Here is a 57,671-nt window from a genome sequence, read left to right as displayed (position 1 = left end):
CTTGGCACTATAGCTGGAATGAAAAAACCTCCACCTTGCTATTCCCCATACCAATTGTGATGAATCGTGGAACTCAACGCACTCTGGATCTGAGGTTTGCAGATAATAACACCCTAAGTTCTTTCACCGTCAACGAGGGTAAGCCTTAACTTAAGTAGAAGTTAACCACCCACTTAATGATGAAACCACTAAGACTGAGGCTACATCTCTACTTTCTCAGATTTCATCTCAGACAATAACCATAGTGAAAAATCCCGCATAGCCGCTGTTTCTGTGCGGGATTGCAGACGAGTTAACCAATATCCGCCCAAGTTAATCGTCGTGCTAAAAGGCTGGATAATACGTTCGCTAAGTAACAGGTGTGCAAACATCGACGGTGGAGCCAGCGCAATACCTATCTCTGCTTGTGCCGCTTCCAGCATACTTACCGACGAGTCGAACATCATTATTTGCTGGGAGGGTGAAGGCACGCATCCTCCAGCAGCAGCAAACCATGCCGACCATTCATCACGCCGATAAGAACGCAGTAGGGTAAATTTTTGCAGGTCATTAGGGTGGCGTAAACTCCCCGCCAATGTAGGGGTACACAGCGGAGCCAGTGGCGCATCGCACAAAAATTGCGACTCGGTATCATGCCAAGCTCCATTGCCATAACGAATAGCGTAATCCAGCCCTTCAGCCACGACATCAACACGATTGTTGTGCGTTGAAAGTAAAATATCGACATGCGGATAGCGCTGTTGAAAACTCTTCATACGCGACAATAGATAGCCGATTGCAAAGGCCCCAACAACACCAACTCTGACTTTTTCACGCATCACCCCAGCGGAAAAACGGTCAAGTGTGTCTGCGATACGATCAAAGGAATCATTAAGAATTGGTAGCAGATTTTCGCCTTCGGTTGTTAACACTAATCCACGAGAAATCCGAATAAAGAGCCGACAATTAAGGCGTTGTTCCAGCGCTTTGACCTGCTGGCTTATGGCTGCATGGGTAACATTTAATTCGATAGCAGCCTTAGTAAAACTTAACTGTCGGGCGGCGGCTTCGAAGGCACGAAGTGAATTTAAGGGAATATAACTACGTACCATAGATTTATCTGTTAGTTTTTCTATTATTAAGCATCAAATATAATCGATTGTTATCCATAGTCAATCATCGCAGAATCGGCAGCGCAAAAGGAGCCACACTGCTTATCGCTTATTATAATTTATGGAAGATATCCCCATGTTAAAAAAGTCTATTATCAATACTTTGGTCTTTACCGCTATCGCAGCTTCCCCACTTTATACCTCGGCACAAACCATACTAACGGAGCAGCAGGTTGCGGCTATCGTCAATAAAACCCTTAAGCCATTGATCGAACAACAGGAAATTCCCGGTATGGCCGTCGCCGTATTTTATGACGGCAAGCCGCAATTTTTTAACTATGGTGTAGCGGATATAAAAGCCGGTATTCCGGTGACTGAAAATACGCTGTTTGAACTGGGCTCGGTCAGTAAGACCTTTACCGGAATAGCCGGGGAATATGCCGCGCAAACTGGCATCATGAATCTTAATGACCCAGTGACTAAATACGCACCTGAGCTAACAGGGCGTCAGTGGCAAGGTGTGAAAATGCTGCATCTGGCGACTTATACTGCGGGAGGGCTTCCTCTGCAACTGCCTGATTCGGTTACAGACCAAAAATCACTGTGGCAATATTATCAGCAGTGGCAGCCAGAGTGGGCGCCTGGTGTAATGCGAAATTACTCTAATGCCAGCATTGGTTTATTCGGTGCGTTAGCGGTGAAAAATAGCCCATTAACCTTCGAAAACTACATGAAAGAGTCTGTGTTCCAGCCATTAAAACTGACACATACTTTTATCACTGTCCCTGAATCCATGCAGTCAAACTATGCTTGGGGATATAAGGATGGTCAGCCGGTACGCGTAACCTTGGGCATGCTGGGTGAGGAAGCCTATGGGGTAAAATCCACCACGAAAGATATGGTGAGATTTATGCGGGCCAATATGGAGCCAAACAATCTACCGGTCGAAAACGATAAGCTAAAGAAAGCAATCATTGCGGCTCAATCTCGCTATTTCCAGGCTGGAGACTTGTTCCAAGGATTGGGTTGGGAAATGTATAACTGGCCTATCAATCCACAAACAGTCATTGCCGACAGTGGCAATGATATCGCCTTGAAACCACGTAAAGCCGAGGAATTGCTGCCACCACAGCTGGCAACACCGGCATCCTGGGTGCATAAGACTGGCGCGACCAATGGCTTTGGTGCCTATATCGTCTTTATCCCAGAGGAGAAGATCGGCATAGTGATGTTAGCTAACAAAAACTACCCGAACCCTGTCCGCGTGCAAGCAGCCTATAATATTCTTCAGGCACTGCGTTAAGAGTCATACCGCACTGATTTCTTTATTGCCTCTTGCTCGGATATACCGGGCTAAGAGGCTTTATTGCACCATCGCAGTGGTTTTAGCGGGCTAATTTCATTGTGCCTGCTTCGCGGCCAATGCCTGCGCACAAGCCCAGGCCGAGCTCCAGGCCCACTGGAAGTTATAGCCACCTAACCAGCCTGTAACATCAACAACTTCGCCAATGAAGTACAATCCCGGCACTTTTTGGGTCTCCATTGTCTTAGAGGAGAGCTCTTGAGTGTCTACACCACCGATAGTGACTTCAGCGGTGCGATAACCTTCAGTTCCATTGGGCTGTACACGCCACTGCTGCAAGTTCGCCACTAACGTGGCTTGCTGCGGAGCATTTAATTGCTTTAGGGTCACATCTGGTAGCTGCTCCAGAGTCTGGAGACACTCTACTAACCGCTTCGGCAGCAGTTGAGCCAAGGTATTTTTCAATGTCTGATTCGGATGCGCCTGCCGCTCATTGTTCAAAAATGCATCTAAATCGGTATCAGGAAGTAAGTTAATGCTCACATACTCGCCAGCCTGCCAGTAGCTTGAAAGTTGCAAAATTGCCGGGCCAGAAAGTCCACGATGAGTGAATAAAATACTTTCCCGGAAACTGGTACCATTCTCTGCCGTGACCACTGCGGGCACTGAAACACCGGAGAGAGTTTGCAGATGCTCCAATAAAGGTTTGTGCAAGGTAAAAGGCACCAAAGCCGCGCGGGTCGGCAACACTTTCAAGCCAAACTGTTCGGCCAGCTTATAGCCGAATGGCGATGCGCCCAAACCAGGCATAGACAGCCCACCAGAAGCCACAACAAGTGAGTTAGCGCTCACTTTCATATCGTTGATATGGAGCAGGAAGCCACTCTCGTTTTTCTCGACCGACAGAACATCACTGCGCAGTCGAATGGTCACTTGCCCCAATTCACACTCTTTCAGCAGCAACTCAACCACTTGTTGTGCCGAGTCGTCGCAAAATAGCTGCCCTAATGTTTTTTCATGCCAGGCGATACCATAGCGATTCATCAGGTCGATAAAATCCCATTGGGTATAACGCGCCAAAGCAGATTTACAGAAATGAGGGTTTTGTGAAAGATAGGCTGCGGGTTCTACAAACATATTAGTAAAATTACAGCGGCCACCGCCAGACATCAGAATCTTGCGCCCAGCTTTTTTGCCGTTATCCACTAATAGCACCCGGCATCCTGCTTGCCCGGCCTGAGCCGCACAGAATAGCCCCGCGGCACCTGCACCTATCACTACCACATCAAACTGTTCCACACTGAGCCTCATTGAGTCAGAAAATCATTGCTGCAAAATCGTCCGCTTTTAGTCGGTTTGCGTATTATTGAGTTCATTCGACCGACAAATTTGCGGCGAGAGATTGTAAGTCGCCCACCGACAGGAAGCCATAGTAAGAAAATGTCTCATACGGTAAAACTAAGTAACCTGCTGATATAACATGCATATGTTGTGCAAAAGGACGATCTAGTCCGCGGTCATGTCAAAAAAAGGTCATATTTTCCTTTTCCCCACCCCCCATTGTCACTGATAATGCGCCGCGTTCATGTCCACAAACTGGCGTAACGCTTATGCTACATCTTTTCGCTGGCCTGGATTTCCATACCGGCCTAATGTTAGTTCTTGCTTTGTTGTTCGTGCTGTTTTACGAAGCCATCAATGGTTTTCATGATACAGCCAATGCGGTCGCGACCGTAATTTATACCCGTGCCATGCGTTCCCAGGTGGCTGTCGTGATGGCAGGGGTGTTTAACTTCCTCGGCGTGATGCTGGGCGGTTTGAGCGTGGCGTATGCCATTGTTCACCTATTGCCTACTGATCTGCTGTTAAACGTCAGTTCGGCACATGGGTTGGCCATGGTCTTCTCTATGCTGCTGGCCGCGATTATCTGGAATTTGGGCACTTGGTATTTTGGTATCCCAGCGTCCAGTTCACATACGCTGATTGGTGCAATCATCGGTATTGGTTTAACCAATGCATTAATGACCAGTACATCTGTAGTAGATGCGCTGAACGTTCCTAAGATGATTCAAATCTTCCTGTCATTAATCCTGTCCCCGATTGTGGGTCTGGTTATTGCTGGGTTGATGGTGTTCCTGCTACGTCGTTACTGGAACGGAACCAAGAAGCAGCAACGTATTCACCTGACTCCCGCTGAACGTGAAAAGAAAGACGGTAAACGTAAACCGCCATTCTGGACCCGTACTGCACTGATCTTATCGGCTATTGGCGTGAGTTTCTCTCACGGCGCTAACGATGGTCAGAAAGGGATTGGCTTGATCATGCTGGTATTAATCGGTGTGGCTCCGGCTGGGTTTGTCGTGAATATGAGTGCTACCGGCTATGATATTGCCCGCACCCGCGATGCAGTGACTCATCTGCAACAATATTATCAGCAGCATATTGAGGCCTTACCTCATGCTGTCGCGCTGAAGCCATTGGTACCGACACCAGAAACATTGCCGAATACACCAGCACAGTTCCACTGTGATAGCTCACGCGCCATGATAGCCATTGACCAAGCACAAACACTGCTGGCTAATCTGCAAAGCTATGACGACCTGACGGTTGACCAACGCAGCCATATGCGTCGCTTGCTGATGTGTGTCGCCGAAACCGCAGGAATTGTGGCTAAACTGCCAGAAACCAGTGCTCAAGACCGTCGTTTCCTCAACAATCTGCGCACAGATTTGTTGGAAACAGTGGAATACGCACCAACCTGGATTATCGTTGCCGTCGCTCTGGCCCTCTCTTTGGGTACCATGGTTGGCTGGAAACGTGTTGCAGTGACCATCGGTGAGAAAATCGGTAAGAAAGGCATGACCTATGCCCAAGGGGTTTCTGCCCAGATGACTGCTGCGGTCTCGATTGGTATTGCCAGTTACACCGGTATGCCAGTGTCGACAACCCAAGTGCTCTCTTCCGCTGTTGCCGGTACCATGTTGGTTGATGGTGGTGGTGTACAGAGTAAGACGGTGAAGAACATTATGTTGGCGTGGGTGTTAACCTTGCCAATCTCTATTCTTCTCTCCGGCGGGTTGTATTGGATTGCATTGAAGTTTATCTAAATCCAGCGAATGTATTGCTGTCATAGTGCGCCTTAGCGCGAAACTGTGATGATACTGAACGGTAATAGCACCGGGCAGTAATGGTAAATAAAAGGCGGCCTTATTAGGTCGCCTTTTTAAATACTTTTATGCCAAGATTTCATACTAATACCACAACATTAGTCCCACCAGACTGACCACGACCAAACCACAAAGTGCACTGGTCAGTATAAATTGCCCACGTAATCTCTCACAGCGGCGGATAAACTCCGGATCATGGTGATCAAGATAGCGTTGAGCAAAGATATAACCGACTAATCTAATCTGTTTGCTCGGCTGGCCATGGGAGGTAAAAAATCCACCGCCATCAACATATTGATACAGCAACGGGTCGCAACCACGCAATACCACCAACAAAGCACGTAGTGATGAATAATAACGTGCCATATTAATCACACATACCACACACAGAGCCCAAAAAAGCGCGACGGTACTGATCATAATCATCCTCCCAGCGATATCACACGCATTAGGTCAGTGACCTGAACCTGCTACGCCATCGCTCACTCTAGCCGATATAAACACCCCCAGGGCCTCAAAAGCCACCCCCTATCGTTCGCTTTTTGACTGTGGTTCGATGCGTTTTCGCGCGACACACGATCCGAACGTGTAGGACTCCCTTTATGAGTGTAGGAAATGAAATGAAAAATAGCCTGATAATCGCTAAATTAAGCCAATTTTGGCCTTTGTTAAGTATCGATTAGTATTAACTTATATCGAATTTTTCTGGCTAGAGAATACAATTAGTCTGCACAAACCTTGCCTAAATATTAATCTTTCTTAACTAAATTATATAAATTTCACCTCTGATATTCGTAAGCTACATTTGCATCACAAATATGAAATTCCATCCATCAGGATGCGTTTTCGGCGCTATACTTAACGTAATGATCTGCTTTAAATTCAATCAATATAGCAATGTGCCAAGGTAATCAGCGGTAGAATTTAGTCACCGCTTGGTGTAAAAAGACATACGCCTACTTTAGTGATCATCATCAAAACAGTGTGTTGTGATCCGTGAAACACTTCAGTTAAGGGTCATAATGCTACTATGTAGATATCGCGTTAGCACCCGTTCAACAGGTTGAATGTTTGCTTACCCATTAATTAACATTATGGAAGGAGTTTACTTATGGCTTACAAACACATTCTGATTGCGGTTGACCTATCTCCGGAAAGTAAGGTGTTGGTGGAAAAAGCGGTCTCCATGGCCAAACCGTACAATGCCAAAGTTTCCCTGATCCATGTTGATGTTAACTACTCAGATCTCTATACCGGTCTGATCGACGTTAATCTTGGCGATATGCAAAAACGCATTTCTGAAGAAACTCACCATGCATTGACCGAACTTTCGCAAAATGCAGGCTATCCGATCGAGCAAACTCTGAGTGGTAGTGGCGATTTGGGTCAGGTATTGGTTGATGCAATTAAGAAATATGATATGGACTTGGTATTATGCGGTCATCATCAGGATTTCTGGAGCAAGTTGATGTCTTCAGCACGCCAACTGATCAATACCGTCCATGTTGATATGCTCATCGTGCCACTGCGCGATGATGAAAATGGTGAAGACGATTAAGCATCAATAACGTCATCCCCCTCACGCCCGCCTTTTGCGGGCGTTTTTTTTGCATGTTTTAGAGTAAAGCCCCGCCCACCGCAGCTAACCACTCATTGATAACCCTGCTAAGTTTTTTGTCAAAATCCCTTGCTGTGTGAATATAAACCAATGATATAGTCAAGGATGCACAACATCGTCTCCTCACAGTTTTAATAATAATAATTCGTCAGGAGAGTCTTAATTGGTACAAGGAATTATTAGTGATGAATGGTTTAACCTCTCTGGAGTCGTTTTTAGAATCTTTACAACAACGTGATGCCAACCAACCAGAATATCTCCAAGCCGTCCGTGAAGTATTTACGTCACTTTGGCCCTTTCTGGAGCAAAACCCGCATTACCGTGAACAAAGCCTGCTGGAGCGTTTAGTCGAGCCAGAGCGCGTCATTCAATTCCGTGTGGCCTGGACTGATGATCAAGGTAAAGTTCAGGTTAACCGTGCTTGGCGTGTTCAATTTAACTCGGCGATCGGCCCTTATAAGGGCGGGATGCGTTTCCACCCTTCAGTAAACTTATCAATTCTTAAGTTCCTGGGTTTTGAACAGACCTTCAAAAATGCCCTGACCACATTGCCAATGGGTGGCGGCAAAGGCGGCTCTGATTTTAATCCGAAAGGAAAAAGCCAGGCTGAAGTGATGCGTTTTTGCCAGGCACTGATGACCGAACTTTTCCGTCATCTTGGCCCAGATACTGATGTTCCTGCGGGTGATATTGGTGTTGGCGGCCGTGAAGTGGCCTTTATGTCCGGTATGATGAAGAAATTGTCCAATAACACCGCCTGTGTTTTCACTGGCAAAGGGCTTTCTTTCGGCGGCAGTTTGATTCGCCCAGAAGCAACCGGTTACGGTTTGGTTTATTTCACTGATGCCATGCTAAAACGTCATGGTTTAGGTTTTGAAGGTAGAAAAGTCTCTGTTTCCGGTGCCGGTAACGTTGCTCAATATACTATCGAAAAAGCCATGGAACTGGGTGCTCGCGTGATTACGGCTTCCGACTCAGGCGGTACCGTGGTGGATGAGGCCGGTTTCACACCAGAAAAATTAGCTCATCTGGCTGAAATCAAAAACAAACGTTATGGTCGCATTGAAGATTATGCCCGTGAACGTAATCTGGTCTATTTAGCTGATCAACAGCCGTGGAGCGTGCCGGTTGATATCGCTTTACCTTGTGCAACCCAGAACGAGCTGGATTTACCTGCCGCTCGCCAGCTGATTGCTAATGGGGTTAAAGCGGTTGCCGAAGGCGCGAATATGCCGACGACGATCCAAGCCACCGATGCTTTCCTGGAAGCTGGCGTGCTATTCGCTCCGGGCAAAGCAGCCAATGCCGGCGGTGTTGCCACATCTGGCCTGGAAATGGCACAGAATGCGGCTCGACTGAGCTGGAAGTCAGAAAAAGTTGATGTGCGCTTGCACCACATTATGCTGGATATTCACCAATCCTGTGTTGAATATGGCGGTGAAGGTAAGCAAACCCACTATGTACACGGCGCAAATATTGCGGCCTTTGTCAAAGTGGCGGATGCTATGCTGTCTCAAGGCGTGCTGTAAATAAATACCCACTCCCATATTCTTTGAGAAAGTAATAAAAAAAGAATATGGGATGTTTAATTCATTTAGATTAAATATGATTAATAAAATATCATAAAAAATCCACTGTATTATTTAAGAAAATACTCATTTAAATAATAAGCGCCATCAGTAAAATCATCCGCCTCATATTAATAACTTTAAAAGTGAATAATTTTCATTCATTAAGAGGTAATGATGGCCACAGAATCGCTCAGAAAATCCCCCTCACCCATATATAAAAAGAATAATATAATATCTAAACATAAGTTAAAAAATGAAGAGATTGATACAGCAACCTCTGACGCTACATGGAGAGAAAGCAATAATAACGATACCACCATTTTATTTTATTCATTTAATCAAAGCTATTTACTCTGGAGCACTGATATCGAAAAGCAGCAAGGTGCGCCAATATTTGCATTCAATCAAGAACAAATTCGTCAAAGCAATATTGCAATGCAAAGCATTGCAGATGTCGCGAATATCCGATTTATTCAAGCCTCTCAAGATAGCTCCGCTAACCTACTATTTTTAAACTACGACCAGCGAGATACCGGTGATGCTGGATATGCCTATTATCCAAACCAAGGGGGGTTCAGCCCAATATGGATTAATTACGTGACACAGGATATTCAAAATCCAACCCAAGTAAATTTTGGCGGGTATGCTGTCATTCACGAACTCGGCCATGCTCTGGGCTTGATGCATACTCATTCCCATGGGCACACACGGCAAATCAGCGTCATGAGTTATTTATCTGAGCAAAACTCTGGGGCAGATTATGGCGGAAACTATCCATCAACACCGCAACTACTTGATATAGCGGCACTCCAAAACCTTTATGGTGCCAATATCAGCACCCGTACTGGCGATACTACCTACGGCTTCAATTCCAATAGCAACCGCCCGTATTTCACTGCAGAGAAAGCCAGCGATATATTAATATGCTGTGTATGGGATGCTGGCGGTATTGATACGTTTAATTTCTCCGGCTATGGGCAAAATCAAAATATTAATCTGGAGGAGCTGAGCTTCTCTGATGTTGGTGGATTAACAGGAAATATCTCAATTGCTGCTGGAGTTTGTATTGAAAATGCCATCGGTGGCAGTGGTGATGATAACATTTTGGGCAACAGTGCAAATAATAGGATAGCCGGTGGGCTTGGAGCTGACCAGCTTTGGGGGCGAGGAGGCAGTAATACCTTTGTCTATTACAGTGTTAGTGACTCTTTAACAACCTCGGCGGATACCATTCACGATTTTAAAGCCAATAAAGATAGCATCGATTTATCTGCTTTAGGATTAGACAAAAATAAAACCAGGCTAGTGAATAAATTCAGTAAAAATAGCGGAACAGAAATAATGCAGAAATATGATTCCGTGAGAAACATTACCCATTTGATGATTGACTTTGATAATAACCAATATGAAAGCGACATGTTGATACAATTTACCGGCAAACATCAGCTTTCATTAAATAATTTTATTTTTAGCCCACAAGCTATCGCATGATTATTATACTTCACACACATCAACTACAGAGTTCCCACCCATATAATCTCACTCTATATGTTTATTAAACTCACCATAACATTGATGAATAAAGACTAAGAGTGTGAACGCAATATGTAATACACAGGTTATATCAACAACATTAAAATTAATTAACTTATAAGAAGCCATTATGACTAAAGAAAGAAATAATCATGACATAAAAAGTGAGACTATTGAAAAAATAACCACATCCTACACATATAAAAACGTCAACAATAAGAAAGGAAAGACAATATTATACTATTCATTTGACCAAGAATATTCATTATGGAAAGCAGATAAAGAATATCAACAAGGTGCCTCAACATTTTTCTTCACCAAAAAGCAAAGGCGTCAAACCAAACATTCAATGAGATGCGTTTCGGATGTCGCCAATATCCGGTTCAAAGAGGCCACTGACGATAAGACGACTAACCTATTATTTTCAAACTTCGAAGATGATAATATAAGCATTAGCGGTTATGCATATTATCCAAATAAAAATAAATTTAGTCCGATATGGATTAATTACGCTACTGACAACTCTGAAAAAGCCATAAAATATAATGGAAAAACTATCATTCACGAAATTGGTCATGCTTTAGGGCTGCAGCATACACATGACCATGGCCATACACAACAAACCAGTATTATGAGTTATTTGTCTGAGAAAAAGTCTGGCGCAGATTATGGTAGATACTATGCATCATCATTGCAAATGCTTGACATAGCAGCACTCCAACAAATCTATGGTGCTAATATGAAGACTCGCACCTGTAATACGACCTACGGTTTCAACACCACTCTTAAGCGGGCGACTTTCCGCGCAAAAGAAGCCAGTGATATATTAATATTCTGCATTTGGGATGCTGGTGGCATTGATACACTTGATTTCTCTGGCTATGGGCAAAATCAAAATATCAACCTGAATGAAGGCAGCTTTTCTGATGTTGGCGGATTAACTGGCAATATCTCAATTGCACTGGGGGTTTGTATTGAAAATGCCATTGGCGGTAGTGGCGATGATAAAATATGGGGCAACAGTGCAAATAATACACTCATTGGTGGTGGTGGTGCCGACCAGCTTTGGGGAGATGGCGGTAATAATACCTTTGGCTACCGCAGGATTAGCGATTCGTTAGTAACAGCTGCCGATACTATTCACGACTTTATATCAAGTAAAGATAAAATCGATCTCTCCCATATCCTATCTGATGGTCTTGGTATTAAACTGGTTGATCAGTTCAGCAATGGCAAACAGACGGAAATAATTCAGTCATATGATGATATAGACGACATTACATATTTGATAATTGAATTTAATAATGAAACCTATGGACACGAAGATATGTTGATACAACTTACCGGCAGACATCAACTTTCATTAAATAACTTTATTGTCAGCCAACCACTCGTGGCATGATTTTTATCTTTTTTATACTTTAGACCACTAAATTCAAAATCATTGGTATTGCTGGTAGGTTATGAACTAACTCATTCCTACCAGCAATAAACCAGCCCGCTTCCCTACAATTTCAAGGATGAAGGATATATATCAAAACGGTGACTTTTCGTCGTGACAGCAGCCTGTGTTGCTACTCCCGCCAGTGGTTCGGCATAATCAGGGCGTTTAACCACCACGCGCTTGGTGGCCAAAGCGCGGGCTGGTGCCAGTAAGCCATCGGCATCGTCATCAGCACCCACCAATGACTGGAACACCCGCATTTCCTTTTTAACCAGCGCACTTTTTTGCCGATGCGGATACATGGGGTCGAGATAAACCACGTCAGGCCGGGGTTCAATCTCGGCCAGTGCCGTTAAGCTGGAAGCATGCAATAAAGTTAATCTTTCGCGCAGCCAAGGGCCAATTTCAGCATCCTGATAACCTCGGCGCAAACCATCATCCAGCAATGCGGCGACCACCGGATTACGTTCCAGCATTTGCACATGACAGCCCAGTGCCGCTAGCACAAAAGCATCCCGCCCTAAACCTGCGGTCGCATCGACAACCCGTGGCAGATAGCCTTTTTTGATGCCCACCGCTTTTGCTACCGCCTCACCGCGCCCACCACCAAATTTGCGACGATGAGCTTGCGTGCCGGAAACAAAATCAACATAGATGCCGCCGAGTTTTGGCTCATCCCGCTTGCGCAGTTCGAGACGTTCAGGTGTCAGTACCAACGCCATGATCGCCTGCTCGTCAGATAGCAAACCCCAGCGCTCAGCCAGAATAGACAAGGCGCCGGGATCGGCGCCTGCTTCAGACAATAAACAAATACTTACCTGTGACACATTCTAGCCCTTAATACCGTAATGGCGCAGCATAGCATCTAACTGCGGCTCACGACCACGGAAGCGCTTGAACAGGGTCATTGGTTCCTCGGAACCGCCACGGGACAGAATATTATCGAGGAAGGATTGGCCGGTCGCCGCATTGAAAATCCCTTCTTCTTCAAAGCGCGAGAAGGCATCAGCCGAGAGAACTTCTGCCCACAGGTAGCTGTAATAGCCTGCCGCATAGCCACCGGCAAAGATATGGCTAAAGGCATGTGGGAAGCGGCCCCATGTTGGTGACGGCACCACTGCGACTTGTTTTTTGACTTCATACAAGATAGGTAGAATTTGCGCCCCCGTCAGCGGGTCGAACTCATAATGCATGCGGAAATCGAACAGACCAAACTCCAGTTGGCGCAGAATAAACAGTGCTGCCTGATAGTTTTTCGCTGCCAGTAATTTATCCAGCATCTCTTGCGGCAATGGCTCATTGGTTTCGTAATGGCCCGAAATGAAAGCTAGCGCCTCTGGCTCCCAGCACCAGTTCTCCATAAACTGGCTTGGTAACTCGACTGCATCCCACGGCACACCATTGATACCAGAGACTCCCGCAGTATCAATTTTGGTCAGCATATGATGCAAACCGTGGCCAAACTCATGGAATAAGGTGGTGACTTCATTATGGGTAAACAGCGCCGGTTTGCCGCCGACCGGCCCATTAAAGTTACAGGTTAAGTAAGCTACCGGCTTCTGCAATTGACCATTTGCCAGGCGCAAACTCCCGACACAATCATCCATCCAGGCTCCGCCACGTTTGTGTTCACGGGCATATAAGTCTAGATAGAAGCTGCCGCGCAGTTCGCCATTGGCATCAAATAGCTCGAAGAAACGCACATCTGGATGCCAGGTATCTACATCGTGGCGCTCTTTGGCAGTAATGCCATAAATACGTTTCACTACCTCGAACAGCCCTTCGACTACGCGCTGCTCAGGGAAATAAGGTCGCAATTGTTCATCACTAATCGAGAACAGATGCTGTTTTTGTTTCTCGGAGTAATAAGTGATATCCCAAGCAGCCAACTCACTGACGCCATAATGTTTTTCAGCAAAAGCACGTAATTGGGCCAGCTCTTCTTCTGCTTGCGGGCGAGCGCGTTTCGCTAAATCATTCAAGAAACCCAGCACCTGTTGCGGGCTTTCGGCCATCTTGGTTGCCAGTGATTTATCCGCATAGCTGTTAAAACCCAGTAACTGAGCCAATTCATGACGTAACGTCAGAATCTCAGCCATGATTTCGCTGTTATCCCATTTGCCGGCATTCGGCCCCTGATCAGATGCGCGAGTCGCAAAAGCGCGGTACATCTCTTCGCGCAATTGAGCATTATCGGCATACGTCAGCACCGGAAGATAACTTGGCATATCCAGCGTCAGCAGCCAGCCATCCTGCTCTTTGGCCTCGGCCATGGCTTTGGCGGCGGCCAATGCGCTTTCCGGCAACCCTTTAAGTTGCTCAACATCCGTAATCAGCTTGCTCCAACCCATAGTGGCGTCGAGCACGTTATTGCTGTACGTCGAACCCAATTCAGAGAGACGGGCAACAATTTCGCCATAACGTTTTTGCTGTTCTGGTTCCAGACCAATACCGGATAACTGGAAATCACGCAGCGCATTTTCTACCGCTTTGCGTTGTGGAGCCGTCAAAGCATCAAATCCCGGCCCCTCTTTTAGACTGACATAAGCCTGATACAGGCCTTTGTGTTGGCCCACCCACGTGCCGTACTCCGATAACAGAGGCAGACTTTGCTCATAAGCCGCACGTAACTCCGGGCTGTTCTTCACCGAGTTCAAATGGCCGACGGGTGACCAAATGCGAGATAAGCGGTCATCGGACTCAGCCAACGGCTGGCACAGGTTATCCCAGGTAAAAGGGCCTGGCTGGGCAACAACCCGCTCCACCGCTTGACGGCATTCATCCAGAGCGGATTTCACCGCCGGCACGATATCTTCAGGGCGAATAGCAGAAAATGGCGGCAGGGAGAACGGGGTCAACAGCGGGTTTGTCATAGAGTTGTCCTGATTATTTTTAAATTTCATTCACGTTGTGAATATCAGCGCCAGAACAGATCCGGCCGCAGAGAATAAATAATGTATGAACAATTAACATGAGGTCTGTCAGCATGAAAATCAATGGCTGACGGCTTAATCAAGCACCTCAACCAGCTTAAATTGCTCAAACACCAGCAGCATATCAGGGGAAAAATCCCCTGTACGTTCAAAAAACTCCTGATGCCCTTGCTGCCAGTACGCCAGACTTTTATCGCCCTCGCCTTCTTTGGCGGCCATCTCGGCGCTGACATCGCAATAACGAACCAGTGTTAAGCTGACCGTCCTGATCACGCAAACCGGCTCATTTCGGCCATTGAGAATGACGTTGTAATCGCCAATGCTCGGCGAAACCTCTGACTTATAAGCATGATACGAGCAACATGAGGCCGTTTTAACCCCACGGATCACCAGTTGTGCCAGTTCATCCGCCATTTCAGGGCTATCGCCAAATGACCAATGCAGGGCGTCAGGGTAGCGTTCGGCGAGAGTCTTTTTATTCATTATTTTATCCATTCTTTTTTATACCCATGGCAGCAAGGTGAAGTATTCGCTACAAATTAATGCTTTTCACTTTTTATCCACCAGACAGTTTATACTAGTTGCCATAATGTGCTGACTGCAGTCTCTGACCAGGGTGTTTATGACATCCACAGAGAGAAAGCGCTGCCACAATCTACAGTATATATTCTCACTAAATCACTGATTTATATTAGAATATCAATTGGTTAAAATAAAATGTTAAGTTACCGCCATAGCTTTCACGCCGGCAACCATGCCGACGTTCTTAAACACACGGTTCAAAGTCTGATTATTGAGTCTTTGAAAGAAAAAGAGAAACCCTTACTTTATCTGGATACTCATGCCGGTGCCGGTCGCTACCAGTTAAGTGGTGAGCATGCTGAACGTACCGGTGAATACCTCGAAGGTATCGGCCAGCTGTGGCAACGCGATGACTTACCTGCTGACTTAGCCCCGTATATGAGTGTTATCAATTACTTTAACCGTGGTGATAAGTTGCGTTATTACCCTGGCTCACCTTTGATTGCACGCCATTTACTGCGTGAATACGACAAAATTCATCTGACGGAACTGCACCCAAGCGATTACCCGCTATTGCGCAATGAGTTCGCCAAAGATGAGCGAGCTAAAGTGCAACGAGCTGATGGTTATCAGCAACTTAAGTCGCAGTTACCGCCGCCATCGCGCCGTGGGCTTATTCTGATTGACCCGCCTTATGAAATGAAAACCGATTATCAAGATGTGGTGAAAGGCATTCAGGAAGGTTATAAGCGCTTTGCAACCGGTACATATGCATTATGGTATCCGGTGGTATTACGCCAACAGGTCAAACGCTTATTGCGTGATCTGGAAGCCACTGGCATCCGCCGTATTTTACAAATTGAATTAGCAGTACGCCCAGACAGCGACCAGCATGGTATGACCGCCTCTGGCATGATTGTTATCAATCCGCCGTGGAAACTGGAACAGCAAATGAACACCCTGCTGCCATGGCTACATAAAGCATTGGTGCCTTCAGGCCATGGTCATACATTAGTGAAGTGGGTAGTCCCTGAATAAATGGTGCGGTGCCTATGCCCAATAGATTTCGAGTTGCAGATAGGCGACAACTAAATAAACTCAATGACTTGGGTGCATGATGTTAGCCAACAATTCTGCGACTTGAAAGATGATGGGTATAAATCAATTGGTCACGTGAATCAGAGCAATTGATGCAACCTTTGCGACAAAACTCGAGCAAGGGGTAAACTCTTAGGCAATTTTTAAACGATTCTTGATGGAAACGACCCTGATGACTAAACATTACGATTATCTAGCAATTGGCGGTGGCAGTGGCGGGATTGCATCGATCAACCGGGCAGCCATGTATGGCAAGAAATGTGCGCTGATCGAAGCTAAACAGCTTGGTGGTACCTGCGTGAATGTGGGTTGTGTGCCGAAAAAAGTGATGTGGCATGCCGCACAAATCGCGGAAGCTATTCATTTATATGGCCCGGATTACGGCTTTGACACCACAGTAAATAAGTTCGATTGGAAAAAGCTGATTGCCAATCGTACTGCTTACATCGATCGTATCCATCAGTCTTATGAACGCGGCTTAGGTAATAATAAAGTTGATGTTATCCATGGTTTTGCGCGTTTTGTTGATGCTCATACTGTGGAAGTTAACGGCGAGAAAATCACCGCAGATCACATCCTGATTGCCACCGGTGGCCGCCCAAGTCATCCAGATATTCCGGGTGCTGAATACGGTATCGACTCTGATGGTTTCTTTGAATTAGACGAGATGCCAAAACGGGTTGCCGTGGTGGGTGCCGGTTATATCGCGGTTGAAATCGCGGGTGTGCTCAATGGCTTAGGGACAGAAACGCATCTGTTTGTGCGCAAACACGCCCCACTGCGCACCTTTGATCCATTGATTGTTGAAACCCTGCTGGAAGTCATGAATACCGAAGGGCCGAAACTGCATACCGAATCAGTGCCAAAAGCGGTCATCAAAAACGCCGATGGTAGCCTGACACTGCAACTGGAAAACGGCACTGAAGTGACTGTCGACCAACTGATTTGGGCTATCGGCCGTGAACCGGCAACAGATAACCTCAATCTGCCTGCCAGTGGTGTCAAAACCAATGAAAAAGGCTATATCGAGGTTGATAAGTTCCAGAATACTAACGTCAAAGGTATTTATGCCGTTGGCGATAATACTGGCGCAGTTGAACTGACCCCAGTAGCGGTGGCAGCAGGTCGTCGTTTGTCTGAGCGCTTGTTCAATAACAAGCCGGATGAACATCTGGATTACAGCAATATCCCGACCGTGGTATTCAGCCATCCGCCAATCGGCACTATTGGTCTGACTGAGCCACAAGCGCGCGAGAAGTTTGGCGACGATCAGGTGAAAGTGTACAAATCTTCATTCACCGCCATGTACAGCGCGGTGACTCAGCACCGTCAACCATGCCGGATGAAGTTAGTCTGTGTGGGTGCGGAAGAGAAGATTGTCGGCATTCATGGGATTGGCTTCGGGATGGATGAAATCCTGCAAGGGTTCGCCGTTGCCGTGAAGATGGGCGCAACCAAGAAAGACTTCGACAACACAGTCGCTATCCACCCAACTGCCGCGGAAGAATTTGTGACGATGCGCTAAGGTCTAACCAACCGATCGATAAAGGCTATAAACCGCAGGGTTTATAGCCTTTTTTATCGTCAACTCGATACGCTGACTTAGAAACCGATCTTCACCCCTAGGTTTCCAGTGTAACCGTCCATTTTTCCATCAAAAGCACGTTGGTATTTAATATCGCCATAGATATCAACGTTATTATTCACTTTAGCAGTGACACCAGCCCCACCTTGCCAGTAGGTTTTAGTAAACTCTGGGCGGAGGCTAGCAGTATCAATGGTAACCTGCGGATTCTGACCCAATTGATGGACAACATCAGCAGAGAAATAAGGCTTAATAACCTGCTGCTGGCTAGTTTCGCTAAATACCCGCATCCCAGCACGAGCCTGCCCGACAGAATATGACGTCCCGCTCACCCCAGAAACATCATCGCTGAAACTACTCAGATTCAGATATTGATATTTCAGTTGCCCTTGAGGTTCTATTTTCCAGTTTCCGATGAGGGGATATGACTGGCCCACTTCGGCAGAGATTGCCACACCATAACCATTCTGTTTGGCATCATGCTGACTTTGGTAGTTATTGCGGTACAACGTCCCCTGCCCGACAATATCAACATAGCCGCCTTGCTGCGTTTTCAGTGTGTAGTAGCCCCCCAGACCATAGGCATCGGTCTTAATTTTGCCGGTATCGACGGAGAGATCCGCACGCACGGCCCGAGCTTTATCTTGAGCATCAGTTTCCTGCTTACCCAGCGTAACCATCACACCGGCTGTCGCCTGAGTTCCGGCCGCATTTTCAGCCTGATAGAGGTCATGGCCTAATTGCGCAAACCAGATATCCGAATCGTAACTAAAACGCCCGGCCTCAAATTTATTATGTTGCCCACTGATTCGCCCCCAAGAGCCCTCATTAAAGCCATTCGCGGCCCCTTTTACGTCGCCCTGGCGCTCATGCAAGCTCCCCAGAGTCGTGAAACCATAGAAGGCATTTAACCAAGGTGCGGCAATATAGCCCGGCACTTCACGACGGTAAGCCGTTTCCGGGACTGGCCTCACTGGAGTAACCGAAATAATCTCACCCGGATCTGTTGGTGTTACCGCCGCCAGATTAGATTGTAAATTCCAGCTGTGCTCATCTAGCTGATATAGAAAATACTCATAAGCCCCTGCAACAACAGAGCCGTTCATCGTGAAGCTGCTGGTATTGCTATTCCCGTCAACAGTAATCAGGTTAATGCCGGTTCCGGTCGTCAATGCCCCCAGCCCGCCCTGATTAGTCACCTGAACAGTATGGCTGCCATCTGCATCCCCGGTCACATGCAGTTTATCTGCTGGTGAGCTGTCATCACCTAATTGGGCATTAAAGCTCAGCAGGCCACTGCCGGTTAAATTGCCATTTATGGTTAAGGTACTGAAGCTGTTACCCGGTGTGCGTGCATAAGGATTATTGCCAGCTGAAATAAAGTTCATCTGGCCCAATATCTTCATAGACTCAACATCAGCATCTCCGGTTAAATTCCAAATACTGCTGGCATCAACATCAACACTTTTGGCGTTACGAGCAGCCCCGTTCCAAACTGAGCCGTTTTTCAGTGTTAGGTTAACATTGTTGTTTTCATCCGCCTGAATATCCCCCACCAGCACCGAGTGGTTATCGGCATTCAGATTGACGTTACTGACAAGGGGTGATGACGTGCCGGTATTGGTCGAAGCATTCACCAGTAACCCATTACCGCCGGTCAGTTGCGAGCCGTTGATCACATCAACATTAATGCTGGCACCATAGGCTCGAATACCCGCTCCCTGCTCACTGATAATCTGGCTGTTATCTAACGTGGCCTGGCTGTAATCTGTCGTCGAGCTGGTGGCATAAATACCCCCGGCATTGGTGCCAGTGGTCGTTACTTGGCTATTTGCCAGTGAAATGATGCTTTTTGTTTGTAGCCACAAAGCATAAGCACTGGCACCGGAGGACGTCCCGATAATATTTTTAGCATTGATTGATGAACTGGCGAACGTACCAAGCACCATACCAGAGTCCCCGGTGGTATTAATGCTCGCGCCATCCACATTCAACTGGCCCCCACGCGCAGCGCTAGCACCAATACTGCCAACACCGGCAGTCGAGATAGTCATCTTTGTGGCATCAAACATCGACTGTGAATAGATGCCATGGGAACTATTACCCATGGTGACAACCCGAGTATTATCGACAATAGCAGTCCCCCGGTTCTCAATAGCCGTAGCACCATCACCCTCAGTAATGATTTCAGAATTATAGACTTTTACCGATGAGGTCGTATCCGGCACCCAAATGCCCATGGCGTAGGTACCTTTAGAATGGTAGGAGCCGCCATTGAGGGTGACATCGGCATTCATATTAACGTCAACCATGATTGTATTGCCGCTATGGGAAACCGCATTAACGTTATTGAATATAATCACTGCTTTATTGGTCGAACTGTTCCCCATGGCGCGTAATACCCCGCCAGAGGCAAGGTCAATATCTGCATTACTGACAGTCACTGCACCTGTAACATCAAAAACCTGAGCAATAGTCCCCGTGGCAGTGAGGCCATCCATGGTAATAGAAGACCCTAGCCCCACGCTGACCCCCGCATAACCGTTGGTCATATTAATCGTGGTGTTATCCAAGTTGGCATTTAAACCACCAGAGCCAATATAAATACCCGTACCACCGCCAACAGCGGTATTATTAATAACATTATTTGCACCGGTTAATGTACTGCCGAGGCCACTCAGATAAATACCATAGCTCCCGCCACCGCTGCTATTCAATATGGTATTGTTCAATGTTAATGCTGCACCTGCGGTGCCTGATACCGTGTAAGCAGATCCGCCACTGGTGGTTATTTCAGTACCATTAATATTTGCATTGCTGCCTAAACCAGTGGAGTAAACACCATTTCCCTGCTGGCCCGTGGTGGTAATTGTTCCACCATTTAATATCACCGAGCCTTTATTATTATTGATGCCATAAGCCACGACGCCATTGGTTTTAATGGAGGAGCCATCCAAATTTAATGCGCCGCCGTCGGTAATAGTGACGCCATTTGCGCTGCGTGCCGTGGTCTCAATACTGAGATTAGCATCGCCGGTGACGGTGCTACCGGCACCTTGCACAACCACTGCGGGCTGGTTCTCACCGTCGGTACCATATTCACCAGAAATAGACACCGTGGTGCCGTCAGTGACATTGACGGTTTGTGCGGCCCAGCTATAAATAGGGCTGAACAGGGGAATGAGTAAGCTGGCCAGCAACGTCTTACGAAAACGGGGAGCGATGACTGTTCTGTTTATTTTCATGATGATAACCTGGAGTTTTACAAAAATGATACAAATGGGGAAAGCTTTAACTTATTAGTTAATAATTTATTTCTTTGTCTTATTTATATTTAGACGTCAGGCTTAATTTTTAAAAAATAAACGACCCAACTTATTAACAATATAAGTATTAGTGAAAATATTTAATATGGGATTGAGCCTTATGATTTGTAGGCAATTTCCTACTAAATATAAATGCAGGATATAATCAATCAGTTAAGGTGGGATTAATCATAAATATTATTAAGAATATTCTTGTCGCTGCAAACCACTGGAATGTAACAAGCACGGTTGTGATGGGCGTCGAGTCTGCTATTATCAACAGATTAGTCATCGTTTTGTGTCATATTCTGTAGAATAATCATCTGCATAAGGCATGGATTAACGCAATTGAGGAGAATTATGCCGAGCGCACCGCGAGATAACTCAGCCCCACTGACTGCGGGAATTGAAACGGGTAAAAAAGCCATTTCTTACATGGCGCGGATAAGTGATCGTGTTAAAGCGTTCCCTGCTGTTGCCCATATTATCCGTGCTACAGATCGTTTTAATGATCGACTTGGCAGCCAATTTGGTGCGGCTATTACTTATTTTTCGTTTTTGTCGCTGATCCCTATTTTGATGGTTTCTTTTGCCGCTGCCGGTTTTGTATTGGCATCTAACCCTGACTTATTAGCTGAATTAATTAATAAAATCGTTAATACCATCAGTGACCCAAGCTTAGCTGCCACCCTTAAAAATACCGTTAATACCGCCATTCAGCAGCGCACCACTGTCGGGTTGACCGGGTTAGTGATTGCGCTTTATTCCGGTATCAGTTGGATGGGGAATCTGCGCGAAGCTATCCGCGCGCAGTCCCGCGATGTATGGGAGCGCAACCCACAGGATCAGGAAAAATTCTATTATCGCTATGCCCGCGACTTTATCTCACTCACCGGGTTAGTTATCGCGTTGATTATTACTCTTTCGCTGACGTCTATCGCCGGCGCTGCGCAATCTGCAATTGTTAATGCATTAGGTCTGGGCGGTATCGAGTGGTTAAGGCCAGTAATGACACTTATTGCGCTGTCGATATCTATAGCCGCTAACTATCTATTATTTTTATGGATATTCTGGATTCTACCGCGTCATAAACCAAAGAAAAAAGCGCTGCTGCGTGGCACCCTCATTGCGGCTATAGGGTTTGAAATCATCAAATTTATCATGACCATGATGCTGCCACGTCTTGCCAGCTCTCCGTCTGGTGCTGCCTTTGGTTCCGTGATTGGCTTGATGGCCTTTTTCTACTTCTTCGCGCGCCTCACTCTATTTTGCGCCGCCTGGATAGCCACTGCCCGTTACGCCGAAGATGGAACCCTACCCCAAGAGGCGGACAATAAGGCACCACAATAACTTAAATATGCCAGTTAAAATCTAATTACTGGCATATTATTCTTTGCCATCAACAACAAATTAGAATTAAAAACCAATCAAGAAACTTCTTAATGCTAAAAACCAGCATAACTCACTAGTGCTAATTTTTTATTTATCACATTATCAGCAATAAAATCTGCATTTTATTTCTTATGTGGTGCTATTTAGCGCCGAAATTACTGTTGTAAACAGATTGTTCTTTTTTAGCTATCAGAGGCCGAATTGTTCATTTTCTATCCGTTGAAAATGCCAATTTCTGTGACTAAGATAACTTTTCGCTAAAATTAACAATAAGAAATAATATGCCGTCAAGCATCGCACAAACCATCGAATCAGACAGTCTGCCAGCTCCCGTAAATTCGCGATCAAAAGTCATTGTTGCCTCACTGATTGGAACAGCAATTGAGTTTTTTGATTTCTATATTTACGCCACCGCAGCCGTCATTGTTTTCCCCCATATCTTCTTCCCACAGGGCGATCCGACGGCGGCAACCCTGCAATCGTTAGCGACCTTTGCCATCGCCTTTATTGCCCGGCCTATTGGCTCTGCGCTGTTTGGGCACTTTGGTGATCGTGTAGGCCGCAAAGTGACCTTGGTCGCCTCACTGTTGACGATGGGAGTCTCCACCGTGCTCATCGGCTTACTGCCGGGCTATGCCACTATTGGCGTATTTGCGCCGCTATTGCTGGCTCTGGCTCGTTTTGGTCAGGGTTTGGGGCTAGGCGGTGAATGGGGAGGTGCGGCATTGCTGGCAACAGAGAATGCACCACCGAAAAAACGTGCGCTTTATGGCTCCTTCCCGCAGTTGGGGGCACCTATCGGCTTCTTCTTTGCCAATGCCATGTTCCTGGCGCTATCTTACTTACTGACAGATGAACAGTTCCTCAGTTGGGGCTGGCGGGTGCCATTCTTGCTGTCTGCGGTATTGGTGTTGATTGGCTTGTATGTTCGGGTGTCGTTACACGAGACACCGGTATTTGCCAAAGTCGCGAAAGCCGGTAAACAAGTCCGCATCCCTATCGGGACACTGTTTAGTCAGCATATGAAAGCCACTATTTTGGGGACATTCATCATGCTTGCCACTTACACACTGTTCTACATCATGACAGTCTATTCATTAACCTTTGGCACTACCGCGGAACCACTGGGGCTGGGTTATTCACGCAATGACTTCCTCTTGATGCTGATGATTGGTGTCGTCGGTTTTGGTGTGATGGTGCCGATTGCCGGGCAAATGGCCGACAGTTTTGGCCGCCGCAAGACCATGATTTGCATCACTCTGCTGTTAATTGCTTTTGCACTGATATTCCCGAGCATGTTGGGTTCCGGTCAACCGGCGCTGGTAATGGCTTTCCTCGCCTGCGGTTTCATCATCATGGGGCTGACTTTCGGGCCAATGGGTGCCTTGCTACCGGAGCTATTCCCGACCGAAGTCCGCTACACCGGCGCATCATTTTCCTATAATGTCGCGTCAATTCTTGGGGCATCGGTTGCACCCTATATCTCAACCTGGCTGGCAACTCACTATGGCCTATTCTATGTCGGTGTCTATTTGGCCTCTATGGCAACAATCACCTTGATAGCATTGCTATTTTCCAAAGAAACTCGCCATATCTCTCTGTAAATCCCGCTCGTTCAGGTCAACACCCCATAATGATAAATAAGCATTATGGGGTTTGCTCAGCCCACTGATTTCTCACTACACTGATGGCTCGTCATTGAAAGTGAAGGGAAGCCCATGCCACGTTATATAAAAAAGCCTTGGTTTTTACTGACTCTACTGGCCATAGTCCTGCTTGCTGTCGGATATAAAATGCGCTTCAGTAATGCCGATGCATTGTGGAATATTGTTAGCCAACAATGTGTTCCCCATATGGAAGCAGAACATAATCCACAGCCCTGTATTGAAGTCGATACCCAAGCTGGTTTTGTGGTGTACAAAGACATGCACGGGCCATTGCAGTACCTGTTAATGCCAACCGCCAAAATCAGCGGTATTGAAAGCCCCAAATTATTGACGCCCACCAGCCCCAACTATTTTTTTGCCGCCTGGCAAGCTCGCCACTTTATGGCCGATAAATATGGCGCACCGATTAATGATGCTGATATTTCGCTGGCGATAAACTCAAAATACGGGCGCAGTCAGGATCAACTCCATATCCATATTTCTTGTCTAAAACCACAAGTAAAAACCACCTTGGCGGCGCAGGAAGCGAATTTTCGACAACAGTGGCAGCCACTGCCCGGGGGCTTACTGGGACATGATTATTTAGTACGGCGCACCACTGCAGCGGAATTACAGCAATCTGGGGCGTTTCGCCTGCTAGCTGATGAAGTACCCGCAGCAAAAGAGGAGATGGGCCGTTATGGTCTGGCAATGACTGCATTGCCAGACGGGGAGTTCTTACTGTTAGCCAGCAAAGTCAATCCATTGAAATTGCATCCTGCCTCGGTGGAGGAGTTGCAGGATCACAGTTGTAAGCTGCTTCCCCAACCACCGGTACCTTAATCGGTTATTTCTTTTGCTTCATTTTTTGCAGGAAGGGGGTGCACTGATTTTCTTCAGCTTCACTGGGGGAAATCAGTGCCAGTAATGCTGCCGCCGGTGTTAACGCCACACCCAATACGGCAGCAACAGCACCACGAGCAATCAATGGCCCAGCTTTGACACCGGCATCCGGCGTCTTAAAGGTGCCTTTGACGTAGAGTGGAGAACGTAAGGTCAGAATACGCAGCCCCTTACTTTCTGGATCGATGGATAAATCCAGCCGCTCAGTGGCGAAGTTGATATTGCCGGTAATGTTGATAATGGCATTTTCGGTATCAATGACAAACAGGCGCGGGGTCGCTAAGCCATTTCGCAACTGAATATCAGCCACCGCACAGTTAATTTTCACCTCATCGTCACCAAACAACTTAGCCACAATATAGTTACCCACATTCAGGCCAAGTAACTCCATCAAGCTGCGGCTAATGAGCCCCTGATTCAGTAACAGGCGCAGGTTGCCATTACTGGTTGCCAGCAGGGCAGCCACCGAGTTACCGGTAGCAGTAAATGACGCATCGCCATTCAGTTGCCCCAGACTGTTACGCATCGCCTGAACCTCAGGTAACAAGGCTTTCAATTGTAAGCGGCGAGCATGTAAATCCACCTTGCCATGCATTGGATCTTGGTTGCCGTTTAGGCGCAACGTGGCATTGAGATTTCCCCCCGCCATACCGAACCGCAGTGGGTCCAGCAGCAGCTCACCCTTATTCAGCACCACATGGGTAGACAGGTCAGTTAATGGTAATGATTTATCCCGATCGATACGTTTGGCGGCATAGGTGACATCGGCGTCCATCACCCCCCAGCTTTTGGTATCAAACTTCTCAGTTGGTAACACCTTATTCGCAGGCTGTCGGCTTCGTTCACCACGATTGGCTTTTTCCTGATTGGAGTCAGCACCAATCAAGGGTGCCAAATCAGCAAAGCGCAATTTATCTGATGACAGCTTGCCGACTAATTTCGGCCGCGGCTTACTGGCGGTATAGGTCAGATTGCCATGAATATCGCTGTCACCAATTTTGCCATTAAAGTTTTCATAGCGATAAATGGCACCACCGGCTTGTTTAAGGCTCGCAATTAAGCGGCCATCAGTGTTGTAAGGAGGGGTGGCTGGCAGTAGCACGCCAATCAGTGGGTAAAGGTTATCCAGACTGGCACCGGAGAATTTCAACCCCAGATCCAACCCTGCCAAATTACCGGGATCAGTTAATGTACCCACCACCGCGACCCGCGTCGTGCCTGAGCGCACATCGGCCTGTAATGGGAATGGCACGGACGCATCACTCATCGACAACATGCCGCCAATTTTACCACTGCCGGTTAATGGCTGGCCCTGATACTTACCGTCAATTTTCCAGCCAAAAATATAATCCGGCGTGCTGTTAACTTTATCAGCTGCCTGTTTATCTTTTTTCTCATTACGCGCCCCCGTCACCTCAGCAAAGGGCAGCGGCTTGCCTAATGGGTCGATGACCGCATGAAGGTCAGCTTTTAAAATCGCATCCTTCAGGTTTATCTCGCCACTATCGAAAACGATATCATGGATATTCACCGACCAAGATGAAGGCGGAGTCTGGCCGTCAGTCGGGCTATTGGCCAGATTAAACGTCCAGTTATTCTTGCCATTAGCCAGACGCTGCAAGGTGGCATTAGGTTGTGTCAGCCAAATACGGGGTATCAATACTTCCTTACCCAGTAATGCCAACGGCGCAATGCTGGCGTCTACCCGTTTTAGAGTCACCATTTCGCCAGTGGGGAATGCGGTGGATTCGCGCTTGTCTTCTACGGTTTTGGCGGCTTTATCACTGACAAGATCCGGTGGGTTGCCCAACACTAAATCTTCAGCATGGATATTCGGCCAGGGTATCCAGCCACGCCAGCCAGGTTCATCACCTTTGCGTGACCAATCCACGCCCAGATTACCGCGAATAGCAAAGGGTCGTTGCAGCTCGGCGGAGACTTTTTCGTTAATCGTCGGCTTCAGACGGTTCCAGTCAAAAGTCATAACAAACACTATCGCTGCTGCCACTAACAGCACAATAATCCCGCCAACGACAGTCAGCACTTTTCCGGTTTTGGTCATAACAGCTCCATGCCAGTACTCATGATGTATAAAGCTAAATCCACACCAAAGAGGTGTTCAGACCAGAGTCAGTTCACGGTATTTTAATTGAAAAATCGGTTAGAAAAAGGGTTAACCGATTATGAGTGCAGATTTAGAAGACAACGTTAACTATAGTAGATGAGCTGTTTCTCAGGAAATATTAACCACAAAACAGCATTGGGAGTGTTTGTAATCGATCAAATGGTGTCGGTCGGGAGAGATAATAACCTTGTGCCGCTGCTGCATCAGAGCGTTGTACCATGGCCCACTCTTGTGAGGTTTCCACCCCTTCCACAATCACCCCTTTGCTATAGCGGTCCATTAAGGTGACCAAAGTGAAAAACAGTTGGTTCCCGACATCACTTTCTTGCAGCACGATAAACAGATCTCTGGCAACTTTGATGTACTCATAGCGCCAGCTAATGAATGAAGTGAAATTCGCCAGTCCACTGCCAAAATCATCCAGCCACAATCGGTCAGCTTCAGCAATGCGGGCAAAGGGGGTATCGAGGGAGGTATCAACATGTTCAAGCAATTCAAAACGAATGTATGGCATGGCATCGATTAACAACTTGGCCTGCCGGTCATCCTGCATCGCCATCAGCGCCTGACCATCAATATTGATAGACACCAATACCGAGTGATGGACAAATATCGCGTGCCACTGCTTAACCATATTCAGTTGCTCCAGCACCACATCCAGCCGGGCGCGGATACTGATAGCATTAAAGTAATCTTCCGGATTCAAACGGGTATCCGGCGATGAAGGATGGAAAACAGCCGTCAGCAACTCGATCGCCAGCAGCGCACCAGAGGTACGATAGATAGGTTGAAAAGTGTACCGACGCTGACATTGCCGCCAGAAGCTCTGTCCTTTATTACGATCAATAGCGGCAAAGGATGGCGCAAGTAAACCTGATACTTTATTGGTCATCATCAGTTTAGTCGCCATGTTTCAGGGCACCAGACAGTTGTGACAATCTACATTGCCGACGGCCTGATGACATCCTGTTATAAACGGTTTTCCTTCTGGAGATGTTATCGACTCGCGCGACCAGAACTTTATATAGCGTCATAACAGATTATTGCTCCCAAGCGTGCTGGCGCGGCACATTAAAGCCATCTACAGTAGTTAACTCAATAATGCCATTAGTGTTAATGGAGATGAACATGCCTTATGTAAATATTAAAATTACTCGCGAAGGGGCAACTGCGGAACAGAAAAAACAGCTGATCGCCGGAGTGACCCAACTTTTAGTCGATACTCTGGGGAAAAATCCAGCGACCACCGTCGTCGTGATTGATGAGGTGGATACGGATAACTGGGGTATTGGTGGACACAGCGTGACCGACCTACGAAAATCGTCATAATGCGCGTCTGAATCACGGGAAACTTGCCAGTTTCCCGACCTATATCATAAAAAATTTAAAACGTCGTTTTAATACTATTGACTCTGACTAAGCCAGCAGTGAGACTAACCCTATTTCGTTCCCACCACTGATTCACAATTCAGGAATAGGCCAGCTTTCCATGACCAGCAAAAATATTGCCGTTATCGGCGAATGCATGATTGAACTGTCACAAAAAGGTACCGACCTTAGCCGGGGCTTTGGCGGTGATACGCTGAATACAGCGGTGTATGTTGCCCGTCAGGTGTCACAGCAAGCCCTGAATGTGCATTACGTGACCGCATTGGGTACCGACAGCTTTAGCGAAGAGATGCTGGCAGCCTGGCAGCAGGAAAAAATCCACACTGACCTTATTCAGCGCATGGATAATAAATTGCCCGGGTTGTATTTCATCGAAACCGACAGCACCGGCGAGCGCACTTTCTATTACTGGCGTAATGATGCTGCCGCGCGTTTTTGGCTGACCAGCCCAGAGGCTGATGAAATCTGCCAACGTCTGGAAAAATTTGATTATTTATATCTCAGTGGCATCAGCCTGGCGATTCTCGATAGCGCTTCACGCCAGCGTTTGCTGAAATTGCTTCGTGCCTGTCGTGCTAATGGCGGCAAAGTTATCTTTGATAACAACTATCGCCCACGCCTGTGGCAGAGCAAAGAAGAGACGCAGGAAGCTTACCGCGACATGTTGGCCTGCACTGATATCGCATTCCTGACATTGGATGATGAAGACATGCTGTGGGGCGAGCAGCCACTGGAGCAGGTCATCGCTCGGACTCAGGATTTAGGTGTAAGTGAGATTATTATCAAGCGCGGCGCGGACTCTTGCATCGTCTGGGTGAAAGAGGGTTTTGAAGCTCACCAATATGATGTGCCGGCAGTGAAACTACCGAAAGAGAAAGTGGTCGACACAACAGCGGCTGGGGACTCTTTCAGCGCCGGTTATCTGGCGGTTCGTCTGACTGGCGGCAGCGCCCACGACGCAGCAGTGCGGGGCCATTTAACTGCCAGCACTGTCATTCAATATCGTGGTGCTATCATCCCACTGGCGGCTATGCCAGCAGTCTGATTAAACGTCATCTGATAGCAGCTACTGCCCATCCTAAAAAGGCAATGTGCAGTAGCCGCTCAGAAATTTATTGCGCCGTGGTTGGTGTTGGCGGTACAGCCTCCGCAGCACTGACCGCAGGAGCCGCATCTTCTGCCACCACGGTGTGAGGTGCCATAATCGCGTTATACGCATCTTGCAGCGCCTTCACATTCACTTCCGGCTCGCCTTTGGGCTGCGTCAGAATCAGCGTAGTATCTTGCGATAACTGCTGCTTCAACTCTTGGTTCAGTTCGGTCAACGTCAGGCCGGATAAGAATGCCTGCCGAAGCTTCTGATACTGTTCCGGAGCAATATCCACCACCCCACTTTGCTGAGAACGCAGACGTTGGCTCATCAGAATATCGGTATCTGTACGGGCATAGGTAGCAAACAACTTACTGAGTTGGTCATTTTTTTGCACCATTAACGCATCAAACTCAGCCTGACTCAGCCCATTTGTCCGCAGGTTAGCCAATTCACGGGCAACGAAACTCATGCCCGGTGTCAGATTTTCAGTCGGCGTATTCAAGTGAATAGCACATTGAGCACGTTGATATTGCACTCGGCAATCAAAGCCCAGTTTCAGGTTCTTCTGATCACTTTTATCCAACACTTGCTGGATATGCCAGAACAGCGCCTCACGGGCCAAATCACTACGCCAGTAACGGCTTAGTGCCACTGAGTCCTGAATAGGATGCCATGGAGTATCCCACGTCAGCGATAACGTATCTTGGGTCGCCTGCTCACTCATCAAGCTCACGGGCTCTGGTGGCAGTGGCGCTAACATCGCGATGGATGCTGGCGTAGTACGTTTCCCTTTCAGCTCGGCGAAAGTTTTGCTGATTTGCGCCGCAATACTGCGGCTGTCTACATTGCCAACCACATAAAGTGTCATGGCATCAGGGGTATACCATTGCTGATAAAACTGTTTCAGCTTCTCAACATCGACTGGCCTTGCTACCGGTTGGCCCGGATCATGCCCAATCAAAGAGGAGCCTTTAAGCCGGTAGCGCCACCAAGGTTCCTGAATATTTTGCGGGAATGTAGCGATAGGATCGGTCGCGCTATTTAATGCCGCATTCACGGTCTGTTCACTGATGGCCAGCTTGCCACTGGTATCGGATAGCCACGCTAATGCTTCTTTCAGCAAATCAGGGCGATTATTGGGCAAGCTCAAGCTATATAAAGTGAAATCATAAGATGTAATCGCCGGTGGCAAAGGGCGTTCGCTATCGACCCCTTGCTGCCACAGCGACTGAAGTTGGGCAGGAGTAAAACTCGCGCTGCTCATTAATGCCAAGCGAGGTAACAGATGGGCAAAGCCAACTTGTTGTGCGCTTTCAGATAATGAGCCTGCATTAACCACCAGACGTAATTCGATCCGATCGCTAGGGCGCTGCGGCGTCGCCAGCAACTGCCATGAAAACCCGTTTTCTAATTTCCCCTGCTGCCAGGCAGGGTCGGGTTGTAGTGCTTCAGCCTGCACATTACTGCTGGCGGCGGCCAACAATAATCCACCAACTATAAGACGAATTCTGGTGCCCTGCATGTGAACCCCTACTTAATAAACTATCCAATCTTAACCCTTATAACTTTGGGTATAAACGATACAATTTTGCGTAAGTCACTCGTGAGGTGGGAGTGTACCATTCTGTTAGACCGCATGCTTTTGCCGATGTCACTCATCAGAGTAAAAAATAGTATCTAAATGGTAATTTACACAAGAAATAGTATCGCGGAGCGTTCTGGCAGGGGGCTACCGGTGACCTAAGCCACCGGTATTCATTTGAGAACTAATCGTTATTTTAGGAGTAATCGTGGTGTGACCCGACAAAAAACCTCATTCTTTGTTACGGTTTTCAAGAAGATGAAACACCGGGTTTTACCTCACTATGAGGCGGAGTCTTGTTTGATAGCACCGCTTGCAGCTGGTCGTTATCCAACTGGTTGCACCATTTAGCGACCACGATGGTTGCAACGCCGTTCCCGACTAGATTGGTCAAAGCGCGGGCTTCAGACATAAAGCGGTCAATACCCAGAATCAGCGCCAGCCCTGCTAATGGCAAATGACCCACGGCAGAAATGGTGGCCGCCAACACGATAAAGCCACTACCCGTCACCCCTGCTGCCCCTTTCGAAGACAGCAACAGCACCACCAGCAAGGTAACCTGGTGAATAACGTCCATGTGGGTATTGGTCGCCTGCGCGATAAATACTGCCGCCATAGTCAGGTAAATCGAGGTACCGTCCAGGTTAAATGAGTAGCCGGTCGGGATAACCAAACCTACCACTGATTTCTTACACCCGGCTTTCTCCATCTTGTCCAGCATGCGCGGCAACACAGACTCCGAAGAGGATGTCCCTAACACGATCAGCAACTCTTCTTTTATATAGCGGATAAATTTGAAGATGTTGAAGCCATTGAATCTCGCGATAGAGCCAAGCACCACCACCACAAACAGGATACAAGTTGCATAGAAGCAGATAATCAACTGGCCCAGTTGCACCAAGCTGCCCACACCGTATTTGCCGATAGTAAAGGCCATCGCACCAAAGGCACCAATCGGAGCCAGGCGCATAATCATATTAATGATGCCGAAGATAACCCGTGAGAAGCTCTCGATAACATTAAAGATAAGCTGGCCTTTCTCACCCAGACGATGCAGGGCAAAACCAAACAGCACTGCGAACAGCAACACTTGCAGAATATTTCCGCTAGCAAAGGCACCCACTACGCTGCCAGGAATGATGTCCAGCAGGAAGGGTACTATTCCTTGTTGCGAGGCTTGTTCGGCATAAAGTGCAACCGCTTTAGCATCCAGTGTCGCCGGGTCGATATTCATGCCCGCACCGGGTTGCACCACGTTAACAATGACCAAGCCAATCAGTAACGCAATGGTACTGACAATCTCAAAATAGAGCAGTGCTATCGCGCCAGTCCGGCCAACCGCTTTCATACTCTCCATACCCGCAATGCCGGTTACGACGGTACAGAAAATCACGGGTGCGATAATCATTTTAATTAGTTTAACAAATCCATCACCCAGAGGTTTCATTTGAGCGCCGAGATCAGGGTAAAAATGGCCCAATAGAACGCCCAGTGTAATCGCCGTTAACACCTGAAAATAAAGACTTTTAAATATTGAAGCTTTCATAACCTATGTCCTTTTGGAGAAATGCACGGCAGCCTGTCGCTTTGATCTCAGTGATAATTGAATGACACTTCTTTTTATCCGTGCTTGCGCGGAAAATAACACCCTCATAACAATATGGAAATTATTAGTTGCACTGGATTGCACCCTAAATGCGAAATTAAGAACTGAAACGCTTCAAGCGCAAGCAATAGCGGGAATACAGTCAGATCAACCAGACAATTAACCCAAAATGGTTAACGGCGGAACAAGAGAGAAAAGGAGTAATCAGTGGGAGTGGGAATCAGAGGGCAGTAGATGGATTCTTGAGCGGAATATTTTGCCAGCAGTAGCCCCCTTTTTAGCCTGAGGAAAGGGGGCAGATCGGCGTTACTTAATGGCCCGGCTAGGTACAGCGGCGGCACTATTAATGGCGATTTCGTTAATTGCGCTCCACTTATTGACATCAGTACCGAAGGTATCCAGTTTGATGTATTTGGCCGTAATAGGGGCAAAAGTCAGTTTTTCACCATTCTTATCGGCAGTAGAGGTTTCCAATCCTTCAGCCAGCGGGTGCCAGCTCTTACCATCACTGGAATAGGCGATGGAGAACTTCAACTTACGCTCTGTTGGTTTGAAAGGGACGATGAGAATATTTTCAATGGATTGCTCTTTATCCAGCTCCAGTTGGACCCAACTTTCACCGGATGCTGCCCAACGTGTTTTAACATCGCCATCGGCGATATTGGCTGGCACATGGCCTTTTTCGCTGTCATAACCGGATGCCGTCACAGCAACAATCTGTGCGGCATAGCCAGATGCGCAGAACAGCGAACCGAGCAGAAATGTGGCTAAAACCTGTTTTTTCATCAACCTATCCTTTTTATCACGACAATGAGAACCCGTGGGTAAAAGCGCCGGGCATGCGACCCTGGGAAGCCGCTGCTCGGCACTTTTTACCAACAGCGGCCCCAGCACGGGCCACTGTCGGGACTATTTACGGCCGTTCGGTTGCAGCTTCTCACCCACATTGAGCAAGAACAGTTCATTATCACGGGTTGAGATCCGCGCTGAACCATCGTCCATTCGGTAAGCACCTTCGGTAAATCCAGCACCATTAAGGAAAGGTGCAACTGCCTGTGGTTTATTACGTAGTGAGGCTTCTAGTGCCAGTAAAGCGTAAGGTTCTATCGCATCGACATCGGCATATTGACGATCTGGAGATGCCATAAAGAAGCCATCGATATAGCGAGTTTTAATGATGTTATCGCCGATTTTCTCTGCCAATAGCCGGTAATCAGCGACCTGACTGGCGCTATAGAGATCGAGCAAAGCGAACACCGCGTATGGGTCACTGTTGGTGGTGTCCAACTTGACCTTCACATCTTTGCCCGGTGCAGTACCGATATCACCCAGCCCCTGGTCGTTGGCAATACCGCGAGCGACTTTCCACAGTAATGGGTCATTATCGATGGCGTAAGCACGCGCATAGGAAATCAGGAATTCATTGCCAGCTTTGTACGGCTTGAGTACCGCGCCTTTTTTACCGTAATAACCATCACGCGGGAGGGTGTAATTCGATAGATCCTGCCCGTCAGCGATCATTGGGCGGAAAGTATTGTCCTGATCGTTATAAGCATATTTAGCAAAAGCTTTCAGGCCATCCACCGTCCACTTCAGTAAGTCCTGCCCCTGCGGCCCTAAATCTTTACCTAACTGCAACTGCATCAAGGCATTTTCAGAATAAAGGGTACTGGTGCGCCCTTTGAGCATCATATTGCCTTCCAGTGCTGCCGGGCCAAACTCAGGCCCAAATTGGCGCTGAGCACGATCACCAAACTTGGAATGGGTGTCGGCGTCATCGGTTGGCTCTTCACGTTTCAGAGCTTGAGTAAACTGATACACCCCCAAGCCGGTTTTGGCATCGCGCGGCAATACATATTGATCGGCCAAACGCTTAGCCCATACCAGTGCGCCCTGGTCTTGCTGGTGCTTGTAGAGTAAGGACGCCGAATAAATCAGGTCATTACCCGCATTCAGAAAACTCAGGCCTTTAGTGGCGAAGAACGGCGGTTGCTGCTCAAACTGACTTTTCCACAACTCCCCCATCGGCTTGCCATACTCGCCGTGGCGGCTGGTTTCAAGAATGCGCCAGTCATAAACATGGGCATTCCAAAAGCCGCGAATAAACCGAGCGGTGGCGTCACTGTCGACACTGAACATCAGGTCATAGTAGGGATAGGCATTTTTCAGCTCATGCACCATCTCTTTTTCACTTGGCCCTTCGGGTTGCAGTGTTTTTAAATCAACAAATCGGTGGCCGCCCCAATAAAGTAAACCACTTGGATCTTGATAGTTTTGGAAATGATAACGAACAATATCTTCAGCCCGTTTCTGATAACGCTCATCGCCACTCAACTGGCTTAAGCCACTCATCACGCGCATCAGATTTTGTTGAGCTGAAAAGTTCGATAATACTGCCCGGCGGCCATCGGGGAATATCCACTCCAATTGCTGCCCGGTACGGGGGTCAACACCATCCGCCAATAGCGGGCTGGGCTTATCACCGTGGTAAGTATCTGATGCCTTATTGAGCACATTATCGACATACTGCTTTACCACAGTGAGGCGGTCAGTATCCGCGGCCTGTCCGGCGGGTATATACAGCGCCGCCAGCGCCGCCATACTCAAAAATAACGCTCTTTTTTTCATTACGTTGTTACCTGTCAAAAATCGTTATAGCGAGGTGTGACCCCTGAGGTCAGAGTTTTATTACTTCAAGTCGATTAGAAGCTGTACTTAACCCCTACGCGATAACGGGTTTGGCGCTCGTCAGTTGTTTTACTGCCGGAAACATTACCGATAGCCATATAAGGGGACCAATTCTTATCCCATTTATAAGTTAATTTAAAATCATGGCTCAAATCGTAATTCTCGTTATCCGATAAGACGACACCGGCTTTATTGGCTTGTTTGTAATCCAATTCATAGTCTAATTGGAAATCTTTGTTGATTTTATAGCTGAGAACACTCGTCAGGTTATAACCGTGTTCAGAGGTGTCTTTCTTGGTATTAATATTGGCGCTGGTGCGTTTATAATAAGGACGATAACGTAATGAAATAGAGAGATCGTCAATGATATTTGCCTTACCACGCAGATAAGGACGATAGCTGTTAGCAGTAGAGCTTGAATCTAATGAAAAGCCAGGTTCAATAGAGAATGTGTTATCAATTTTATAGACATAACTGGCCACCACTTCAGTGCCATTACTCACACCTTCATGGAATGGCTTATCTTTGTCACTACCGCTTTTCCACTTACCTTCAAGAGATAAACCAAAACCATTAGCAAAGCGATGAGACATTAATAAACGGTCTTTGTGATTGTTACCACTTTGGTCTTGTGTTTCATGACGATAGTCAATAGTCACAGCCATTGCATTGATACTGATAAGTGATGCCACTGCCAGAGATAATAATTTAAATTTCATTACAGTTACCTTATTTTAATAAAGGGTATTAATTATTATGATAAGTACAAAAACAACAATGAAACGTCATTCTATTTATTTTGATATGAAGTTCCGAGATCCATAACCAATAGTTCGAAATTAATAAAACAAATATCCATTTATGTGACAAGGTTCAAAGTAAATAGTTTTAACTAATGTCTTATCTTTGTAATATTTCTGTTATATCGCAGGTGTGGCAATGGATTGAGCTTATTTACAACAGAGTATTCTGTGAAATAAATAGTCTTGACGAGTTGGGGATAATATTGTAGGCCCAGTATTAACTGGCGGTATTGATGTTAATCTAATATTTTCTTGTCGTTATTATTATCAATTTTAATGACTATTATATAATAGAGAATATTCTCTCTATTTCCGATAAAAATAAGCCATAAATATACCGATCAGAATAGATAAATTCAGGTGTTTGGGATGTGAATTAATTTGCATTTAATATAAGGGAATATAATGTTTTGAATTTTCCCATTTAGATGAAAACGCTGATATCCAACCCTATTGCCGTGGTTGAGACAGAAAAATCCATAAAAATAAGGAAAAAGAGTGAATAGCAATGAGATGGCGACAATATGTGTAAGAGTTGCTAACACAAGTCAGTGATTCGAATGAGTCATAACCATGCAGCATATCGCCCTATTAATGCTGAGGGGTATAGCGAGTTTCAAACTCCTCCCGTGGCAATGGTTCTGAAAACAAAAAGCCCTGCCCACAATGAATACCATGTTCCAGCAACCACTGGCGCTGTTCGTCGGTCTCAACGCCTTCCGCCATGACTCGTAGCTGCAAGACGTCGGAAATAGTGCCAATGATGCGCGCCATTGCATCATCTTCTGGCAAATGCTTCACAAAGATTTTATCCAGCTTAATCATATCGATTGGCAGGCCTTTCAGATGATTAAGATACTGTAGGCTTGAGTACCCAGTACCAAAATCATCTAAAGCGATAGACAAACCAAGCGCGCGTAATTCACGCAGTAACCTCAGTGCCTCATCAAGATTATTAATGCGGGCCGTCTCAGTAATTTCCAGCACCAATTGGCGCGGATCAATACTATAGCGGCTGATGATGGCTGTTAGATGCGTCAGTATACGGTCACATTGTACTTGCAAGCCGGAAATATTGACTGCCAGTGATAGGGTAATGCCTTGAGTCTTCCAATCAGCCAGAATGCGGCAGGCTTCTTCCAGCACCCAACTGCCCAGCGGGATCATCGCGCCGTTTTCTTCTGCATCCGGGACAAATTCTGAAGGCAAGAGATAGCTACCATCTGCCTGACGCCAGCGCAATAGTGCTTCTGCACCAATAACTCGCGGCTCTTGCATATCCCATTGCGGCTGTAAAAACAGGATGAACTCGCGATTTTCAATCGCCTGTAAAATGTCATGTTCCCGTATCAGTTGCTGTTGCGCTTTATGCCGCGCAGGCGACTCCATGCCATTGATACGACTCATATCCGTATAAGCCTCAGCTAACAGTTGTTGGTTACGATTATAATTATGCACCAACACGCCCAGTTCATCATCTTGATGATGAGCAGGTAACGTCAGTTGGTGATGCAACACCCCTTGATTACCTATTTTTTCCAGCTCTTTCGCCATTGCGCGTAATGGGTGAATAATCAGGCGATTAATACACCAGGCAATAGAGACCGACAAAACTAACGCCAGCAATAAATAGGTCGAGAGCATCGCCGACAATGCGCTGAGAATAAACTGATACATGCGGAATGAATCCGCCCGTAACACTAAATGCGCCAGTGGCTGCGGATTAGCAGAGACTCGCTCCAGTGAATAGAGCGGTACTGTTATCTGTACGGGCAGGGAAAAAATGCGCTTCGCCCAGCGGGGTACTGGCCGCTCGGTGGGGAAATTGGCGTGCAACACCTGAATTTGGTTCGGTAATATCACTTCAGCACGGCTGAGAATACCAATGGGTAACAAACTGTTGAGGATTTTCTTAGCTTGTGGGACATCAACGCTCAAGATTGCTTCGGACAGCGGCTGGCGAACTGAATAAGCGATACTCTCCAACTGCTTGGCGTAATCATCTTTGCGCTGCTGCACAAAGTGGAATAACTGAAGGACGATAAAAATGCAGATGGTAACCAGTGCCACAACTGCCACTGCCGCCATTTGCTTAATCGTTAATGAACGCCTTACCCGCAAACTCGCTCTCCGCCAATTCCGACTGAATAAAATAAAGTGGTTGCCACAGATTGGTGGCTACTTGTCGATTCGGTCTGAGTATACTCGATCGCTTTCAGATTTTATCGGTGATAACAAACCGGAGGGCAAGAATACCGTGGGTTTCGGTCTTTTCCTACCGAGAAAGCAGCGCCAGAGAGGGATTTCTCTCTCTGGCGTTGCTTTTTTAATGCAAATCAGCGCTGGCGGCTCATTATTTAAAGTCTGCGTATGGCACTAATGGCTGCGGCGGCATATCCAAATCACCCTGCCATCCCGCCATTGAGTAGCGTAAATAGATCAGGGCGTGACTTGGGGTATAGTCCTTAGCTTGCTGGATATCCACCCCGGCACCCAGTGTCCAGTGCGAACTCAAGCGGCGCTCAATCAAAGCTCGCAGCGTGTAACCAACGCCATTACTACTTTCCCCAAAGTCAGGTTTACCACGATCGGGAATCGTCTGGAGGCTATTTTCCAGCAGATTTTGCAGTGGATAACGCGCCCGATCATTGGTTGCGGAATGTGAAACTGACACTGAACCGCCAAGCTCCCACGACCAGTTATCGGTTCGCTGCCGATAGTTTACCGGGATGGCCAATGACAGATATTTTTGCGGGCTGTAGTAGCCCCCTTGCCCCAGAGTATAGCCGCTGAGATCTTTTTGATAATGCCACCACATGCCATTCAAGCCGACGGTAAAACGGCGATTACTTTCATTTATCAGCTTGTAGTAATAACCCGTCATAAAGCGCAGCCGCTGGTTATCAGCCACGTTTTGTCCGGTCAGATAATGATAGCTTAAGTCACTCCAGACCCCGTTAGCTTCACCGCGGTCATAACTGGTTCCCAAGCTGACCCCGCTGGCACGAACGCCGCCCCAAGTGACATTGGTATTCGGATCTACCGAACCGGCAAAAGCCAGTAATGAGCTGGATATTGGCCGCCGCGAGGCCGTGGCCGTCCAACCGATATGGTTCCAGCTATTGCTGTATGCCAGCCCGCCCACCACATCGACAACCTCAAACCCCATCGGGGTGGTACCGATATCTGTAGCCCAGTGATCATTCTGCCAACCCGCCGCCACACTGGTGCCAGTTGCCCGCTGATGCATATTCGCCTGGCAAGGAACTAACGTTTGATAACAAGTACCGGCTTCATATCGTGTATTTTTATCAAAGGTACCGGCATCCATCTGAATGGTATCGGTTCGGAAGAAGGCCCGACCATCGGCCAGTGAAGTATCCACTTGCAGCATAGTGTTATGCGCACTGAGATCAGAAATCCCCTCGGTGCCACTGGAGTGCAGATAATCATGATCCAGTGTGACGCGGGTATCCTGCTGGCGATAAAGATCAGCGGCATCAGCACGAATACCCCGCTTGAGCCAATCATCAGTAACCTGATTACGCGTTAGTAAGGTGTAGCTATCATTAGCTGCTGGAAGTGTTGGCGTGATACCACTGGCAACCATGGCGTGTTTGAAATCATCTTGCGCGTCCGCGGGTTGCCCTTGCAATTGAGCCAAGTGCGCCGAGTCACGAAATACCAGCGCGTTATCTTGTGACGGCGCTTTAGCCGCTGCGGGTTTCAAGCGCTGGAAGATATCTGCCGCCTTTTGTGGCTCCCCCACCCCACTCCAGGCATTGGCTAACCGACGCTGGGTATTTAAGGTTGCCCCTGCACCGGTCAGTGACTCACTTTGTAACTGCTGGCGTGCATCACTGAGATGGCCTTCAGCGATATAGGCCTCTATCTCCCCCAAACGTGCATCAGGGTTTTCCGGCTCGCGGGCACGAACACGCTGATAGCCCGCCAGCGCTTCACTGTAATCACCGCGCTCCAGCGCCCAATCGGCGAGCGTCAGGTCAATTTGCGTGTTGGCCGGTTGCTGGCGCAGTGCTGCAATTGCTCCGGCTTCATCGCCATTGTCCCGCAACTGGCGAGCCAATGTCAGCACTTGATCTAATTTCAAGCGCTGGTCTAATTCACGGATATTATCGTTCCATTGTGCTCTTGGCAGGGTGTCCAAATGCGCCAGTGCCTGACTGTCGCGCTCAGTGCTGGAGAGATAAAGTGCATAGGCGTAGACCTGCTCAGGATCTCCCGGCTTACGGCTTGCCAGTTGATGGAATTGAGCATCGGCTTGCGCCAAATGACCATCTTGCTCCAATGCTTGCGCCAGTCGGTAGGTTATCCAGACATCATCTGGTGCTCTCTGTTGCGCTGCCAGATATTTCTCTGCCGCCAGATGCCACTGTTGCCGTGTTGCCAAAGCCTCAGCCTGCTGTTTCAACATATCCAATTGCAGGCTATCTACTGTGTCACGCAGTTTAACTTGTTGGCTACGTGGCAAGTTATTCAGGTAGTTCAGCGCTTTTTGTGGTGATTCGCGTTGGTAAATATTGGCTAATCCGCGCACGGCACTGCTGTTGGTCGGATCTAGTCGTAGCGCCTGCTGATAGTGCTGTTCTGCACTCTTATCATCATGGCGAGCAACAGCCACATCACCCAAACCAATCAATGCATAGCTGTCGCTGCCATCGATTTGTCTCGCCTGCTGGTATCTTTGCTGGGCCAATGCGGTATCACCGGCTTTCAGTGCCTGATCGCCTTGATCATTGAGTAACCAGTAGCGATTAGTCTTGATCAAACTGATCCATTTATCACTTTTCAGGCCATCGGTATCGACTTTTTGTGCCTGCTCAAATAGACGCAATGCTTGTGCTCGATCGCCACCACGGGCATACGCCAAACCTAGCGCCCCCAGCAGCTCGGGGTCATTAGGCGAAGCAGCCAGCGCTTGTTTCAACGCCGGGATTGCAGCTGTTCCTGCGCCACTGTCTACTTTTGCCAAGCCACTTAAACGTGCCCGATAAGTTGGATCAGCCAACATAGCTTGCTGATTAGCCAGCTCTTTTCGCGCAGAATCTGCCTGTGGGCCGGTAGAAAAGATATCAAGGAAGTGAGTCAATGCAGCCACACTTTGTGGGCTGACCGTCATCGCTTTAATGGTGTCCATCCACAAATCGGCAGCATCTGACGCCCCCGCAGGATCGGCGGCCACTTTTGCCAACATGGCATAGCCAAGATCGGCTTTCTGTTGGTTGAAATACATGCGCGCCAGTGCCATACGCAGTGCAACGTTGCCGGGAGATTGTTGGTCAAGTGCAGCAAGCTTCTGGGTGGCAAGTGCTTCCTGGCCCGGTAAGCGCGCCACCAGCCGCCAATACTCCACGGCGAGATCCAGTGTTGGCGGGTTGCCTTGCAGCAGCTGGTCGTATTTAGCTTTGGCTTCATCGACTCGCCCGGCAGTTGCTAGCAGGCGTGCCTCTTGCAACTGTTGGCGTACTTCCGGTTTGGTCAGCGCCAACAACAGCTTCGCCCGCCGATAGACGTCGGAATCCGGTGCCAATTGTTGCAGTTTATCGAGCTGTGTTTGCGCCGCAGCCAGATTACCTTGCCGCAAAGCCTGACGCATTCCCGCCGCCACAACATCAGGGTTATTCGGATCCATCATGTTCAGGCGATACAGTGATTGCTTAACCAATTCATCTTTGTTGGTTGCTTCCCCTAACCGCACCTGTTCCAACAAAAACTGAGTCGGCGAGACAGATTCTGCCCCGGCAGCAGCACCGATAAAAGCTTGAGGCAACAGCGCCAAGCTTAACAGCCAGTTTATTTTAATGTTGCGCATTGACTGTTCCATGAGGGTTGAAGCTCCCCCTGCCGATTAAAACGATAACGCTGTTGCGCCCATCCCTGACCAAATAGTGTCAACACCGCACTGTAGTAGGCATCTGGGCCCGGAGGTGAATCTTGCACTCGTTTTTGTTGCTGGCTAAATGTCTGTTTATTAAACGGAGCTGGACTACTGGCTAAAAAAGGCAGTAATGCAGCTGAAAACCCTATCGGCCCATCACCACTGGTTTTGCCATTACTGGTATCGGTTTTCTCTGGTGGCACGCCCTGTTGTTCGGTAACGGCGGCCATAGGCTGAAAATGCTGAATAAGTGCGGCTTTTTGCGGGCTATTATTGGACAGCAAACCAGCCCACAGATAGGTACGAATGGCATCGTAACTACCCACGTTGGGATGTGTTTCATCCGGCTGCCAGCCTTTCCCTTCTTGCCACACCACCCAGTCGGGGCTGAAACCATGCGGTGCTGTTTCCAGCCATAACCGCTGATTGACTTTAATCATCTCTTTCCATGGCCCGGTCAAAGAAGAAAAACGCGCCAACAACTGGGGCGGCAAATAACTGGGATTGAGCCGCCAGCGATCGTCATCACTAAAACCAATTTTGCCCGGCAATAGCATCTTACCCAGCCCTGGAATATCGACCACTTCTTCCTTGGCGATGCGCTGTAACAGCAAGGTGCCCATGGTCTGGTAGCGGCGCACATCCCATAAGCGTCCCGCTTCCAGTAAGTTGTAAGCAATCCATAAATCGGCATCAGAAGCCGAATTTGGGTCCAGAATGCCCCAATTATGCTGCTGGTGTTGCCCCCATAACCATGCAGGCAGGCGAGCAGTTAAATCGCCCGCCGACAGGTTATTCTCAGTCCAACTGAGTAAACGCTCGAATGTCTCTCGATCATCAGCCACCAGCGCAAAGAACAACCCATAACTCTGCCCCTCGGAAGTGGTTATCTGCCTTGGGCTGCTGGGGTCGATAACCCGCCCACCATCACTGATATAGTATTGTTTAAACTGCTGCCACTCAGGCCAATCACAGGCAGCCATCGAAGCAAAACTGGCCAGCAACAGCAGGGTGCATACCAGTCGTTTAACCATCACGACCATCAAAATTAATCTCTCTCATCAGGGGATAGCCGACGACGACTGATCAAGCGTAACAAGCGCCAGGCCATCATTGCAGCCACAACGACCACCAACACCGCCACACCAGCCAGCAGTACCGGATGGGTAGATAAGGCGTGCCAAACGCGCTCCCACCATGGTAAATGACCGACATTATAGGTATCGCCAACACGCAAACTATTGACGCCCGACTCACGAATAACCGCAACCGAGCCAAATACGGCCTCACGTTTACCGGTATCCAGCAAGGCATCATTCAGCAAGTTATAGCCACGAGGGCTATCAGCCAATAGCGCCACAATGCTGCGTTGCGGGAAGTTAGGTGACTGCACGCCGATAATGGCCGACATCGCCCCTTCAGAGCTCACTGTCGCCTTGCTGTCGGCAACCCAGTCTGACGCAGGTGACATCATGTCTGGCAACCCTGTCTGCCGGTTGGGCATTTTTACCCAGCTCTGCGTTTGATCCACCAGCAAGTTAATCTTCTGGTCATTGCGCAACTCCGGCGGGATGGTGCCGATAATCAGCACGTCGACATCTTGGTCTTTCGCCTGTGACCAATCATCAGTGATATTGATACCCACAGCCGGATACCCTACCTGTGCCCCGATATTCCCCACCGTATTTAACAATGTGGTCAGTTGTGACGGAGCCGGTTTTGGTGGCACCAACACCAGTGTTTCGGAGAGGTCGGCCATGCGGCTAAACGGGAAACCGGCATTGGCAAACGCCCGCAAATCAGGCATTTCCATAAAGTGGCGGTAGCCGGAGAAGTCGATAGTCGAATTACCATCAATCACCGCGTGGTTCGGTGCGCTAGAGTAGGTTTCACACCGTCCTTCTGCGCCGCTCGCCAGCAAGGTGCTGTAATCAAAATCAAAGCGGAGTTGGTTAGTCGCTCCCAATTTTAATGCCGGAATGGTTAGCCGCTTCGCCGCATCTTGTAAGCCTTGCAGCAACGGCAGCCGCAGGATTTTACTGTCGTCCGGAGTATTAGGCGACAGTGGGTAGTCCTGCACAAACTGATTATTCAGGCTGATACTTAAGCGAGAACCATCCATCAGGCGCGTTGAGGTATAGCGATATTTCAAGCGCATATCGATACCGGCGCTGCGGATCAGGAACAGGTCCGGCGGTAAATTCATGGATAATGAAATTGGCGGCGGTAACAACCCCGTGGTTTGCAGTTGATCCGGATATTGCTGCAACTCGGCAAATGTCATCGGGCGATCGGTTCGCACCCAGTTCGGGGCATCATAAGGCAGGCGCGGAGCCAGTTGATCCACCTTATCCACAGTCACATTCTGCCCACGGAACAAGATGTTGCCTTGCGCGATCCCCTGTGCCGCCGTAATCAAATCGTTATCATCGCGACCCAGAATCAGCAACAGCTTCACATACGGGTTATCCGGGTGACTGATTATCTCGACTGTCGGTGCTTTAACCGGCGGATAATCTTTTAGAAAATCAGGGCGCTGCGCATTGGTCGCGAACACCACAGCATGCTGAGTGGGGAGCTGGTTATACAAAACCGGGAAATTCTGCCCACGCCATTGCGCTTTATCACCAAACCATGACGCCAAAATAGAGGCGGCGCGCTGTTGCGACACATCAGGCGAGGCGGCAAAAACCACCGGCAATGTTAGCGGACGAGTATCTCTGGTATCCAAGAATGGTTCAGGGAAATGGGATAAATCATTTTTGACGGCCAGGGATTGATAACGTAAATCCAATGAACTGGACTTACTGATATCCAACCACAGCGTATTGCTGGCCGGATTCTCACAAATATTTTGATAATGGCCGACAAACACTAATCGCAACCGGTTAAAATCACTGATATAGCGCGCATCAATCGGTATCTGGATTTTAGTCGGCTTACCCAGTTGCTCTTGGGTGATGGCCGTGACGCCCATCAGTTCATCATTAAGGAAGACTTTTACCTGCGACTCTACCGGGATCAGCGAAGGTGATGGGGTGAACTCCAGATTCAACATCGCATCGGTGACCACTTCATCACTGCGCACGCCGAACTCAATCACCCCTTCCGGGTTGGTGCCGCGCAATGAGAATGTCCCCGGCGGCGGGGCAATTTTTGCAAAGGTGTAGGCCACATCGCGAACCGGCACATTGGCAAGTGCCGCCGGAGCAACAGGTGCCAACTCTGCCGTTGGATCTGAGCCAAGAGTTGAAAGCGCCGATTGAGGCGACGGTGTGGCCGGCGTTTGTGCATGGGTGAATGGCGTCAATCCCAAAGCCAGTGCGGTAAACCAGGTTATTTTTCTCGTCATCATATCATCATCAATGTTGAGCCACTGTCTGGCCCTGGCTACTCGGAGCCTGATTTTTATCCACGCCATGGGGTACAAATGATGCAATCCAGGCAATCAGGGAGGTAAATCCTACCAATGCATTTCGAATTACCGGTGGTGCATAGCTGGCCATACGGACATAACCTCTAAAGCCGAGCGCCAGCACATCGCGCAAGCTCTCAATCGGTTTATCTTCCGGGAAGCTATCCTGCCATAGCGCCCACGTATCAGCGCGGGCAAAGGTACACTGTATAAAATCAATATGTTGCGCCACTGTCAGCTGATGCATCCGCATCCCGACTTTGCTACCGAAAGCACGGGTGACTTCGCAGGGGAAGGTATACTCTTGCGCCCCTCGTTTCAGTAGCAATTGCACCGCTTCGCCATCTTTCAATAACCCGGCTTCGCGCATCTCAATCCCCACCCCGCCATCAGAATAGTCGCGCAAGGTACAAGAGAATAAGTGCCCATCAGCACGTGCTACGGCAGCAGGCATGGCAATTTCTACTCGATGTGACTGACGCACTTGCTTAGCTTCAACCGCCACCGCCACCGCGCCGCCTAAAATCGTCATATTGTAGATAACCCACACCAGGCTGATAACCACCGTCATGATTTCAGTACTCGGGCCATTGCCCAAGCGCCATAAACCGGCAATCAGACCTGCCAGATTAAGCAGCACCAGCGTCATATACGGGCGGGTAATCACCCAATCCACATGCTGCTCTTCAACCAAACCACCTTTGGACGTGACATTAAACGTCCCTTTATGTGGGTTAAGCAGCGCCACGGTGGTTGGGCGGGCGATATACCAAGCCAGCACCGTTTCATAGATTTCACTCCAGAACGAATGGCGGTATTTCCCTTGCAGGCGGGAGTTGGTCAGGCTGGCGTGGATCATATGGGGTAAAACATAGAGCGCAATCGCCAGTGCGGGGGCAAAAATAATGTATGCATGCAACAGCAGGAAAGCCAACGGCGCAGTCAGGAAGATCAGCCGCGGAATACCGGATAAGAAGTGCAGCATGGCATTGGCATAACATAAGCGCTGGACCAATTTCAGCCCTTTGCCAAGCAGGGGGTTATCCAGCCGGAAGATTTGCACCATGCCCCGCGCCCAGCGAATACGTTGCCCAATGTGGGCAGACAAACTCTCGGTTGCCAACCCTGCAGCCTGCGGAATGCGGATATATGCGGATGTGTAGCCTTTGCGATGCAGCCGCAATGAGGTATGGGCATCTTCCGTGACCGTTTCTACTGCAATCCCACCCACTTCATCTAAAGCGCTGCGGCGCAGAACCGCACAGGAGCCGCAGAAGAAAGTGGCATCCCACATATCATTCCCGTCTTGCACCAAACCATAGAACAGCGTGCCTTCATTTGGTGTTTGACGAAAACGCCCTAAATTGCGCTCAAAAGGGTCGGGGGAGAAAAAGTGGTGTGGCGTTTGAATCATGCCCAGCTTTTTATCTTTAAAGAACCAGCCAACGGTTAATTGCAGGAAAGAGCGCGTCGGCACATGGTCGCAGTCAAAGATAGCAACAAACTCACCGCTAGCCTGCTTCAGGGCATTATTGATATTACCCGCTTTGGCGTGTTCATGAGTCGGCCGGGCAATGTAGTGCACCCCCACTTCGGCAGCGAACGCTTTAAACGCTGGCCGGTTACCGTCATCCAAAATATAGATATTGATTTTGTCTTTCGGCCAATCAATCCCCAGAGCAGCATAAATCGTCGGTTTCACCACGCCGAGATCTTCGTTGTATGTCGGAACCATCAAATCAATGGTGGGCCAGCTATTCATATCATCCGGCATAGGGACCGGCTGACGATTGAGCGGCCAGATAGTCTGGAAATACCCCAACACCAGCACGACCCAAGCATAAGTTTCGGCTAACAGCAGCAATAAACCGCACACTAAACTGACCGGATCATCCCAGTTAAGGGTTTCGGTATAACGCCACCACAGGTAGCGGCAGGAAACCGTCAATGACAGCACAATCAGCATCAGAGTCGGCAAACGGCCCGGCACACGCCGCACCACCATGGCAATAGCCCAAAGCAGCAGAACAAAGACAAACTGTGCGACCATGCCGAACGGCTGCGAAATACACAGCAAAGCCAAGATGCCGGTGAATATACCCAAAATAATAAATAAGATACGGCGGGTTCGCCTTGAGAGTTGGCTTAGCCGCGTCGCGACCGATTGCTCTATCCGCTGCAGCTCAAAACGCTCAGGGACACTCCCCAACCAGCTGATGTAACCCTGTCTTTTGTTTTTGACCCAACCTTTGCTAGCCGCAGCAGGCCGACGCCGCTTCTCATGAACTGAGGCGGGACGGGTTAATAATAACCAAATTCCTTGCAGCAGATAGCGCAAACTATCACCCAGACGTGGGCGATGAGGTGAAATCTGCGGGAACCAGTAAGTGCGGTGTTGTATCACACTCTGCCAACTGGGAGATTCAAGGCGCAAAAATACCCAACACAATGGAACAGCCACGGTGGTCAGGAACGCAGTGAATACTGTGCAGCCTTGCTGCATATATTGATGATAGCGGCGGCGCATCCCCTGATAAACCGGGGTGAGGAATAACATCCGCATCAGGCGATTCATAGGCTACTTTCCGCAGCATTAATCAGGCACCAATTCGCCAGCGTCATGACCTCTTCAGCGGCCAGACTTTGCGCACTGTATTCACCCAAAGGCTGTTTGGCTGCCAATGCTTCCGCCATCGCTTCATCACGATGAATAAATGTTGGTAATAAGCTACCAAGACTTTGTAGCCAAAGCTGATGCAAATCCTGCTGTAAACGACTGCCGGCAGAGAATTGGTTAAGTAGGAAATGGCACCCAGCAGGTAAATCTTGCTGATGCAGACGAAGGTGACAACTGGCATCGGCATGAATCAGAATGAGCACCAGATCAGCCAGCGCCAAGGCCTGACGAGTTAACTCGCTATCACCGGCTGGAATATCCAATAAAATCCAGCTGTAGTTATTGCTAGCCTGTAACTCGGACAGATTATTCTGCCACTGATGCGGCTGTTGCTGTAACAATGTGCCGAGCTGTTCATTTTCCGTGCGAGTTAATTGGCCGAACGGCAAGAAATCCAGCTTTTCGGTATAGCGCATCGCTCCTTGCTGCCAGCCTTCGCCGTTAATCTCAGCTTTAGCCCAACCACGGGATTGCTCGAAATGCATGTTAAAATGCAATCGCAGTAAATTGTCCGGTGAAAAATCAATAACCAGAACGGACTCATCCAGTTGCTGTAACGCCCAAGCAAGAGCGGCGGTAACCGATGTGGTACCAATGCCGCCTCTTACTCCTTGTAACGCCAGTACCGGCATAAACTATTTACTCCGGGTAGATTGTGCCAGTTCGGCTAGCAATGGCCAGCGCGCCATCATTTGTGTTAATCGTTCCTGACGGACAATATCGATATAACTTAATGTGGGTAACGAAAAAGCCTGACTTAATGCTAGTAGATCATCCTGAGCCTCAAGTGAAGTTTTCTCATGAAATCGATTTATTATAGTCTGCATTTATCCGCCTTCAGAAAATAGGCTATGGTAATTAAGTATAACAAGGATAGGAGTATACTTTGCCCCAGTAAGACGAGTCTTAGATTAATATCAAGGTCAGGACATTGGTTAATACTTATTGCAATGTTACAATTGTTCTTTGAATTTATCCAGCGATTGGCCCAATAGCACTTTAACGAAAGCAGATAAAGAATCTATGTCACGATCTTTCTCATTAGGTGTCCGAAAAATCTGGGATGAATTAGCCGTAATGCAGGCTCCTGGATTCTATTGGGTCAATATTGAACGTCAAATTGATGCCAATTTATTTTGTCAGCAACTTATTCGTAGCCAGTCTGAAAATACCCGTGCAGCTTTGATTTGCTCAGGGCTAAAACCCGAAAAACTATTAACGAACATCGATCATTCTGGCCCTCAAAAATTACCACTGTTTACATTACCGGCGCAAAAAAAAGCCTTACAGTATTTGACCAATGATTTAATGCGTGCGCTACGCCCACAGCAGCGGCTTTTCATCCTGTTTGCGCCCGCGAGTTTGTGGCAAACATTTACCAGTGAAGAGATGCAGCAATGGCTGCGGCATATCCAGCAATGGTTGGATGCCCAGAACTGCACGTTACTCGTGCTGTGCCACAGCGCGGGCATCAATAAAATCAAGAATCAGCTGGTCAGCCAGCACCGCTATCTGCAAGGTTTGGCGAGCCTACAATGGCAGCAGGATAATGCGCAGTATGTGGTTTCTTGGTGGAGTACTGAAAAAGGGGTGACGGCCAATCAACTGGTCTTGCTGGAAGCCGACGAACAAGGCTGGAGCATGGCGGATGAAGTCCAGCAAGCGCTGCCACAATCACGTAATGATGAACATCTGTATCTAGCTGAAACCAGCATTCTGGAAGGCGCGCCACCGCTGTCCACCAACTGGCAATTGTTCGAGAGCAATGCAGCGCTATCTCAACGGGCCATGAGTGCCCACGCCGCGACGGTGATTTTCGCCTTGAACCAAAGCGAACACATTGACGAAATGGCTCATCAAATCCATAACATACGCCGCCAGCGGGGTAATGCTGTAAAGATTGTCGTGCGTGAGATGAACGCCAGCCTACGTTACAGCGATGAGCGCTTATTGCTGGCCTGTGGAGCCAATTTGATTGTGCCTCACGTTGCGCCGCTATCACGTTTTCTGACCATGTTGGAGGGCATTCAGGGACAGCGGTTCTCACGCCATGTTCCTGAAGATATCAATGCGTTATTGGAGGCATTGCGCCCGCTACAGCTTAAAGGCTATCTGCCGTCCGTGGAGTTCAGTCAGTCGGTCTTACAACTGATGAACAACACCTTGCTGCCAGAAAATGGCAAGGGCGTATTGGTAGCATTGCGGGCCGTTCCTGGGCTACAGGCGCGTCAGGCGCTGACACTGTGCCATTTGCGCCGCTATGGTGATGTGGTGACGGTGGTTGATAATCGTCTGGTTTTGTTCCTGTCTACTTGCCGAGTCAATGACTTGGATACCGCACTGAGCCATATTTTCCGCTTACCGGTGGCCGAAGCATTCAGCAACCGGCTGGTGTGGTATCAAGATCAGGAAATTATCTCTGAAATGAACCGGATGAACTCTCCCAATAGCCAGTCGGCCACTGGTGATAAGAAAGCCTATACCCATGAAACAAGCCGGCCTGAGCAATCTGAAGTCATCCAACGTATTCCCGTGCCACTGACACTGGCTACCGGTCATCACAAGGAGAATGCTCAATGAATCTCAACGATATTTGGCAAATCCTGTTGCTCGGTGCGGTGATTTTTTTCCCGCTCGGTTATATGGCGTGCCGCCGATTCCCGCAATGGTGGGAGAAAAAACAACATTTATTCTTATCCGCGCGCTATTTAAAATCAGAAGGGATCTGGTTGCGTGATGGCTCCTCTTCACAGACTAAGAAATAACCATGAACGCAAAAAATAAACAGCAAGAGTCGCAGAGCCCATGGCGCTATTGGCGCGGTCTGGGCGCGTGGAACTACTATTTCCTGCTAAAGTTTGCCCTATTGTGGTTTGGTTATCTTAACTTCCATCCATTGGCTAATCTGGTGTTTCTGGCCTTCCTGCTATTCCCGATCCCAGCGTATAGAGTCCATCGCTGGCGTCACTGGATTGCGGTCCCTATTGGTATCGGCCTGCTCTATCACGATACTTGGCTACCGGGCATCAACAGCATTATGAGCCAAGGCTCACAGGTGACTGGCTTTAGTCTTAGCTATCTAATTGAATTATTTAACCGTTTTATTAACTGGTCGATGATCGGTGCCGCCTTTGTCATTCTGGTCGGCTACCTGTTTATCTCACAGTGGATTCGAGTCACTGTTTTTATCGTGGCGGCCATGATTTGGCTGAATATAGTTAGCATTGCCGGGCCGGCGTTTTCACTGACACCTGCCGCTGAAACCGCGACAACCTCCGCACCAGCAACCTCGACGACAGCCGACACAGGGCAAGCCGCCTCCGGTAGCAGCCCGGTCGTTGCCAGTGGTCCGCCAACAGATGCCAATTTAACGGCTTATCTGAATGCATTTTATGAGCAAGAGAAAACGCGTCACACGACCTTCCCGGCATCACTGCCAGGCGACGCGCAACCTTTTGACTTATTAGTTATTAATATCTGCTCACTCTCATGGTCAGATATTGAAGCGACTCAGTTGGATAAACATCCGTTGTGGAAACAGTTCGATATTCTGTTTAAGAATTTTAACTCCGCCACCGCCTACAGTGGCCCAGCCTCTATCCGCTTGCTGCGCGCCAGTTGCGGCCAGTCATCTCACAAAGATCTGTATCAGCCACAAGACCAACAATGCTATCTGTTTGATAACTTAGCAAAACTAGGTTTCACCTCCCAGTTGATGATGGATCACTCCGGTGTCTTTGCCAGCTATCTGCAAAACATTCAGGATGACGGCAATATGCGGGCGCCACTGATGTCGCAGAAGGGTATCAGTAACCAATTGGCCTCCTTTGATGGTGAGCCGATTTACAATGATCTGGAGCTGCTTAACCGCTGGCTGGAACAGCAAAAGAAAGGGGGCGATGCCCGCAGCGCAACCTTTATGAATATCATTCCATTACATGATGGCAACCGTTTCGTCGGCACCAACAAAACGGCTGATTATCGTACTCGCGCCCAAACTCTATTTGACCAACTGGATACTTTCCTTAATGAGCTGGAGCAATCAGGTCGGAAAGTGATGGTCGTCGTGGTGCCTGAGCATGGTGCCGCCTTGGTTGGCGATAAAATGCAGATGTCTGGTCTGCGGGATATCCCAAGCCCTAGCATCACTCACATTCCTGTGGGGATTAAACTGATTGGGATGAAGGCTCCACAGCCTGCCAGCCCAGTAGTGGTTAGTGCACCAAGCAGCTATCTGGCAATCTCTGAATTAGTGTCGCGGATGGTTGATGGCAAGGTCTTCACCGCCCCGAGCATTGATTGGCAAACGCTGACACAAGGGCTGCCAGAAACTGCGGTAGTATCAGAAAATGATAATGCCATTGTGATGCAATATCAGGGTAAACCCTATATTCGGCTTAATGGCGGTGACTGGGTACCTTACCCACAATAAATATCAGTTTATTTATGGCGTAATTGGCTTTTCTAAGGGTGCATTTATTGCACCCTTTTTATTCACTCTTGAATAAGAAATGAATCAAGCAAGATAATATGGGTAGCAGCTAAGAATAAAATGCCATTTTATTTAGCCGAAAATGCGATCAATTTCATTCTAAGCCAAATCTTACAGATTTAATCATAGATATAGTCTACGGCATTATTTCACCTACCGATGACCGCTTAATTTATTATTCCGTAATTATTTATTTACATGACAAATAAATATATTTACAGGCAACTATTTGACTGAATTTTTTTATAACCTGAATGGCAGTATTTTTATTTCTTTATAAAAAAACGCCGGATTTCCGGCGTTTTTATTATCGATATGGCCACACTGTCTGGCAGTATGTGGTGGTGGCCTTAGCTACTTTTCTCTGCTTCATCCTGATCAACAGCAAAACAGGCTACCATTTGGTCACCGTACTGCTTTAGTTGCGGTTGCAGCTGAGTACAAGTCCCGAATGCTCGGCGGCAACGCGCATTAAAGGCACAACCTGGCGGTGGGCTCATTGGGCTGGGTAACTCACCCGTCAATTTAATACGCTCACGACGCATATCTGGATTCAGCCGTGGTGTCGCCGATAACAGCGCCTGAGTATAAGGGTGGCGTGGGTTATTAAAAATGGCCTCTTTGCTGCCTTTCTCAACACAACGCCCCAAATACATCACCATCACTTCGTCAGCAATATGTTCCACCACAGACAGGTCATGGGAGATAAAGACATACGACAGCCCCAACTCCTGCTGTAAATCCATCATCAAGTTCAATACCTGCGCCCGCACTGACACATCCAGTGCAGAAACCGGCTCATCGGCAATCACCACATCAGGATTCAACATCAAACCCCGGGCAATGGCGATTCGCTGGCGTTGCCCGCCCGAGAACATATGCGGATAGCGATCATAGTGCTCAGTTTTCAGACCAACCTTTGCCATCATCGCCAATGTTTTTTCGCGACGTTCTTGGCGATTGAGCTGGGTATTGATTTGCAGCGGCTCTTCCAGAATCTGTCCCACTTTCTTACGCGGGTTCAAAGAACCATACGGGTTCTGGAACACAATCTGGATTTTCTGACGCCGTAGCTTTTCAGCACTTTCATCTGGCTTGAGTAAATCCTGACCTTGGTAGTAAAGCTCGCCGCCGGTCGGAATTTCTATCATGGTCAGTAGACGGCCCAGTGTGGATTTACCACAGCCAGACTCCCCAACTACCGCCAATGTTTTGCCCCGTTCCAAGGTGAACGAAACCCCATCCAGCGCCTTAACCAAGCGCTCCGGCGCAAAGAACCCTTTTTTGACCGGATAATATTTTTTTAAATCAATGGCTTGCAACAGAGGCTTTGATGCCTGTGATTCATTTTTCATTTCAGTTGATTGGCTCATAAGGTCGGCCTCCCCGCATCATCGAGCGGTGTATGGCATTTAACCTGACGCCCCGCCGGCCCCAGTAATTCGGGTTCTTCACGGCGGCAACGATCATTAGCATACGGGCAACGTGGATTAAGCAGACAACCTTCAGGCCGGTCATATTTGCCCGGAACCACACCCGGTAATGATGCCAACCGCGCTTTATCCTGGGCAAACTCCGGTAGCGCCCGCAATAATGCCTGGGTGTAGGGATGACGTGGCGCACGGAAAATTTCGGATGACTTGCCGGTTTCGACCACCTGACCGGCATACATCACAATAATATGATGAGCCGCCTCGGCAACCAGTGCCAAGTCATGGGTAATCAGCAATAGCGCCATATTTTCTCGCTGCTGTAATTCCAGCAGCAATTCAATAATCTGCGCCTGAATAGTCACATCCAGAGCCGTCGTCGGTTCATCGGCAATCAGCAACTTAGGCCGACAGGCAATGGCCATCGCAATCATCACGCGCTGGCTCATCCCGCCGGACAGTTGGTGCGGGTACACATCCAGCCGTGAGGCCGGATCAGGGATCCCCACCAGTGTCAGCAAATCGACTGCTCGCTGATGACGGGTTTTGCGGTTGCCCCCCTGATGCACCTTCAGCGCTTCCATGATCTGGAAGCCGACGGTGTAACACGGGTTAAGACTGGTCATCGGGTCTTGGAAAATCATCGCGACTTCCGAACCCACCAGCTGACGCCGCTCTTTTTCCGAAATCTTCGTCAGGTCGCGGCCATTAAACTCCAGCTTATCGGCCATCACTTTGCCGGGGTAATCAATCAGCCCCATGATTGCCAGTGAGCTGACTGATTTACCGGAGCCGGATTCACCGACGATCCCAACCACCTGACCTTGATCAATACTGTAACTGATACGATCTACTGCTTTGAACGGCGCGCCTTCGTCACCGAAGTGCACCGACAATTTGTCTACATTTAAAAGTGCCATCTCTCTCTACCTCTGTTACTGCTTGAGTTTGGGGTCGAGAGCATCACGCAGGCCGTCCCCCATCAGGTTAAACGCCAGAACCGTCAGCAGAATCGCCACACCGGGGAAGGTCACGACCCACCAGGCGCTTTGTGCGAACTGCAACACATCAGAGAGCATGGTGCCCCATTCTGGTGTTGGCGGTTGTGCACCCATACCGAGGAAGCCAAGAGCCGCCATATCCAGAATGGCGTTAGAGAAGCCGAGAGAAGCCTGCACGATTAATGGTGCAAGGCAGTTTGGCAAAATATTGATAAACATCTGACGCATCGAACCCGCGCCAGCTACTCTGGAGGCCGTCACATAGTCACGATTGACCTCAACCAGCACCGCGGCCCGTGTCAACCGCACATAGTGCGGCAAAGCAACAAAGGTTAGCGCCAAAGAGGCATTCACAATCGAAGGCCCGAACACCGCCACCAAGACTAATGCCAGCAGCAAGCTTGGCAGTGCCAGCATGATATCGACAACACGCATAATGATGGCATCGACGATACCGCCAAAATAACCGGCCAATAAGCCGAAAATGACGCCCATGACCAGCGACAGCACTACTACCAGACAGCCAACCAACAGCGAGAGGCGAGCGCCATACATCAGGCGGGACAAGACATCGCGGCCCACATCATCAGTACCGAGAATAAACTTCCAGCTACCACCCTCTTCCCAGACCGGCGGTTTTAATAATGCATCACGGAATTGCTCTGCCGGGCCGTGCGGGGCAATCCAGGTTGCGCCTGCGGCAATCAGCAGCATAAGAATGATGTAAAACAGGCCGATAACAGCCCCTTTATTGCGCTTGAAATAGTGCCAAAACTCCTGCAAAGGAGTCATCGGCTTCGGCGCACTTTTTACTGTCGACTCAGTAAGTTGAGACATTTTGCGCCCCTTATTTCTTGTGACGAATACGCGGGTTAACTACGCCATAGAGCACATCTACCAGCAAGTTAACTAAAATAATCATGATCGCGACCAGCAATACCCCACCCTGTACCACCGGGTAATCTCGACGTTGCAATGCATCCATCAACCAGCGGCCTAATCCCGGCCAGGAGAAGATGGTTTCCGTCAGAATGGCACCTGCCAGCATGGTACCGACCTGTAAGCCAATCACCGTGACTACCGGCAATAAAGCATTGCGCAGGGCATGGACCACAATCACGCGCATCCGGCTTAGGCCTTTGGCACGCGCCGTACGGATATAGTCTTCACCCAATACTTCCAACATTGAGGAGCGGGTCATGCGCACGATAACGGCGAGGGGGATGGTACCTAATACAATGGCGGGCAAAATCATATGCATTACGGCGTCTTTAAAGTCGCCGGGTTCACCCCAGATAAGGGTGTCAATCAGCATAAAACCGGTCAGCGGCAGACTGTCATCAAGGAACACAGTATCGCTAACCCGCCCCGAAACCGGGGTGAGGTTCCATTGCACCGAAACCAGCATGATCAACATGATGCCCCACCAGAAGATAGGCATCGAGTAACCGGTCAGGGAGATCCCAACGGCGGTGTGATCGAATATTGAACCGCGTTTGACTGCCGCCAACACCCCGACAGGAATACCCACCGCGATAGCAAACAGCATCGCGCAGATCCCCAGTTCCAGTGTCGCTTTAAAGCGGGGAACAAACTCTTCCCAGACAGCAATACGGCTTTTCAGCGAAATGCCGAGGTCACCATGTAATACGCCATTCACATAATGGAAGTATTGTTGGTAGAGAGGCTTGTCTAGCCCCATTTCCGCCATGATTTGAGCATGGCGCTCAGCGGAGATACCGCGTTCCCCAGCCATGATGGTCACCGGGTCGCCCGGGATCATATGAACAAAAGCAAAGGTCAGCAAAGTAATGCCGATAAACGTTGGGATAACTAACCCCAAACGTCGGAGTATGAACTGCAACATATCCCGAACTCTCTGTGTAGAATGCCGAGCTGCTCGTGGGCAACCAAGCTTATTAAACCTCCCAATAAGTTATTTTACTTGCCATTTTGACCTAGGGCAGTGCTCACCACCGTCACGTACTGCGTGTACGCTCCAGTGTTTGCGCGCTGTCCATGCTCAAAATTTCTGCGGCAATGACACTCATTGGGCGAGGTTATATGGCTCACATCTGTATCTGTCTTAACCTAAATGAAGAAGCCGGTGCACATGCTATGCACGCCCACCGGCTCTACTTTCTAGATTAAAATTAATCCAGGGACACGTTCTCGAAATGGTGTTTACCCAACGGATCAACAACATAACCTTTCACTTCTTTACGCACTGGCTCGTACACGGTTGAGTGAGCAATAATCAGCGCTGGCGCTTGATCATGCATGACAACCTGAGCTTGTTTGTAAAGAGCGACACGTTTGTCGTGGTCAGACTCAGCACGCGCTGGCTGGATCACGTCTTC

General features: G+C 48.3%; 42 protein-coding genes (1 of these 42 running past the window's edge). 16 read left to right on the top strand and 26 right to left on the bottom strand.

Going from position 1 to position 57,671, the window contains the following annotated elements; translation table 11 throughout:
- Positions 1-200: 200 nt before the first annotated feature.
- Entirely contained in the window at positions 201-1,091 is an 891-nt protein-coding gene (gene ampR / locus FTA96_RS02910) for a LysR family transcriptional regulator AmpR (protein WP_145573145.1), read from the bottom strand.
- Between the two features lie 136 nt (positions 1,092-1,227).
- On the opposite strand from ampR, the gene ampC reads away from it, so the two are divergent.
- Positions 1,228-2,394 (top strand): class C beta-lactamase, encoded by a 1,167-nt coding sequence (gene ampC / locus FTA96_RS02905; protein ID WP_072078661.1) that lies wholly within the window; start codon positions 1,228-1,230, stop codon positions 2,392-2,394.
- A gap of 96 nt (positions 2,395-2,490) precedes the next feature.
- On the opposite strand, the gene FTA96_RS02900 is transcribed toward ampC, so the two are convergent.
- On the bottom strand, positions 2,491-3,693 hold the full coding sequence (locus FTA96_RS02900; protein WP_145573142.1) for a BaiN/RdsA family NAD(P)/FAD-dependent oxidoreductase: 1,203 nt from the start codon (positions 3,691-3,693) through the stop codon (positions 2,491-2,493).
- A gap of 311 nt (positions 3,694-4,004) precedes the next feature.
- Between FTA96_RS02900 and pitA the strand changes: the two genes are divergently transcribed.
- Positions 4,005-5,501 (top strand): inorganic phosphate transporter PitA, encoded by a 1,497-nt coding sequence (gene pitA, locus FTA96_RS02895; protein WP_050110708.1) that lies wholly within the window; start codon positions 4,005-4,007, stop codon positions 5,499-5,501.
- A 144-nt stretch (positions 5,502-5,645) separates the two neighbouring features.
- Here pitA and uspB read toward each other — a convergent pair whose 3' ends face one another.
- A complete protein-coding gene (gene uspB / locus FTA96_RS02890) occupies positions 5,646-5,981 on the bottom strand; it encodes a universal stress protein UspB (RefSeq protein ID WP_005187112.1) in 336 nt (111 codons plus the stop codon).
- A 691-nt stretch (positions 5,982-6,672) separates the two neighbouring features.
- Between uspB and uspA the strand changes: the two genes are divergently transcribed.
- The 4 genes from uspA to FTA96_RS02870 all read left to right on the top strand — a co-directional run bounded on the left by uspA (position 6,673) and on the right by FTA96_RS02870 (position 11,685).
- Positions 6,673-7,119 carry a universal stress protein UspA gene (gene uspA / locus FTA96_RS02885; RefSeq protein ID WP_050110710.1) on the top strand — a complete coding sequence of 149 codons (447 nt, stop codon included), beginning with the start codon at positions 6,673-6,675 and terminating at the stop codon, positions 7,117-7,119.
- Between the two features lie 245 nt (positions 7,120-7,364).
- Entirely contained in the window at positions 7,365-8,708 is a 1,344-nt protein-coding gene (gene gdhA, locus FTA96_RS02880) for an NADP-specific glutamate dehydrogenase (RefSeq protein ID WP_145573140.1), read from the top strand.
- Between the two features lie 216 nt (positions 8,709-8,924).
- Positions 8,925-10,241 carry a M10 family metallopeptidase C-terminal domain-containing protein gene (locus tag FTA96_RS02875; RefSeq protein ID WP_235897413.1) on the top strand — a complete coding sequence of 439 codons (1,317 nt, stop codon included), beginning with the start codon at positions 8,925-8,927 and terminating at the stop codon, positions 10,239-10,241.
- 172 nt (positions 10,242-10,413) lie between these two features.
- Positions 10,414-11,685 carry a M10 family metallopeptidase C-terminal domain-containing protein gene (locus FTA96_RS02870; protein ID WP_145573138.1) on the top strand — a complete coding sequence of 424 codons (1,272 nt, stop codon included), beginning with the start codon at positions 10,414-10,416 and terminating at the stop codon, positions 11,683-11,685.
- Positions 11,686-11,789: 104 nt separating this feature from the next.
- Here the strand turns inward: FTA96_RS02870 and rsmJ are convergent, their stop codons facing one another.
- The 3 genes from rsmJ to FTA96_RS02855 form a co-directional block, all read right to left on the bottom strand.
- A complete protein-coding gene (rsmJ, locus tag FTA96_RS02865) occupies positions 11,790-12,554 on the bottom strand; it encodes a 16S rRNA (guanine(1516)-N(2))-methyltransferase RsmJ (RefSeq protein WP_050135268.1) in 765 nt (254 codons plus the stop codon).
- A 3-nt stretch (positions 12,555-12,557) separates the two neighbouring features.
- Positions 12,558-14,600, bottom strand: coding sequence for an oligopeptidase A (gene prlC / locus FTA96_RS02860; RefSeq protein WP_050135266.1), 2,043 nt, complete (start codon positions 14,598-14,600; stop codon positions 12,558-12,560).
- Positions 14,601-14,735: 135 nt separating this feature from the next.
- Positions 14,736-15,143, bottom strand: coding sequence for an ASCH domain-containing protein (locus FTA96_RS02855; protein WP_050110407.1), 408 nt, complete (start codon positions 15,141-15,143; stop codon positions 14,736-14,738).
- A 234-nt stretch (positions 15,144-15,377) separates the two neighbouring features.
- On the opposite strand from FTA96_RS02855, the gene FTA96_RS02850 reads away from it, so the two are divergent.
- Positions 15,378-16,220 (top strand): 23S rRNA (adenine(2030)-N(6))-methyltransferase RlmJ, encoded by an 843-nt coding sequence (locus FTA96_RS02850; protein ID WP_050135264.1) that lies wholly within the window; start codon positions 15,378-15,380, stop codon positions 16,218-16,220.
- A gap of 232 nt (positions 16,221-16,452) precedes the next feature.
- A complete protein-coding gene (gene gorA, locus FTA96_RS02845; RefSeq protein WP_050110415.1) occupies positions 16,453-17,805 on the top strand; it encodes a glutathione-disulfide reductase in 1,353 nt (450 codons plus the stop codon).
- 77 nt (positions 17,806-17,882) lie between these two features.
- Here gorA and FTA96_RS02840 read toward each other — a convergent pair whose 3' ends face one another.
- A complete protein-coding gene (locus FTA96_RS02840) occupies positions 17,883-21,110 on the bottom strand; it encodes an autotransporter outer membrane beta-barrel domain-containing protein (protein ID WP_145573136.1) in 3,228 nt (1,075 codons plus the stop codon).
- Positions 21,111-21,530: 420 nt separating this feature from the next.
- Between FTA96_RS02840 and yhjD the strand changes: the two genes are divergently transcribed.
- The 3 genes from yhjD (at position 21,531) to FTA96_RS02825 (ending at position 25,051) form a co-directional block, all read left to right on the top strand.
- Entirely contained in the window at positions 21,531-22,520 is a 990-nt protein-coding gene (yhjD, locus tag FTA96_RS02835) for an inner membrane protein YhjD (protein WP_050135260.1), read from the top strand.
- A 323-nt stretch (positions 22,521-22,843) separates the two neighbouring features.
- Entirely contained in the window at positions 22,844-24,166 is a 1,323-nt protein-coding gene (locus FTA96_RS02830) for an MFS transporter (RefSeq protein ID WP_050135258.1), read from the top strand.
- Between the two features lie 114 nt (positions 24,167-24,280).
- Entirely contained in the window at positions 24,281-25,051 is a 771-nt protein-coding gene (locus FTA96_RS02825; protein ID WP_050123683.1) for a CDP-diacylglycerol diphosphatase, read from the top strand.
- A gap of 4 nt (positions 25,052-25,055) precedes the next feature.
- Here the strand turns inward: FTA96_RS02825 and FTA96_RS02820 are convergent, their stop codons facing one another.
- Both FTA96_RS02820 and pdeH read right to left on the bottom strand, forming a co-directional pair.
- Positions 25,056-27,173, bottom strand: coding sequence for an AsmA family protein (locus FTA96_RS02820; protein ID WP_145573134.1), 2,118 nt, complete (start codon positions 27,171-27,173; stop codon positions 25,056-25,058).
- Positions 27,174-27,354: 181 nt separating this feature from the next.
- Positions 27,355-28,146 (bottom strand): cyclic-guanylate-specific phosphodiesterase, encoded by a 792-nt coding sequence (pdeH, locus tag FTA96_RS02815; protein ID WP_050110400.1) that lies wholly within the window; start codon positions 28,144-28,146, stop codon positions 27,355-27,357.
- A 218-nt stretch (positions 28,147-28,364) separates the two neighbouring features.
- Between pdeH and FTA96_RS02810 the strand changes: the two genes are divergently transcribed.
- Together FTA96_RS02810 and FTA96_RS02805 are read left to right on the top strand one after the other, a co-directional pair.
- A complete protein-coding gene (locus tag FTA96_RS02810) occupies positions 28,365-28,565 on the top strand; it encodes a 2-hydroxymuconate tautomerase family protein (protein WP_004388926.1) in 201 nt (66 codons plus the stop codon).
- A 160-nt stretch (positions 28,566-28,725) separates the two neighbouring features.
- Entirely contained in the window at positions 28,726-29,670 is a 945-nt protein-coding gene (locus FTA96_RS02805; protein ID WP_050110399.1) for a 2-dehydro-3-deoxygluconokinase, read from the top strand.
- Positions 29,671-29,737: 67 nt separating this feature from the next.
- Here the strand turns inward: FTA96_RS02805 and FTA96_RS02800 are convergent, their stop codons facing one another.
- The 12 genes from FTA96_RS02800 to bcsR form a co-directional block, all read right to left on the bottom strand.
- On the bottom strand, positions 29,738-31,240 hold the full coding sequence (locus tag FTA96_RS02800; protein WP_050110398.1) for a M16 family metallopeptidase: 1,503 nt from the start codon (positions 31,238-31,240) through the stop codon (positions 29,738-29,740).
- A 310-nt stretch (positions 31,241-31,550) separates the two neighbouring features.
- Positions 31,551-32,846 (bottom strand): dicarboxylate/amino acid:cation symporter, encoded by a 1,296-nt coding sequence (locus FTA96_RS02795; protein ID WP_050110397.1) that lies wholly within the window; start codon positions 32,844-32,846, stop codon positions 31,551-31,553.
- Positions 32,847-33,212: 366 nt separating this feature from the next.
- Positions 33,213-33,692: a discoidin domain-containing protein gene (locus tag FTA96_RS02790; protein WP_050110396.1), complete on the bottom strand. Its 480-nt coding sequence runs from the start codon at positions 33,690-33,692 to the stop codon at positions 33,213-33,215.
- 123 nt (positions 33,693-33,815) lie between these two features.
- On the bottom strand, positions 33,816-35,534 hold the full coding sequence (locus FTA96_RS02785) for a pectate lyase (RefSeq protein ID WP_050110395.1): 1,719 nt from the start codon (positions 35,532-35,534) through the stop codon (positions 33,816-33,818).
- Between the two features lie 74 nt (positions 35,535-35,608).
- A complete protein-coding gene (locus tag FTA96_RS02780; RefSeq protein ID WP_050110394.1) occupies positions 35,609-36,313 on the bottom strand; it encodes an oligogalacturonate-specific porin KdgM family protein in 705 nt (234 codons plus the stop codon).
- A 675-nt stretch (positions 36,314-36,988) separates the two neighbouring features.
- Positions 36,989-38,518, bottom strand: a complete 1,530-nt coding sequence (locus tag FTA96_RS02775; protein ID WP_145573133.1) for an EAL domain-containing protein — start codon at positions 38,516-38,518, stop codon at positions 36,989-36,991.
- A 232-nt stretch (positions 38,519-38,750) separates the two neighbouring features.
- On the bottom strand, positions 38,751-42,230 hold the full coding sequence (gene bcsC / locus FTA96_RS02770; protein ID WP_145573131.1) for a cellulose synthase complex outer membrane protein BcsC: 3,480 nt from the start codon (positions 42,228-42,230) through the stop codon (positions 38,751-38,753).
- Positions 42,212-43,339, bottom strand: a complete 1,128-nt coding sequence (gene bcsZ, locus FTA96_RS02765; protein WP_050135318.1) for a cellulose synthase complex periplasmic endoglucanase BcsZ — start codon at positions 43,337-43,339, stop codon at positions 42,212-42,214. Before bcsZ ends, bcsC begins: the two co-directional genes overlap by 19 nt.
- Before the next feature lie 5 nt (positions 43,340-43,344).
- Entirely contained in the window at positions 43,345-45,651 is a 2,307-nt protein-coding gene (gene bcsB / locus FTA96_RS02760) for a cellulose biosynthesis cyclic di-GMP-binding regulatory protein BcsB (protein ID WP_072089838.1), read from the bottom strand.
- A 7-nt stretch (positions 45,652-45,658) separates the two neighbouring features.
- The gene (gene bcsA / locus FTA96_RS02755; protein ID WP_050135251.1) at positions 45,659-48,286 is read right to left on the bottom strand and encodes a UDP-forming cellulose synthase catalytic subunit; all 2,628 of its coding nucleotides are present in this window, start codon (positions 48,284-48,286) and stop codon (positions 45,659-45,661) included.
- The gene (bcsQ, locus tag FTA96_RS02750) at positions 48,283-49,020 is read right to left on the bottom strand and encodes a cellulose biosynthesis protein BcsQ (protein WP_050123672.1); all 738 of its coding nucleotides are present in this window, start codon (positions 49,018-49,020) and stop codon (positions 48,283-48,285) included. Before bcsQ ends, bcsA begins: the two co-directional genes overlap by 4 nt.
- A gap of 3 nt (positions 49,021-49,023) precedes the next feature.
- A complete protein-coding gene (bcsR, locus tag FTA96_RS02745; protein WP_050099477.1) occupies positions 49,024-49,215 on the bottom strand; it encodes a cellulose biosynthesis protein BcsR in 192 nt (63 codons plus the stop codon).
- Between the two features lie 196 nt (positions 49,216-49,411).
- Here bcsR and bcsE point away from each other — a divergent pair, with 196 nt between their 5' ends.
- Genes bcsE through bcsG form a run of 3 tightly spaced genes read left to right on the top strand, consistent with a single transcriptional unit; the run spans position 49,412 to position 52,820 of the window.
- Positions 49,412-50,968: a cellulose biosynthesis protein BcsE gene (gene bcsE / locus FTA96_RS02740; protein ID WP_145573130.1), complete on the top strand. Its 1,557-nt coding sequence runs from the start codon at positions 49,412-49,414 to the stop codon at positions 50,966-50,968.
- On the top strand, positions 50,965-51,153 hold the full coding sequence (gene bcsF, locus FTA96_RS02735; RefSeq protein ID WP_050110389.1) for a cellulose biosynthesis protein BcsF: 189 nt from the start codon (positions 50,965-50,967) through the stop codon (positions 51,151-51,153). Before bcsE ends, bcsF begins: the two co-directional genes overlap by 4 nt.
- A 2-nt stretch (positions 51,154-51,155) precedes the next feature.
- Positions 51,156-52,820: a cellulose biosynthesis protein BcsG gene (gene bcsG / locus FTA96_RS02730; RefSeq protein ID WP_145573128.1), complete on the top strand. Its 1,665-nt coding sequence runs from the start codon at positions 51,156-51,158 to the stop codon at positions 52,818-52,820.
- A gap of 410 nt (positions 52,821-53,230) precedes the next feature.
- On the opposite strand, the gene dppF is transcribed toward bcsG, so the two are convergent.
- The 5 genes from dppF to dppA form a co-directional block, all read right to left on the bottom strand.
- The gene (gene dppF, locus FTA96_RS02725; RefSeq protein ID WP_050110412.1) at positions 53,231-54,235 is read right to left on the bottom strand and encodes a dipeptide ABC transporter ATP-binding subunit DppF; all 1,005 of its coding nucleotides are present in this window, start codon (positions 54,233-54,235) and stop codon (positions 53,231-53,233) included.
- Positions 54,236-54,249: 14 nt separating this feature from the next.
- A complete protein-coding gene (gene dppD / locus FTA96_RS02720) occupies positions 54,250-55,230 on the bottom strand; it encodes a dipeptide ABC transporter ATP-binding protein (protein ID WP_050110387.1) in 981 nt (326 codons plus the stop codon).
- Positions 55,231-55,245: 15 nt separating this feature from the next.
- Entirely contained in the window at positions 55,246-56,148 is a 903-nt protein-coding gene (dppC, locus tag FTA96_RS02715; RefSeq protein ID WP_050110386.1) for a dipeptide ABC transporter permease DppC, read from the bottom strand.
- A 10-nt stretch (positions 56,149-56,158) separates the two neighbouring features.
- The gene (gene dppB / locus FTA96_RS02710; protein WP_050110385.1) at positions 56,159-57,178 is read right to left on the bottom strand and encodes a dipeptide ABC transporter permease DppB; all 1,020 of its coding nucleotides are present in this window, start codon (positions 57,176-57,178) and stop codon (positions 56,159-56,161) included.
- A 286-nt stretch (positions 57,179-57,464) separates the two neighbouring features.
- Positions 57,465-57,671 carry the 3' end of a dipeptide ABC transporter periplasmic-binding protein DppA gene (dppA, locus tag FTA96_RS02705; RefSeq protein WP_050110384.1) on the bottom strand. The gene runs 1,401 nt beyond the window's last position, so 207 of the gene's 1,608 nt are visible here — the last part of the coding sequence; its start codon lies beyond the right edge, outside the window; its stop codon occupies positions 57,465-57,467.

This window comes from Yersinia alsatica (assembly GCF_902170305.1).
GTDB lineage: Bacteria > Pseudomonadota > Gammaproteobacteria > Enterobacterales > Enterobacteriaceae > Yersinia > Yersinia alsatica.
This window is presented reverse-complemented; position numbering and strand designations above follow the sequence as displayed.

Coding starts and splice junctions, on each gene's coding strand:
- FTA96_RS02825 (WP_050123683.1), top strand. CDS start 24,281: ATGCCACGTTATATAAAAAAGCCTTGGTTTTTACTGACTCTACTGGCC.
- FTA96_RS02795 (WP_050110397.1), bottom strand. CDS start 32,846: ATGAAAGCTTCAATATTTAAAAGTCTTTATTTTCAGGTGTTAACGGCG.
- bcsG (WP_145573128.1), top strand. CDS start 51,156: ATGAACGCAAAAAATAAACAGCAAGAGTCGCAGAGCCCATGGCGCTAT.
- dppB (WP_050110385.1), bottom strand. CDS start 57,178: ATGTTGCAGTTCATACTCCGACGTTTGGGGTTAGTTATCCCAACGTTT.
- bcsE (WP_145573130.1), top strand. CDS start 49,412: ATGTCACGATCTTTCTCATTAGGTGTCCGAAAAATCTGGGATGAATTA.
- dppD (WP_050110387.1), bottom strand. CDS start 55,230: ATGGCACTTTTAAATGTAGACAAATTGTCGGTGCACTTCGGTGACGAA.
- bcsB (WP_072089838.1), bottom strand. CDS start 45,651: ATGATGACGAGAAAAATAACCTGGTTTACCGCACTGGCTTTGGGATTG.
- FTA96_RS02805 (WP_050110399.1), top strand. CDS start 28,726: ATGACCAGCAAAAATATTGCCGTTATCGGCGAATGCATGATTGAACTG.
- prlC (WP_050135266.1), bottom strand. CDS start 14,600: ATGACAAACCCGCTGTTGACCCCGTTCTCCCTGCCGCCATTTTCTGCT.
- FTA96_RS02785 (WP_050110395.1), bottom strand. CDS start 35,534: ATGAAAAAAAGAGCGTTATTTTTGAGTATGGCGGCGCTGGCGGCGCTG.
- pdeH (WP_050110400.1), bottom strand. CDS start 28,146: ATGGCGACTAAACTGATGATGACCAATAAAGTATCAGGTTTACTTGCG.
- FTA96_RS02780 (WP_050110394.1), bottom strand. CDS start 36,313: ATGAAATTTAAATTATTATCTCTGGCAGTGGCATCACTTATCAGTATC.
- FTA96_RS02870 (WP_145573138.1), top strand. CDS start 10,414: ATGACTAAAGAAAGAAATAATCATGACATAAAAAGTGAGACTATTGAA.
- uspA (WP_050110710.1), top strand. CDS start 6,673: ATGGCTTACAAACACATTCTGATTGCGGTTGACCTATCTCCGGAAAGT.
- ampR (WP_145573145.1), bottom strand. CDS start 1,091: ATGGTACGTAGTTATATTCCCTTAAATTCACTTCGTGCCTTCGAAGCC.
- bcsQ (WP_050123672.1), bottom strand. CDS start 49,020: ATGCCGGTACTGGCGTTACAAGGAGTAAGAGGCGGCATTGGTACCACA.
- FTA96_RS02820 (WP_145573134.1), bottom strand. CDS start 27,173: ATGACCAAAACCGGAAAAGTGCTGACTGTCGTTGGCGGGATTATTGTG.
- dppF (WP_050110412.1), bottom strand. CDS start 54,235: ATGAAAAATGAATCACAGGCATCAAAGCCTCTGTTGCAAGCCATTGAT.
- FTA96_RS02875 (WP_235897413.1), top strand. CDS start 8,925: ATGGCCACAGAATCGCTCAGAAAATCCCCCTCACCCATATATAAAAAG.
- FTA96_RS02850 (WP_050135264.1), top strand. CDS start 15,378: ATGTTAAGTTACCGCCATAGCTTTCACGCCGGCAACCATGCCGACGTT.
- pitA (WP_050110708.1), top strand. CDS start 4,005: ATGCTACATCTTTTCGCTGGCCTGGATTTCCATACCGGCCTAATGTTA.
- uspB (WP_005187112.1), bottom strand. CDS start 5,981: ATGATCAGTACCGTCGCGCTTTTTTGGGCTCTGTGTGTGGTATGTGTG.
- FTA96_RS02840 (WP_145573136.1), bottom strand. CDS start 21,110: ATGAAAATAAACAGAACAGTCATCGCTCCCCGTTTTCGTAAGACGTTG.
- FTA96_RS02800 (WP_050110398.1), bottom strand. CDS start 31,240: ATGCAGGGCACCAGAATTCGTCTTATAGTTGGTGGATTATTGTTGGCC.
- ampC (WP_072078661.1), top strand. CDS start 1,228: ATGTTAAAAAAGTCTATTATCAATACTTTGGTCTTTACCGCTATCGCA.
- bcsR (WP_050099477.1), bottom strand. CDS start 49,215: ATGCAGACTATAATAAATCGATTTCATGAGAAAACTTCACTTGAGGCT.
- gorA (WP_050110415.1), top strand. CDS start 16,453: ATGACTAAACATTACGATTATCTAGCAATTGGCGGTGGCAGTGGCGGG.
- FTA96_RS02830 (WP_050135258.1), top strand. CDS start 22,844: ATGCCGTCAAGCATCGCACAAACCATCGAATCAGACAGTCTGCCAGCT.
- bcsA (WP_050135251.1), bottom strand. CDS start 48,286: ATGAATCGCCTGATGCGGATGTTATTCCTCACCCCGGTTTATCAGGGG.
- bcsF (WP_050110389.1), top strand. CDS start 50,965: ATGAATCTCAACGATATTTGGCAAATCCTGTTGCTCGGTGCGGTGATT.
- FTA96_RS02855 (WP_050110407.1), bottom strand. CDS start 15,143: ATGAATAAAAAGACTCTCGCCGAACGCTACCCTGACGCCCTGCATTGG.
- FTA96_RS02790 (WP_050110396.1), bottom strand. CDS start 33,692: ATGAAAAAACAGGTTTTAGCCACATTTCTGCTCGGTTCGCTGTTCTGC.
- gdhA (WP_145573140.1), top strand. CDS start 7,365: ATGAATGGTTTAACCTCTCTGGAGTCGTTTTTAGAATCTTTACAACAA.
- FTA96_RS02810 (WP_004388926.1), top strand. CDS start 28,365: ATGCCTTATGTAAATATTAAAATTACTCGCGAAGGGGCAACTGCGGAA.
- yhjD (WP_050135260.1), top strand. CDS start 21,531: ATGCCGAGCGCACCGCGAGATAACTCAGCCCCACTGACTGCGGGAATT.
- dppC (WP_050110386.1), bottom strand. CDS start 56,148: ATGTCTCAACTTACTGAGTCGACAGTAAAAAGTGCGCCGAAGCCGATG.
- bcsZ (WP_050135318.1), bottom strand. CDS start 43,339: ATGGTCGTGATGGTTAAACGACTGGTATGCACCCTGCTGTTGCTGGCC.
- bcsC (WP_145573131.1), bottom strand. CDS start 42,230: ATGCGCAACATTAAAATAAACTGGCTGTTAAGCTTGGCGCTGTTGCCT.